Genomic DNA, 57,262 nt, shown 5'->3' with positions numbered 1-57,262 from the left:
GCTAAGACCCATGCCATTAAAACCAAGGCGCAGGCTGAGATTCTCACCGGTCGCTAATAGATGCTCGCGGGTGTCTACATGGGGATGCTGTATTTTGTTCATGTCAGTGAGTGTAATAGACCGATTGGTCTAGAGCAAGAAAAAAATGTCAGTCTGTCTCGATGAGGTTGAGGTTGATGTCAGACTGGCATGTTTAGTTGCGCGTCAGTCTGGCATCAAAATCATAAGTTACTATTATTTAACCGCTGGGTTAACGGCTAGCCTTGATTTCGGCATTTCTGCAATAAATCCATGCCAGGCTGATATTCCGTTGTTTGAATATTCATCATCCCCAATAGGGTGTGGAAGAGATTATCCTGAGAAACGGAGTCATGTTGTGCACTGTCGGATAAGCATTGGCGATTAATGTCGTAGCTTGCGGAATATTCAGGAGAGAGCCACATCAACAATGGGATGTGTGTCTGCTGGCGAGGCGCGAACATATATGGCGTGCCATGCAGATACATGCCATTTTCCCCTAAAGATTCTCCATGATCGGAGAGATACACTAATGCCGTATTAAATTTATTGTGGTGCTGTTGCAGTAATTTGATGGTGTTGTCCAGCATGGCATCAGTATAAAGAATCGAATTGTCATAGGTATTAACCAGCTCTTGGGCGGTGCAATCCTGAATTTGGTTACTGTCACAGGTTGGGGTGAATTGGCGAGTCTCTGGAGAAGATCGACGGTAATACGCAGGGCCATGGCTGCCCATCTGATGTAATACAATGACCGCGTCACCTTGGAGCCCATTAATATAATTATCCAATTTATAGAGCAATGCATTATCCAGGCAAACCCCTTTTTCACAATCGGCAGTTAATTGCAGTTGTGTCACATCCTGATGGGGAATTCGGTCACAGGCCCCTTTGCAGCCACCATCATTTTCGCGCCACAAGACATTCAAGCCAGCGCGAGCAAGTATATCCATCAAGCCCTCTTGATGGCTGGCCAATGTGGCATCGTAATTTTCACGCGGCATATTCGAAAACATACATGGCACGGAAACAGCGGTTTCAGTTCCACAAGATGATGCATTTTTGAAATAGGTAACCTGTTGTTTTTGCAAACGAGGGTTGGTGTCTCGCCCATAACCACCCAGCGAAAAGTTTTCGGCTCTGGCTGTTTCACCAACCACCAAAATCACCAGTGTTTTCTTTGGTTGCCCTGTAATTAACGGGCCTTTATGGGCGTCATCGCCAATGGTGACCAATGCCATATTGCTGGCAAAATACTTATGTTTGGCAAATTGAATACTGCCGCTAACAAAATTGGACGGCGTAATCATCTTCACGATGCTTTTATTATTACGGATCAGTGAGGCGTAATCTTTATAAAAGAAGGCCGCGACCAATAGGATAACTACGATTGATATGAGTATATTGGCCATTCGCAACCCCAGCATATACCACCAGGGGCGGGTCGCCCGAATACGCACAAAGCAAATAATAATAGCAGGGAGAATACCTAACACCAGTAACCAGATTGCCATGCGCGGGGTGAAAAGGGCGGTGGCTTCCTGTGCGTTAGTTTCAAACGCATTTTGCATCATATTGGCGTCAATTACGGCACCATAACTGAACATAAAATAGTTGGCTACTGCACTGCCGAGCAGAAACAAAATAATGATGGGCTTACGCAGTAAAGGGATGGCCAATAAACTAAATATGATATTAAGCGCGCAGAAAATCACGAGTGGGATCGTCGCGGCAAAAAAATAGCTATCACTATTATCAAAGCGGATCAGCGACCAGGCTTGGTGGATAAAAAGTGCATTTTGGCAGAGTGTAAAAAAGAGTGCGCAGGCGAGAATAAAAACTAAGCTGTTACACTGTAACTTGTATCGTACATTCATTGTGAAAATAAGACCCTGGAGTTCACTAATTGCCTAAATGTTATCGAACGAAACTTAAGATAACCTTAGCGGTTAGCGAGCCATTTACGGCTAACTGTTAGCAGGCGTTCTTGTCGAGAGAAATAAGGACTTGCCAGCAATGGCGAAGCCGTCTTCAATTAAGGTATTAACAGCAGGAGGCGCAGTGTCTCAGCAACTTGAGTTTTTTGACATTCCTAGCCCGTGCCGTGGTATCTGCCAAACAGATGACCGCGGTTTTTGTCGTGGTTGCATGCGCAGCCGGGATGAGCGGTTTAATTGGATAAAAATGAGTGACCCGCAAAAACGGGATGTGCTGCGCCTGTGTCGCCAACGGCTATTGCGCATACAGCGGGCCAATAAACAGCCGGATGAACCCTTGCCAGAGCAGCCGTCATTATTTTAATTCGCCCTTTTGGGGCTTTAATTTTTAACATTTGTGGCTATTTCGCTCTTCAGCCCCCAATTGACCTTGAATTCATGGAATAGGGAGGATGATCCTTTTGCCTGGTTGTGTATGCTGGTGAGCAAATAAACAAAATGAGGTAGCTAATAATGGATACACGCAGCCAACTGGCTCCCCTTGGGCCTGATTTCTCCCGAATGATTTGTGGTTATTGGCGTCTGATGGAGTGGGACATGACCGCCGAACAATTGTTGGCTTTTATTGAGCAACATATTGAATTGGGCATTACCACTGCTGACCACGCAGATATTTATGGTGGTTATCAATGTGAGCAGGCCTTTGGGCAAGCTTTACGTCTTAAGCCGTCGCTGCGAAGCCAACTGGAATTAGTGAGTAAGTGTGGTATTGCGACTACCGCCAAACCAGAGCATGCGCTGGGTCACTATATTACTGACCGCTCCCATATCATTGAAAGTGCAGAACAATCTTTGACGCATCTGCATACTGACTATCTTGATTTATTGCTGATTCATCGGCCAGATCCTTTGATGGATGCTGATGAAGTTGCTGAGGCATTCACCCAGTTGCATAAAAGCGGCAAAGTGAAACATTTTGGTGTGTCCAACTTTAGTCCTGCGCAATTTAATTTGTTGCAATCCCGCCTGCCATTCTCATTGGTGACGAATCAGGTAGAGATTTCACCGCTGCATCAGCCCGCGATTGTCGATGGCACACTTGATGCCTGCCAGCAGTTGCGCATTAAGCCAATGGCATGGTCTTGTTTGGGCGGTGGCCGCTTGTTTAGTGATCCTGAGTTCCAGACTTTACGCGATGAGTTGCAGACCGTTGCCGATGAAATTGGGGCCGAAAGTATTGAGCAAGTGGTTTATGCCTGGGTACTGCGTTTGCCATCCGCACCGTTACCAATTATTGGTTCCGGTAAAATTGAGCGCGTTAAAGCCGCATGGGCGTCGCTCTCTTTGACGATGACGCGCCAGCAATGGTTCCGTATTCGTCGTGCTGCCTTGGGCTATGACGTGCCTTAAGTCGGGTGATTTGCGCCAGCGGGTTTTACGCTGGCGCAGTGTTATGTTCCGCCCCCGGCACCGCCAGTTGGAGCTGTGTTAGTGAGCAATATAACCGCCAGATCAACCCCGCGAGCTCTCGGCCCGAGGCGTCCGGATATTGTCCTAAAGTTGCACTCATCCGTTGCAATTCTTGTAATGTGGCCTGCAAAGAACTTGGCTGCACACCTTTCTCGGTCATACACCCCTTCAGACAGTGAATACAAACATCTCGCACTGCTGACAGCGGCGCAGAGGTGGTTTGCCAATCACGCAACTGCCACACCACATGGCTACAATTGAGCAGCACCATTCCCCAACGCAGTAACCACAGGCGAGCGGGCTGGTCTTTGCTGAGATTTAGCTGATTAATGCGGTGATATATCAGTGATTCAAATTGATCTTGATTTTGGCGCGGGTGGCTGCTGATTTGGTCGATAAAATCACGCCGCAGCATGCGAATAATGCGCCGGCTTTTGCGTTTGTCTGAGCTGGGGCGCAGGACTTGAAAGGCCACACCGGCCAACATCACACCCACCAATTTAGCAATATTATCATTCAGAAACTCTTGATAGTCATAGCTGGGTGGGTTGGTGACACTTAAGAATGACCCCATAAATACAATCAGTTGCCCCCATAGAGAGGCATACGCCGGATGCTGGAGTTTCATCATCTGCATGGTGATTAAAATCGGGAACAGCAACAGGGCAAATTGCCAAAAATCATCAATTTGTACCATCACGCCAAATTTCAGAATAAAGCAGCCAATGGAGAGCAATACAATGGCTTTTAATAGTGTGGCAATGCTGTCTGTTGGCGAGGGCGTGGCGGAGTACAGCACGCAACTGACGGCGGCTAAGGACAGTGCCGCACTGCCTGCGCTCCATTGCGTATTGATCCAGAATGCGCAGCCGATAACGATACAAACAAAGGTGCGCAGGCCGTTATAGGCGGCCTCGTAGGTGTCGGTATGGCGAGCCAGCGATGCCACTGGGGGCGGTAAAAATACGCCACTTTCCGGTTCTTTATCCAGTTGCGCCAGCCAGCGATTGACCTGCAAATATAACCAACAAAAGTGGCGTAATCGTAACCAAAATGCCCGGTGGCGATAATCAAATTCATCCTGTGGGGCAATGCGTTGCAGTATTTTGGCCAGTTGATATTTATCACAGTCCGGTTGTTGCAGGGCGGCCAGTAATTGTGCCAGCACCGCGGGCAGATTTTCTGGCGGTGATGGCCAGTTAACTAACATGCGACGCAAACTGGTAATCACACTGGTGAGGCGTAACTGGCGATGTAGCATAAAATTCAATACATTATTTTGTCGCCGTAAGCGGTAATGACTCCAAAAAGCCTGGATCCGCAGTAGATTCATGGTGAGGATCTGGCCTATCAATCCCTCGTGAGACGTGCGAATTTGTGGGGTTTGCTCGGTTTGCCACAGTAATGCGGCATGTTCCAATAAGCGCGATTGCATGCGGCGCAATGAGGTCAGTAATGCCTCACCGTCTGAGGTGCTGGGCAGCAGCATCATCATGAGTCCACCGCATAGAATGCCGGTAATCACTTCACAAACCCGGGCTTGGGCAATATCAAAAATTTGCTGTGTATCGATGATATTGACCGTTGAGAAGGCAATGATTGCGGTGGTGTAACCGGCTAATGCAAAAGCATAAGAAACATTATTCTGATAATGATTGGAGACAAAAGTGCAGCAGGCAATCCAGGCGGCAATGACCAAGGTAAATAACCAAGGGTCATTTAAGCAATGGCCAGCAATGATAAGGGATGCGGTCGCCCCTATGAGGCTGCCAATAATCCGGCCAATACTTTTACTGATAACCCCCCCGACGGTAGGGAAGCTCACTACCGCCGCCGAGGTCATCGCCCAGTAGGGCTCGTCTAAATTCAGTGCAAACGCAATCCACAGTGATAAGCACATCGCCAAGGCGTTGCGCAGTGCATAACGCCACTGACCGGCATTGGCCTTACCCCAAGGGGTCTGTTGCCAAGAGGGAAAAGTAAGACGCATGGCTTAATTTACCAGCGAAATGGTACAGGTGGTGCCAGCAATCAAGGTGACATCCGCAGGGACATCCAGCAATTTAATCCTCACGGGAACCCGCTGTGCTAAGCGCACCCAAGGGACATTAGGTTTTACATCGACGAGCAGATTGTCGTTAGTGTCGACACTTTGGTCATAAATAGCGCGCCCAATACTTTCTACCACACCCCGTAAAGGAATATTGCCATTATAGAGCACAATCTTAGCTTCATTACCGACGCTAATGTGTCTGAGTTTGGTTTCCTCGAAATACCCCATCACGTAGAATGAGTCGGTATCGATTAGCGCGACTAAAGGAGTGCCAGCGGTCGCATAGTTGCCTACACGGATTTGTAAGTTGGTAATATAGCCATTGGCAGGGGCATATATCCGCGTTTTACTGAGATTCCATTTTGCTTGTTCAAGGTTGGATAATGCACCTTGATAAGCCGCTTTCATACTTTCTGCGGTTAAATTGGCAATATCGAGATCTTCGCCAGAAATGATATTTCTAGGCAAATTACGGCGGCGTTCGGCTTCATGATTTGCTTTAGCTAATTCAGCCTGAGCCCGTAGCACTGCGGCTTGAGCATTATCCAGTGCCAACTGATAGGGTTGCGGGTCAATCACAAATAATAAGCTCCCCGAACTGACCAGTTGGTTATCATGAACGGCTATTTGAACCAGCTTGCCAGAGACTTCCGGAGTAATACTGACGACTTCAGCCCGGACTTTGCCATCACGAGTCCAGGGCGATTGCATATAATAATTCCACATCCACCAACCAGCACAAAGTGCGAGGGCGAATACGATGACTGAGCTGAAGTATTTAAAAGACTGATGATTCATATCAATTTACCAACTGGCTAATATCCATAAAGAAACACTGACCGCAATGACAAAAATGGAGAGATCCATTAATATTGGATGCCAGATGTCACCAGAGTAGATCCAATTCCGTAGTACATGATGGATTAATAGCCATAACACTAAACCTAGCATAACCGCCTTAAACATCGGCGGGAAATAAATTGAGGCACCAAAAACCAAGTCTGAAAGGGGTGCATTTGCGGATAATACTGATACATACATATGGTTAATCCCTAAGAGGTAATTTTAGTAAATACATCATTTTTACTAAAGGATTTCCCGTATTTATTGCTATTGTTCTAGCATCGACGGTATATATACATTTGTGTTTTTAATGTTAATTACTCAAAATAGACTGGACTCTGGTAGTTATGCTAGCACGCTAAATAAAAGGAGGGGCAATTGGAATCGACATTAGGATCTGATTTAGCACGATTAGTTCGCGTTTGGCGCGCACTTATCGACCATCGGTTGAAACCGCTGGAGCTGACCCAAACGCATTGGGTTACCTTGCATAACATTAATCGTTTACCACCTGAGCAATCACAGATTCAACTGGCAAAAGCGATTGGTATCGAACAACCATCATTGGTTAGAACCTTAGATCAACTGGAGGAGAAAGGTTTAATCACACGCCATACTTGCGCAAATGACCGACGAGCAAAGAGAATAAAACTGACGGAACAGTCTTCACCGATAATAGAACAAGTTGACGGCGTTATATGTTCCACCCGCAAAGAGATTCTTGGGGGAATTTCACCAGATGAAATTGCATTGCTCTCTGGTTTGATTGATAAGCTCGAAAGAAACATTATTCAATTACAAAGCAAGTAATAATAAAGCGTTACGACTCTATTCACAGCAGAAATGAATTTTTGGTAGTAAAAATAAGCCAGGGTTCGCAACGACCCCTGGCTTTTAATGGTCACTATCTTAATGCAGGGTCAGAAGAAGGATTAGCGTGGGCTAACCGTTACTGTGCTGCCGCTGCTGGCGAGCATTACACGCTGACCAACACTGAAACGAGTTGGGCCTTGTTTCTGAACCACAAGAATGGTGGTGCCATCATCTTTACGCACTTCAAGTTGCACCCCGTCAGTCCGGTTCATTGCCCCTTGAACGCTTTGTCCTGCCATACCACCCGCAACCGCACCTGCGGCAGTTGCCAAGCTACGACCCGTACCACCCCCGACAGTATTGCCAAGGAAACCACCTAATACCGCACCACCAATAGCACCCATTACATTGTTTTCGTCTCCGCCCTGAATGGTGACAGGACGAACTGAGATCAATGTGCCGTAAGTTACAGTTTGTACTTGCTTGGCTTGTGATGCGCTGAATACATCACCAGACAAGGTACTGTTGTTAGCGCAACCGGTCAGTGTAACGGCGACAATTGCAACGGCAATTAATGGCTTGATCATTTAAAAACTCCTATTAAAAATGCATAACCGTGTTTCGGTTCAGTATGCCGGGGATATCCAAATCCAGTCCATTGACGGTCTAGTATTTGCGTAAAGTATGGCTTACCCCAATGTTTATTTCACTACTTAACTGATATTTGGCTGTGTGCTTATTTTTTCTACCCTATCAATGGATGCGAAGCTTAGCGGTTTATACCTCAACCAATATTAAACGGCAGTTTAACTTTCTTAAAGTGAGAAATAATGCTCCCGTAAATGAAAATGTCAGAACGAGTGACTTTTATGTGACCTTTCTTGCAAATAAAAAGCATTCTTTAAGACAAGGCCCAATGGCGGTATACACTTAAAAAAGTATATCTTTTCATGATGTTAATTTTATTATTCTGACGTGACTCACGACAAGTTTTGTTACTATTTGACCCCAGAAGGGGAAATAAGGTCATTGCTATGAAATCAGGCCGTTTTATTGGAGTGATGTCAGGAACCAGTTTGGATGGGGTTGATGTGGTGCTGGCGGCTATTGATGAGCGCATGGTGGCCCAGCAGGCCAGTTATTGCCACCCCATGCCGTTACAGTTGAAAAAAGACATTCTCGGCATGTGTCAGGGGCAGTCGACCACGTTATCTGCCGTAGGCAAGCTTGATGCTCAACTCGGGATCTTGTTTGCGGAGGCGGTGCTGGCGTTATTGGGCCAAGAGGGCTTAACGGCACAGGACATTACGGCGATTGGTTGTCATGGGCAAACGGTGTGGCATGAGCCTTTAGGCGAACCCGCATTCACCATGCAATTAGGTGATAACAATCGTATTGCTGCGCTGACAAAAATTGCCACTGTCGGGGATTTCCGCCGCCGTGATATGGCATATGGCGGGCAGGGCGCGCCTTTGGTGCCGGCCTTCCACTATGCATTATTAGCCCATGCAACTGAACGGCGCATGGTATTGAACATTGGCGGGATCGCAAATTTATCTCTGCTGCTCCCTGATTTACCGGTGCGCGGTTTTGACACTGGGCCGGGGAATATGCTGATGGATTCCTGGATTTGGCGTAACCGGGCTTTGGCTTATGACAAAGATGCCGAATGGGGGCTGTCCGGGCAGGTTAATCAAGCACTGCTTGAGCTGATGTTCAGTGATCCCTATTTTGCTTTACCCGCTCCGAAAAGTACCGGGCGCGAGTATTTCAACGCCGGATGGTTGGATAAACAACTGGCGACAATGCCAGGAATAAAACCTGCAGATGTGCAAGCGACCTTAGCTGAACTAACGGCGGTTTCCATTGCAGAACAAGTTCAACTGGCGGGGGGCTGCGATCGCCTGTTGGTGTGTGGCGGCGGGGCGCGCAACCCATTGCTGATGTCGCGATTGTCTGCTTTGTTACCGGGGACGGAAGTGGGGGTGACGGATGATTTTGGCGTCAGTGGTGATGATATGGAAGCGCTGGCATTTGCCTGGCTGGCATTTCGTACTTTATCAGGGAAAACTGGCAATCTCCCGTCAGTGACTGGCGCCAGTTGTGAGACCATTTTAGGAGCAGTCCATCCTGTATCCTGCCGATGAGAGTGCTAAGCTGCCCTGGATTAGGGTGGCTTATTTACTCAATGAGGGCGGCATGATGAAACTTTTGTTTGGCACAACAACAATTAATTCTGGCACAACAACAATTTATTCTGGTGCAACAAAACCTTTTTTTTGCGTAGCAACACTGGTGCTGCTGTCAGGATGTAGTTTGGTGCAACCGAAGAATGAAACCTTACACTATCAATGTGGTGGCACCCAACTGACCGTCATGCAGGATAACCAGCAAGATAAAGTCAGTTTGATTTTGGATGGCAAACAACTCAGCTTGCCACAAGTGCGCGCGGCATCTGGCGCTAAATACAGTGATGGTCGCTATACTTTCTGGTCAAAGGGAAACAGCGCTTTTGTTGAACGTGATGAGAAAGTCATTATTAATGACTGTGTTTTGATCAAGTAATTAGGCCGTTATAGCTAAGTGTGATTGTGATTCTGTTGCTGCAAAGGCAGAATGACAATCACTGCTTTCCTGCGCGTTATAGAGCTTATATGACTGACAATAATGAATTTGATGTTGCAGAGTTACGTCGTGAATATATTCGTGGCGGACTACGCCGTAGCGATTTAACCGAAAATCCCTTGGAATTATTCGAGCGCTGGCTAAAACAGGCCTGTGAGGCCCGGTTACCGGATCCAACCGCAATGTGTGTAGCAACCGTGGATGCCAGCGGCCAACCTTTCCAGCGCATTGTGCTATTGAAACATTATGATGAGCAGGGGTTGGTCTTTTATACCAACTTAGGCAGCCGTAAAGCACAGCAATTGGCACAAAACCCACATATTAGCTTGTTATTTCCTTGGCATATGCTGGACAGGCAAGTGATTTTCCTCGGTCAGGCAGAAAGGCTTTCCACCCTCGAAGTTCTAAAATATTTCAGTTCCCGCCCTAAAGACAGTCAAATTGGTGCCTGGGTATCACAACAATCCTCACGGATTTCAGCCCGTGGCGTGCTGGAAAGTAAATTTCTCGAGCTAAAACAAAAATTCCAGCAAGGTGACGTTCCCTTACCCAGTTTTTGGGGCGGATTCCGCGTTAAATTCCACTCTGTCGAGTTTTGGCAAGGCGGTGAACATCGGCTGCATGACCGCTTTATTTATCAACGGGATGCCGATGCCTGGAAAATTGACCGCTTAGCCCCTTGAGAATGATGAAATAATTGTGGTTAAACCTAGCGCTCGTGTGAAGTGCGCTTTATTCTATAGCTTCCTTGAGGATTTCTCGTGAAGTGACTTTTGTAAGAGACATTTTTTTGCAAAAGGCAATTTTGTGTAAAAGACAATTTTTGTAGCAGATAATGGAGTCATTGATGACCAGCAGCAACCTGATTAAACAATTGCAAGAGCGGGGCCTCGTTGCCCAGGTTACGGATGAAGACGCGTTAGCAGAGAGACTGGCGCAAGGGCCAATTTCACTGTATTGCGGTTTCGATCCTACCGCAGACAGCTTGCATTTGGGCCATCTGGTTCCATTGTTATGCCTGAAACGTTTCCAACTGGCAGGGCATCGCCCGGTTGCCTTGGTCGGCGGCGCGACTGGCATGATTGGTGACCCAAGCTTCAAAGCCAGCGAACGTAAACTGAATACCGAAGATACCGTCAATGAGTGGGTTGAAAAAATCCGCCGTCAGGTGTCGCCTTTCCTGGATTTTGATTGCGGCGAAAACAGCGCTATTGCTGCCAATAATTATGATTGGTTTGGTGGCATGAATGTGCTGACTTTCCTGCGTGATATCGGTAAGCACTTCTCTGTTAATCAGATGATTAATAAAGAAGCCGTCAAACAGCGGTTAAATCGCGATGACAGCGGCATTTCATTTACCGAGTTCTCCTACAACTTGTTGCAAGCCTACGATTTTGCCTGTCTGAACAAGGCGCACGGTGTGGCGCTGCAAATCGGCGGTTCTGACCAATGGGGTAATATTACCTCAGGTATAGATTTGACACGTCGCCTGCACCAGCAGCAAGTTTTTGGTCTGACAGTGCCACTGATAACCAAAGCTGACGGCACCAAATTTGGTAAGACCGAAGGCGGTGCTGTGTGGCTTGATCCGAAGAAAACCAGCCCTTATAAATTCTATCAGTTCTGGATCAATACAGCGGATGCTGACGTTTACCGCTTCCTGAAATTCTTTACTTTCATGAGCATAGAAGATATTAATGCGCTGGAAGAAGAAGATAAAAACAGTGGTAAAGCGCCGCGTGCCCAATATGTTCTGGCAGAGAATGTGACCGGGATGGTGCATGGTGCTGAAGGTTTAGCGGCCGCTAAACGTATTACCGACAGCTTGTTCTCCGGTGATTTAAAAGAGATGACGGAGGCGGATTTTGCCCAGTTGGCGCAAGATGGTATGCCAAGTATTGAACTGGCCCGTGATGCAGATTTGCAACAGGCGCTGGTGAATGCCGAGTTGGTTCCTTCCCGTGGTCAGGCGCGCACCATGATTAACTCTAATGCCGTGGCGATTAATGGCGAGAAGCAATCCGATCCTGAATATATTTTCACCGATGCCGACCGTCTATTTGGCCGCTACACTTTATTGCGCCGGGGCAAAAAACATTATTGCCTGATTAGCTGGTTGTAAGCGTAAAATAAAATAAGGGGCAGAAATGTCCCTTATTTTTTTGCCGATATTTTATTAACTTATCAATTCCCCCCTGTCTGTGAGTGGGGTAGACGCCCTTGACTTTAGGCCGCATCAATGAAAAATATACTTTCAATTCAGTCACATGTTGTTTTTGGCCATGCAGGGAATAGTGCTGCAGAGTTTCCTATGCGGCGGATGGGAGTCAATGTCTGGCCGCTCAATACTGTTCAGTTTTCGAATCATACTCAATATGGTCACTGGACGGGATGTGTGATGCCAGCCAGTCATTTGACTGAAATTGTGCAAGGAATTGCTGACATTGGTCGGCTGAAAGATTGTGATGCAGTTTTGAGTGGCTATATTGGTTCCCCTGAACAAGGTGGACATATTCTGGCGGCAGTCGAGCGAGTGAAACAGGCCAATCCTGCTGCCTGGTATTTTTGTGATCCGGTCATGGGGCATCCTGAAAAAGGCTGTATCGTCGCCCCCGGTGTTGCCGAATTCTTTTGCCAGAAAGCGTTACCGGCCAGTGATATTATTGCGCCAAATCTGCTCGAGCTGGAGCAACTCAGTGGTGTCCGAGTTGAAAATGTTGAGCAAGCAGTTAAGGTTGCCCGTGAGCTTTGCGCTAAAGGGCCGAAAGTGGTGCTGGTGAAACACCTGAGTCGTGCGGGTTATCGTGCGGATTGCTTTGAAATGTTATTGGTCACCGCCGATGAAGCATGGCATATCAGCCGCCCGTTAGTAGACTTTGGTGCCCGCCAGCCAGTGGGTGTCGGTGATTTGACCAGTGGTTTATTGTTGGTCAATTTGCTGAAAGGCGAGCCATTGGTAAAAGCATTGGAGCACGTAACGGCCGCGGTTTATGAAGTGATGCTAAAAACCCAGGAAATGGGTGAATATGAGCTTCAGATTGTTGCGGCCCAGGATGCGATTGTTAATCCTGATAGTCACTTCACGGCGATACCGGTCATCGTTCAAGATATTGCAGAGTCAGCGGCTATCACTCACCTGAGTCATTGAGTTATATCAACTCTTTGGATTTATTTGGTTACCGCTTGGCGACAACTTGAAATCTATTGAGTTTGGCGAGTCGATAAAATAATCAACGAATTGAATACCTAGAAAAAACGCCCTTTAATAAGGGCGCTGCTATTAGGCTAATGTTTTATTTCTTTGCGTCTTCTGCTGCCAGCGCGGCTTTGACTGCCGGGCGTTCAGCAACTCGGGCCATATACTTATCCAGATGGCTGCGCTGGGTGATTTCTAGATTTAGCGCATTCGCCCAACGGGTTACCGTAAATAAATAAGCATCGGCGACACTGAATTTTTTGCCTAACAGATAATCATGCTGTGATAATTCGTGGTCTACGTAGCTGAATTGTTTATCCAGCCGCTCACGGGCAATAACTTTATATTCTTCCGGTGTTTTGGGGTTAAATAGCGGGCTGAATCCTTTATGTAACTCAGTCGCAACGAAGTTTAACCACTCAATAGCATGGTAGCGGGAGAGAGTGCCCGTAGGGGCAATGAGATGGCGATCTGGAACTTTATCCGCCAGATACTGCACGATAGCAACGCCTTCAGTCAGTAGGCTGCCATCATCAAGCAATAACGCCGGCACTTGGCCTTTGGGATTGATGCTTAAATAGTCTTCACCCGTCTCAGTTATCTTAGTCGCTAGATCGACACTTTCAATACTGAAGTCTAATCCTGCTTCACGTAATACAATATGCGGTGATAAAGAACAGGCACCGGGTTTATAGAACAATTTCATCACAAACTCCTTAATAGAGTACTGAAAGAAAAAAGCTTCTTTAATCCTAAGATACTATTGTGCTGGAAATTAATGGCTTTGTAAAAAATAAGGTTTTCCTGCAGCGGAGAATATTCCCCGCCGTAGGTCATCCATGACAGGTATTTTCTGTCAGTAGAAATCTATTACCGTGGTGGGCGAGAGCTGATAGATGAAGACCAGCTAAAAGTTGTGGTGCTTGGTGCTGTTTTTTGGTTTTCTTTCGACGCGGGTTAACTTGGCGACTTGTTCTCGGGCGTTCATGATTTTTTCTATGGCTTCGTCTTTCACTTTATTCTGTTCTGAGTTGGTTAATGCCCTTCCTAAATTTATTCTGGCTTTGTCGAGTTGTGTTTTGACGTCTCGTTGCTCACTTTCGGTCATTTCTTTTAATGTCAGCTTTTTCATTTTTTTCGCCTTGTTTGCATCAGTCCCACCCAGTGTACAACCTTATTCTGTGCGGGGATGTAAGAGATTGCGATCTGGGCGACATTAATTACGATAAAAGCCTGTTAGCTGTTTTATCCAGGGCCCGGAAAGCTATTTGGCCCCTTTAGGCCGCCGCGCAGAATTAAAGAGGCACCGCTTTGCAAATAGCGAGGCAGAGCGGTGCGGAAAAATAACTGTTATAACAGGCGCGAGCTGTAACCCCAAAGTAGCACGGTCAGGCCAAGGAGTAGCTCTAATACCAACACCCCAATTGCAAAGGTGGAGCCGGAGAAAATAAACCCTTCCTGCCGGTCAATATTCAGGAAGGTTGGGATCCCCAAATACAAGAGATAACCGGCATAGCAAAGGGCGATAATCCCGACGAATAAGCACAGCCAGATAATAGGGTAGAGCGCCACCATACCGGCTAAAAATAGGGGCGTTGCGGCATAACCGGCAAATAGGGTGCAACTTTGCCAACTGGGTCGGCTGGGGTAGCGGCGCGCCATCCAGTAAATCACGCGCCCCATCAGGGCGACGGCGGCCAGAATCAACACATAGAAAATGACAGCGGAATAGAGGGCGGTAAAGGCGCTGAGTTTTAGGGTATGGCCCTCACCGAAATCCCAGCCCACCTGAGTGGTGCCGATAAAGGCACAAATCACCGGAATAGCAGCCATCAATAGGACGTGATGGGCATATAAGTGCCGGATGCTTTCACCCTCGTGCTTGATTTGCCTTAGTTCCTGACTGGGATGGGTCAAAAGCCCCCAAACATGGTTTATCATAAGTCACCTCCGGGCCCATTATCGGCCACTCATCACAGACAACAGTCCTCTTTCTCGACCCACCGGATGGGATGTGATATTACCCAGCCTTAGTTCAGTATAGTGTGTTTTTTGCACAGTTATAATGTGATGGTGTTCACGGCGAGGTGGGAGAAAATTGCAGGCAATGCCTAAGATAGGTTATCAGTATTATCAAGCAATTAACTTCAGGAGCAATTTATGGATATTCAGGGACATGATAGTCGGATAGACAATATAGAATTCGCCGTCAGTGATATTGCCCGGTCGAAACTTTTTTATGGCACAGTTTTTAACTGGCAGTTTACCGATTATGGGCCGGGATACTGTGAGTTTACTGATGGTCGGTTGCGCGGGGGCTTGACGACCTTAAGTGCCGTTCAGCCTAATGGCGGGCCGCTAATTATTCTGTATGCCACTGATTTAGCACAGGCGCAAAAACGTCTGGAAGCAGCCGGTGCCGCCATTGTGGTGCCTATTTTTGCTTTTCCGGGTGGGCGGCGCTTCCACTTTACCGATCCGGATGGCTATCAGCTGGCGGTATGGTCAGATAACTGAGTCGCTAATGATAGGTCTGGTAAGGGAGCGGATATGTTCAGTTCCGAGTCAGTTACCCCCAGCAACCATTCCCTCCAGCCAACTTTGTCAGCAGCCTTAACTCACTGAGAAATGGCGGTTTTTAACCTCAGTAAGTTAAGCTGCCTTGTCTTATTTCTTCTCAATCAGTGGGCTGTATTCCACTGGCACCCAAGTGTAACCCACTTTATCTGCCCGAACATGGCCGATGCCTGGGAATGGAAGATGCGCGCCGGCTACCCACAGTTTATCTTTAGCGGCTTCAGCAAAAATGGCTTTGCGGGTGGCAATGGCTTGTTTGCTGTCAGAGTCAAATTCTAAAGAGACATTCGGATGCGCGAACTGGATTGAATGGCTGTGCACGATATCTCCCCACACCAATAAGTTGTCGCCTTTTGAGGTGAAAAGATAGGCGCTGTGGCCTGGGGTATGTCCCGGTGTGGGCACCACTTTGACGCCCGGTAAGAGGGCTTCACCGGTGGTGTATATTTTTAACTTATTATTTGCGGCATAAGGAGCAACCGATTCCATTGATTTTTCAAACATCGGGCGCTGCTCTGGCGGCGCTTTATTGGCGATGTCTTTATTCAACCAGAAATCCGCATCCGCTTTTGATACATAGACAGTGGCGTTAGGGAAAACCGCTTTACCTTGATTGTTGATACCACAAGCATGGTCGGGGTGCAGGTGGGTCAGTAGGACGGTATCAATCTGTTCCGGCTGATAACCAGCGGCACGAATATTATCCACCACCACTCCCAGTGTTGGCCCAAAGCATTGTGCCGCGCCCGCATCCACTAGCACCAAGTGGCTGCCGGTGTTAATCAAAAAAGCATTTACCGCAGTTTGCACGCCGTCAGTGCTAGCAATAAACATGCTGGAGAGTAGCTTTTGGATATCTTTTTCGCTGATATCTTTCAGTAGATTGGTGCCCAGTTTTACATAACCGTCATAAATAGCTGTGACTTCAAAATCGCCTAATGCCATCCGGTAGTAGCCGGGAACCTGCGTTTGCTGTTGTGCGGGTGCCGCGGCGGTACTGATCGTCGGGAAACCGAGAGCCAGAGCACTGGTGCCAATAATCGACAGCGCCAGTAATGTTTTGCGGAGTTTTATTTTGCTAAGAAATGCACTCTTCATAGAGACCCTCAGAGGTGAGTAAGAAAGCGGCTGATAAAGCAAATGTATTTATTAAAGGGATAGTTGTCACCTAACGGATTGAGCAGAGGTGATATTTAGGCCATATCTCATCAGGGATAAGTATTTTCAGTCTAACGTAGGAATGTCAGGAAAGGTAAGAATAAAAAAGCGCCCCCGCAGGAGCGCTATTGATAAGCGTGATAACCGGATAATGAATTATGCGGTTGTCGCTGGTGTATTTTTGGTGCTGTCACTCGGTGCCAATGTCATACGATACAGTTTTGGTGCAGTCAGCATCATCAATACCGCGATAATGGCCGTCACAATACCAATCTGCATAAATACGTGGCTATAGATAGCGAGTGATGCATGGGCGTCGGTGATATCACTTGGTGCTGCGGTCAACGCGGCCACTTTACCGGCGATAAGCGCGGCGGCGGCAGTGGTCAGGAACCATGAGCCCATGATGAAGCCCATCAAGCGCTGAGGTACCAGCTGCGCAACCATGGCCAGACCCAAACCAGAAATCATCAGTTCGCCAATACTTTGCAGCGCATAGCTCAGAATCAGCCAGTTAACAGAAACGATGCCGTGTTCGTTAGCGAAACTTGCGCCCCAAGGCAATACCAAGAAAGCGGCGGAGCAAAGCACCATACCGAAAGCAAATTTATGCGGCATTGGCAGGCGGTCGCCCATTTTGTTATAGACTGCGGCCAGAATCGGGCTGGCAACCATAATCCAGAATGGGTTCAATGCTTGATATTGTTCTGGTTCAAAAGTAATACCAAAGATGGAATGTTCTACGTTGTGAATAGCGAAGAAGTTCAGTGAGGTTGGCATTTGGCTGTACAACACAAAGAACACCACGGCTTCCAGCATCAGCAGGAAGGCCACAATCATTTTACGGCGAGCAGTCCCGTGCAGTGAGAAAGTCTCTTTGGCAAAGATGAAGATGATACCCAGAGAAACCAATGCCAGAGCCCAACGAGTGACTACTTGGTTATGCAATAACCAGCTAGACAGGGTGATCAACGCGACCACACCGACCAATACCATCAGTAATTTTTTAATCTGTAATGGTGCGAAGTCAGGTTTAGAACCTTGGTTTTTCACCCACTTACGGCAGAACCAGAAGTTCACCAAAGTGATAAGCATCCCCACCACACTCAGAGAGAAAGCAACACTCCAACCATATTTCGCCGCTAACCACGGGGTTGCCAACATAGAGAAGAACGAACCTATATTGATGGACATATAGTACATGGTAAATGCACCGTCCAAACGCGGGTCGTCTTTGCTATAACAGGTTGACAGTAAGGAAGAAGGGTTAGCTTTGAACAAGCCATTACCCACGGCAATGGTTGCCATTCCGAGATAAACCCAGAAAATGTCATGGCCAGAGTAGGCTATCATTGAATAGCCCACCGCCAGAATAATGGCGCCGAGTACGATAACCCGTTTTGCGCCAAGCACTTTATCACCTAACCAGCCACCAATGGCAACAAAACCATAAACCAAGGCGCTGAAAGATGAGAACAAAGTGATGGAGTCGGCTTCGCTCATCCCGAGCATTTTTACCAGATATACGGCCATGATCCCTTGCAGGCCGTAATAACCAAAACGTTCCCAAAGCTCTATAGAGAAGATCAGGTAAAAGGCTTTCGGCTGTTTGAAAGCATTCATACTGATGTCTTCGGGGTGTTGGTCGTTTGGTGGTTGCTGATTACTGTTTGCTGTTGACACGGAAACCTCTGTTTTTCACTACCGGTGATAAATGACCGGAAATACAAAAGTGAATGCGCGAGATGGCATCCTTTTGCGTTGTTATAAGATGTTTTTCGGCGGTTAATGTTCACTATCTTTGTCAATGAGACAAGTCCTTAGTAATATTCTGTTACACATATCATAGCCAGCTTAATATCACCATGTTACAAATGTTATGCAGTATTAACGTTTATGTTTTATCAATTTGGCGAATTTTTATTTTGATTAAAAGCTGAACTCATTTTATTCAGTGATATATTCTGCTATTTATAATTTTAATGGATTATATCGTTACATATATGTGAATGACTGAATCAATATTATGCATATGAAGAAATGACTGAAACTATCCAAAATGGGCTAAATATTGGGCAGGTGAATTCCCAAGTTGAGCAGTGAACTGAGCGCTGGATCAAAGAGTTGTGTAAATTTTTTACCGGCAAAAGCGACATTGGCAAAAACATGCGCCCGCAACGCAGTGATATACTGGGTCACATCATAAAAATCTGAGTATCTGTATGGATATCAAACAGCTTATTTATCTCTGTAATTTAGAGCGCGAACGGCATTTTGGCCGGGCAGCTGAAGCCAGTTTTGTTAGCCAGCCGACGTTGTCGATGCGCTTGAAAAACCTGGAGCGGGAGCTGGGTATTGCACTGATAAACCGTGGCAATAACTTTGAAGGTTTTACCCCAGAAGGCGAGCGCGTATTAGCGTGGGCGCGAGAAATTGTCTCGGTCTATCAAGGGCTAAAATTGGAAGTGGAATCACTCAAAAATGGCGTGAATGGCACACTGCGGATTGGTGTGGTGCCGCAGTGCAGCATTTCTTTGGCACGATTACTGAAAAATACCAGTGACTGTTATCCCCAGTTGGACTATCGGGTTTCAGTATTAAGCGCGGATCAGTTATTGGAAGCACTGACCGGCCATTCGGTTGATGTGGGTATTGGTTTTTTTGAGTTAACCACATTAAATGAATTACATTTTCAGGCGCAACCGCTGGTTGATAGTGGGGTTGATGTGGTTTTCCATCCCGAATATTTCCCGCATTTGTCAGGAACTGAACCGCTGACTTTGGCGCAAGTTGCCGCTTTACCGCTCTGTTTGCCGGAACCTAGCCGCTATTTTCGCCGTTATCTGGATAACAGCTTTCGCGATGCGGGTCTGTCATTACATGTCAGGATGGAAAGCACGTCCATTTTTCAGTTGCTGCAAACGATGGTGGTCGGGCTGGGTTGCGGATTATTCCCCCAAGGGAGTTTATTGGATGAAATGTCTGCGCCATTACAAAGACGCCCAGTGAATATTCCTAAGATGAATCGGCATGCCGCCGTGGTGGTGGCTGAACCGGAGCGGGTGACACCGCTGGCTCAGCACTTCTTTGATATTGCCAAACAGTGGTTAACAACCCACGCCGCTTAATAGCCCACGGGGGGCTGAATAGGTTCTGGCCTTAGTGAACCTGTTATCAATAGGTTTGCCCCAAGCTGTGTCTTAGGCGGTTGACCCAGCCCGCGGTAGCCGTGCTGAGGATAATACCGAGCAGTTGCTGATGACTGACCCCCAGAGCGAGCAATGGGCTAATATGCTGATGATTAAAACGCTCTGGCGCGCGCGTCAGTTCGGCGCTGATATAAATAAGCGGGTGGCTAAGCTGCGCTTTGGGTGAGATTGCCAGAGCTCCCGCAATCCCGAGCTGTAGGGCGGCCAATAACGATGCATTGCCAGCCTGTTGCTGCAAAGAGTGCCGATGCTGAGCCTGGCAGTACAAACTGCCATTGATCCGCGCGCTGACCAATGATACCCATGCTTGCCAATCAGCAGGAATCGCTGCCAGCGGGTTATGCAGCCATGCAGTAATAGCACTATATGCGGGCAAACTTGGCAGATGTTGCGCCAACAACTGGTTGAGTGTCAGCTCAGTTTTCACCGCCACCCCATGTTCTGCAAGTGCAGTATCGGCCACTAAGCCAGGTAACCCGCCTTGCCATTGGGCATCAACACTGGGTAATTGACCGGCTGGCGCATCTTCCATTCGTGGGAATCCGGGTAGCATGACTGTCGGATATTCGGCCTGAGCTGAAATACCAGAGACCACTCTGGCCTGATAACCAACAAAGCCAATTATCTGTGATAAAACAATGATATCCGTTTGAGTTAAGCCCACCTCAACCAACTGTTGCAGTGCATGTCGGTCAATTAATGTCGGCTGGCTGGCGAGTTGGCGGGCATATTGTGTCATTTGCGTCAGCCGCATATTACTTTCCCGCGAGGCATCCGGGCTGGGAAGTGGCGTGAGGCGCGCCGCATAATGGCTGCACAACCGCTGAATTCCCGTCACCTGCGCGACAGTTAATGCACTGCTTAAGCGGTCATATAATGAAAATGTGCTGCTGTGGTCGGGGGTGACAATAGCCGGAAACAGCGCCCGGTACATGGCGTCTGATGCCGCGAACAGTGGCGCGTGGTGCTGTAAGCTGTTATTTAAACTGGCGGGGATCTCCTCGGCAAGACCCAGCAGAAAAATGTTTTCATCGGTGACGTTGTCACTATCTTGTATTTGCTTATCATGTGTTTGCTGATCTTGTGTCAGATGAATATGGCCCTGATGAGCAGGGTCAGGTTCATGCACCGGCGCTGCTGTCAGGTGCTCTGCATTGCCGCTACGTTGAGTCTCATGATACCAGTGGGCATTATCTTGGTGTCTAAACTGCACCATAGTGACCTCCGTTAGCGGCAGCAACACGCCACAGTGAAAGGTAACATCCCCGGCGGATAAGCCGGATGCACAAGATTAAATAGGGCGGGATTAGCCGGGGTGCCATGAAAAATGCGAGGTATCAACATTGGCAAAATATCCTGTTGTTTTATGGAGAGAACACAGTGGATATCATTGCTGATTGGATTGACGAGATAAAAGAATGTTAAGCCATAATTCATAACTAAAAGTAATAACATATTATTATATATAACAAAAATGTTATTACGTTAGTTAATAATTGGTTAACGATATAACCGAGGAACACCAAAAACGCAGTTGAGTCTGCGCGGAGAAAACCCATCGTAATAAGCCGGTTATTACCCTGAGCGGGGTAATGTTTCACACCCACCTTTATGAAGGGCTATTAACAGGATGCCAGTCACACCCAGAGTTAAAAGTTACCGGCGTCTCGTCGCCAGGCATCTGCGGTTAAGGCCTCACCAAAATGACTGGAAATCAATCGCTTAGTTAGGTCGTGCAGCGGAGAAGCCAGCACCTCGGCGGTACTGCCGCGCTCTACAATTTCCCCCTCATGCATCACAATCACTTGGTCACTGATATGTTTCATCATGCCAATGTGTTGGGTTACATAGATATAAGCTATGCCGTGCTTTTCCTGTAATTCCAGCATCAGATTAATAATCTGCGAGCGCATGGACATATCCAGTGAGGCCAGCGCTTCATCTGCAACAATCACCTTTGGCTGCAAAATCAAGGCTCTGGCTAATGCAATGCGCTGTTTCTGACCAGAGGCCAGCATATGCGGGTAATAATTTGCATGATCCGGCAGCAAACCCACCTGGCGTAACGTTTGATAAATTCGCTGTTCGCGTGCCGCCGCATCTAAATCGGTGTTGAGTTTCAGCGGCGCATCCAGTAATTGACCAATGCGCTGACGCGGGTTGAGTGAGGTGCTGGGATCTTGGAAAATCATCCGGATCCGCTGGCTGCGGTAAGCATAATCACCATAAACCAGACGATGGTCGTCAATTAATAGCTCGCCTTCGGTTGGTTCAATCATCCCTGACAGCATTTTCGCCAGAGTGGATTTCCCTGAGCCATTCTCACCAATTACCGCCAGTGTTTGCCCTTCGCGCAAGGTAAAACTGACAGATTTCACCGCTTCCACATGTTGGCGGCGAAATAATCCGGTGCGATAGCGGAAGGTTTTGCTCAAGTTACGGACTTCGAGCAGGGTATCGACCATTATTGCTCCTCCAGATTCAAGGGAAAGTGGCAAGCAAAGGCGTGGTTTTTAACCAATCGCAAGCGAGGTGTTTCAATACAGGTTTTTTGCGCATAAGGGCAGCGTGGGCCCAGACGGCAGCCAATAGGCAGATGTTCCAGTGATGGAATAGCCCCCGGCAAGGTATTCAGCCGGCTTTTATGTGGCAGAGAACGGCCAAAGTCGGGCATGGCGCGGATAAGCGCCTGAGTATAAGGGTGGTGCGGGGTCGCCAGCAGATCTTCGCAGACCGCACTTTCGACGGTTTGGCCGCAATACAGCACATTAACCCGGGTGGCCCATTTACTCATCATCTGCAAGTCATGGCTTATCAACAAGATAGTGGTGTTGTTGTTTTGATTCAGCCGCGCCAGCAGACGGAAAATCTGGGCTTGTGTGGTGGGCTCCATCGCATTGGTGGGTTCATCAGCGATAAGCAAACGGGGCTGGTTGGCCAGCGCGATAGCAATCATCACTTTTTGGCATTCGCCTTCGGTCAGCTCATAGGGATAGCTGCGCATAATGTCTTTGTGGTCTTTAATCCCCACGCGGTGCAGTAATTCAATGGCGCGCCGTTGACGCCAATGGAATCGCTGCCACCAGCGGCCTTTGTATGTCCAGCCGGGAATAGCTTGCTGTAATTGCCGACCAATACTTTCAGATGGGTCCAGACAAGATTGCGGCTCTTGAAAAATCATGGAGATATTATGGCCGATCACTTTGCGCCGCTGGCGTGGGGTCAGTTGCAGTAAATCAATGTCGTTGAAGCGAAAACGGTCTGCGGTGATGCGCCAGTTATCTTTACTGACGCCACAGATAGCTTTGGCAATCAAACTCTTACCTGAGCCGGACTCGCCAACTAACCCACGAACTTCACCTTCAGTCAGTGTAATACTGATGCGGTCAACGGCTTTGACCATGCCTTCGGAGGTCATAAATTCAATGGTAAGGTTACGAATATCAAGTAACGGCATTATTCCACCCCCGCATTAATCGCGCGGCGCATGCCATCGCCCAACAAGTTAACCAGTAACACACTTACCAAAATGGCTCCACCCGGCAGCATGACAGTCCAGGGGGCGACATAGACTAAATCTAACGAGTCGCCCAACATGGCCCCCCATTCTGGCGAGGGCAATTGCGCACCTAAATCGAGAAAACCCAAGGCGGCGATATCCAGAATGGCCATTGATAATGCGCGGGTAAATTCAGTAACTAACACCGCGGCAATATTGGGCAAAATGGCATAGGCCAGAATATGTGGCGTGGAGGCCCCGTCCAGGCGGGCTGCAATCACATATTCTTTATCCAACTCATCATGAACGGCATTATAAATGGTGCGAACCATGCGGGGCAGCAATGCAAGCCACACGGCAAACATGGCATGTTCCAAACTCGGGCCGACAAAGGCCACTACAATGATGGCCAGCAGCAATGAAGGAATGGAGAGCAATGTATCCAGCACATGATTAAGAATTGCGGAACGAAAGCCGTGAGTGATACCCGCGAAGACACCGAGCACCACACCACAGAGCGCGGCGGCCACGGTTACCAATAGCGCGGAGCCATAGGTGGAGGCGGTGCCTTCTAATAAGCGGCTTAAAATATCGCGACCTAAGTCATCAGTGCCGAGGAAGAAAGACACATTGCCATACCTTGACCAGGATGGCGGCAGCAATTGGTAACCTAAAAATTGTTGGTCGAGGGCATAGGGGGCCAGAGTGCTACCCAACACACACAGCAACAACAATCCGACAACGCCATAAAACCCCACCATTGCCAGGCCATCAGCATAGAAAAGCCGCCAGGTATACAGCAAGGGGCTGGGCATTTTCTTCTCGCGGTAGACATTATCGAAGGGCATACCATTCCTTATGCTTTAATGGCGTCATCATCGCGCCGATAATATCGGACAGGACGTTAATGGCGATGACCAATGAACCAATCACCATGACACCGGCAGAGATAGCGGCGTAATCTTGCTGACGAATGGCATTAATCAGCCAGCGGCCCAACCCCGGCCAGTTAAATACCACCTCGGTTATCATCGCCAGTGTCAGCATGGTTGAGAACTGTAACCCCAATTTCGGAATGATTGGCGGCAAGGCATTATGCAGCACATGGCGGCGAATAATGGTGAATTTTGATAAGCCACGGGTGGCTGCCGCTTTAATGTAGTTTTGCCCGATAACATCATCAGTGCTGGTGCGCATTAGGCGGATAACCTCGGTGGTGGGGGCGACTGCCAGTGCCGTAATGGGCAAAATCATATGGTGCAGCGCACTTATCATCATTTCTTTACGATAGGGTGAAGGGGATAGCCATGCATCGACCAGCGCCAGCCCGGTGACGGGCTTTACCTGGTACAAAAGGTCATAACGGCCAGACACCGGCAACCAGCCCAAATGCAGAGAAAAGAACAGCATCAATAACAGCGCCAGCCAAAAGACCGGAATGGAAAAACCGAGCAGGGCAATGGAGCTGATGGCAAGGTCGGCAAATTTACCGCGCATCACCCCGGCAATAATCCCCAAAGGAATGCCGACAAACAGCGCCAGAGTAAAGGCCAACACGCAAAGTTCCATCGTGGCTGGGAAAGCTTCGCGCAATTGCTCACTGATGGGCTGACCATTGATGCTGGAAACGCCAAAATCCCACTGGAGTAAGCTGCGGAAATAGAAGCGGTAAGCATCCAGCAGGGCTGCGCCATCCAGCGGAGCATGTGGGGTAAAATAGCTTAGGCTAAAACCTACCAGTGATAAGAAAAACAAGGTTATCACTAGCAGCAATAGGCGGCGTAACGTGAAGATTATCATGGTTTTTTGCCCTCATTGCTCTCGCGGAACACGCCAGCAAAAGAAGAGTTACCAAATGGGCTTAATACCAAACCTTTAATATCATAACGGTATGCTTGTAGCCGCAAAGAGGATGCCAATGGCAACAGCGGCAATTGTTGTTCCAGAATCCGCTGGGCTTGCTGATAATACTCAATACGCGCCGATAATTGCTGGGAGCGCAATGCTTTTTGCAGCAGTTCATCAAACTGTGGGTCACACCAGTGAGCATAGTTTGTTTGCGAACGAATTGCTGCGCAGCTGAGCAATGGGCGGAAGAAACTGTCCGGGTCGTTGCTGTCGGTTGACCAGCCAGACAGTGTTAAGTCGTGGCTCATATCCATCAGCCGGGCTTCCTGGAAGCGGCCTTCAACGGGCACGATATTCACGCTAATTCCAACCTGCGCCAAATCCGCCTGTATTAACTCCGCCGTTTTTAAGGGGCTTGGGTTATAGGATTGCGAGGCGGTTGGCACCCATAAATTGAGTTGCAGCTTAGAAATACCCAGCTCTTTGAGGATCTCTTTGGCTTTTTCTGGATTATATTCAGTGACCTGTGCCTGGCTGTCATAAGCCCATGATGCCCGAGGTAAAATGGATGCGGCGGTTTCGGCAGTGCCGTAATAGATTGACTGCATCAATCGCTGGTTATTAATCGATAAAGCAATGGCTTGCCGCACCCGCTGGTCATTTAACGGCGGTTTCTGGGTATTAAAGGCCAGATAGGCCACATTCATCCCGGGGCGCAGTGTCAGGCGCAGGCGCGGGTCATCACGTAAAATAGAAAGCTGGCTGGCGGCAGGATAGGCCAACACATCACACTCACCGGTCAGTAATTTGGAGAGCCGGCCCGTGCCGCCGACCCCCAGATCAATCACCACCTGCGGCATGCGTGGCAAACCTTTCCAATAGTTACTGTTACGGAACAACCGAATATATTGACCAGAGCGATACTCATTTAACAAGAACGGGCCCGTCCCCACGGGTTCGCGGTCAATTTGTTCTTGTCGGCCTTTGCGGGTTAAATCATCGGCATATTCCGCAGAAAGCACTGGCGCATAATGGGTTGCTAAATGCCAGAGGAAGGAGGCGTCGGGTGCTTTTAGTTTAAATTCAACCGTATAGTCATCCAACTTTTTGACACTTTGTACTGCATCAGCAAATTGCAAACTATCAAAATAGGGATATTCGCCGCCATTGACGTCGTGGTAAGGATGCTGTGAGTCAAGCACCCGTTGAAAACTGAAGAGCACGTCATCGGCATTCATCATGCGGGTGGGGGTGAACCAGTCCGTGGTCTGGAATGGGACATCTTTACGTAAATGAAAACGATAAGTGGCGCCGTTATCCAGTACCTGCCAGCTTTCTGCTAATTCAGGGATTAACCGGTAGGTATAAGGGTCGACATCCAACAAGCGGTCATAGAGCTGGGCCGCGAGGGTGTCAATGGTTAATCCGCTGCTGGCCATTTGCGGATTAAAAGTATTGAGTATCCCGCTGACACAATAGACAAAGCCGCGCTGACGGATATCCGGCAGTGGAGTTGTGGGGTCAGCAGCCGGGGCAGGTTGCGCCAGCGCAGGGGCTGCAAGACACAGCAGCGACAGCATCCAAATCAATAAAGCACGCATAAACGCTTCGCAGTAAGTAAGCAATACGCTTAGTGTACCGTAATCTGGCACTCCTCCCAATCCATTGAGCAAAACAACTGCGCTATCTGCTGTTTGTTGCAGCAATCAAGCGGTATAGACCGCAACATATTGTTTCTGCACTTGGAAATTAACAGGGTAATTAAGGATTGAAGGGGATTTCCAGCGTGGCGGCGGGCAATTCTACTATTGTTAGTATGGTAATGAGAAAAATTCTCAACAAATTGTTTGCAACTGCTATTGATAACCATTATCATTACCTTGCTCTTCGAGACAAGGCTTGTAGTTTCAGGCTTTTGACAGAAAAGCACGACATTGCTCACATTGCTTCCAGTGTTTTTTAAGCCAGCTCGGGTGCTGGCTTTTTTTTTGCCTGTCATCATCCATTTTCAGCCGTTTGATGCTTTCTGTTAATGCTATTTTTCCGGTTAACGTCTCTTCCTGGTGGCAACTATTCCTGCTCACTATCACTTGCCAGCATGGCATGCTTTTTTAACATGCCGCGTAACTGATGATATGTTAATCCCAGCAGCGTTGCCGCCTTGCGCTGGTTGAAGCGCGCTTGTGCTAACGCATGTTTTAACATCTGTTGTTCACTGTGATGTAACCATTGCTTAAGATCGAGTGGGAGTGCGGGCAGGGCCGTCAAGGTATCTGCTGCACCAACGCCATCATTGCTTTCAGGCGTCATATTTTCAGTATTCGACCGGCTGGCAAAAGGATTGATAATAATATTATTCAGCGGCTGATTACTGTTCCCATGACGATACACTGACCGTTCAACCACATTTTTTAGCTCTCGGACATTCCCGGGCCAAGAGTATTCCAGGAGTTGTGATTGAGCTAACGGCGTGAAACCGGGGAACAACGGTAAACCTAATTCGCGGCACATCTGCATGGCAAAGTGTTCCGCCAGCAACATGATGTCTTGTCGGCGCTCGCGTAACGGCGGCAACTGCACCACATCAAACGCGAGGCGGTCGAGTAAATCGGCCCGAAATTTTCCGGCTGCGGCTAAGGCGGGTAAATTATCATTGGTGGCGCACACTAACCGAACATCTACCTGTAAGGGTTGGCTGCCGCCCACGCGCTCCAAGTGGCCATATTCAATGACGCGTAATAATTTTTCCTGCACTAACATTGGCGCAGTCGCCAGCTCATCCAAGAACAAGGTGCCGCCATCGGCGCGTTCAAAGCGGCCAAGATGACGTTTCTGTGCTCCGGTAAATGCCCCGGCTTCATGGCCAAACAGCTCTGAGTCGAGTAAATTTTCATTCAGCGCGGCACAGTTAAGTGAAATAAATGGCCCTTGCCAGCGCTCGGATAAATAATGCAGGCGGTGGGCAATCAGTTCTTTCCCGGTTCCTCGCTCGCCAATCACCAACACCGGTTTATTCAGTTTTGCCAGTCCTGAAACTTGCTCCAGCACCTCAACAAAAGAGTTGGCTTCGCCCAACAGGTTTTCTAATTGCTCACTCATGATGAAATTCGCCAATAGTTGGTTAAAATTATCACTCTACATTTTATCTCAAAACAGTCAAAAATATTTTTCCGTTATTTTTCAATTTATTAGGTTTTATGAAAAGTTGGCACGACTCTTGATAATAGTTCTTACAAAGCAATCTAGTTCTTACAAAGCAATCTAGTTATTACAAAGCGCCCGCGTTATCCCAAGGAGACGACGAGCTAAATTAAAGTATCGCAAGAAAGCCAGGTGAGTGGGCGTGACCTGACGCCAATCTTTCAAAGAACCAATAAGTTAAAAGAGGACGTAAATTATGGGTATTTTTTCTCGTTTTGCCGATATCGTGAACGCCAACATCAATACATTACTGGATAAAGCCGAAGATCCACAGAAATTGGTGCGGCTGATGATTCAAGAGATGGAAGATACACTGGTTGAGATCCGCTCAACATCAGCCCGTGCGTTGGCAGAGAAAAAACAGCTACTGCGCCGCATTGAACATAGCGAAAGTCAGCAGCAAGAGTGGCAGGATAAAGCCGAATTGGCTTTGCGTAAGGGGAAGGAAGATTTAGCGCGTGCGGCACTGATTGAAAAACAAAAAGTGGCAGCACTGATTGAGACACTGACCCGCGAAGTGGCGACAGTAGAAGAAACGCTCAATCGCATGAAACATGAAATTACCGAGCTGGAAAGCAAGCTGACCGAAACCCGTGCCAGACAGCAGGCGCTCACCTTGCGTCATCAAGCTGCCGCGTCATCCCGTGATGTTCGCCGTCAGTTAGACAGTGGCAAGTTGGATGAAGCAATGGCGCGTTTTGAGCAATTTGAACGGCGTATTGACCACATGGAAGCAGAGGCTGAAACTGTAGGTATTGGCAAGCAAAAGTCGCTGGAAAGCCAGTTTGCCGAACTGAAGGCGGATGATGAAATCAGTAACCAGTTGGCGGCCCTGAAAGCAAAAATGAATTCAGCTGAATAACAGTGATTAGAATTTATCGCGTTTAAATGACCCTCATCAGGCCGTCAGAATGACCGGCGGCCTGCCATGAATAAAATGCGGACACCCGCTATCACAGATGATTAAGGGGAACGAATGAGTATCCTGTTTCTTGCCATACCGCTGACCATTTTTGTGCTTTTTGTCGCGCCGATTTGGTTATGGCTGCATTACAGCAATCGCCAGCAAAGCGGCGCACAACTCAGCCATCAGGATATGCAGCGCTTATCACAATTAACTGATGATGCTCGCCGGATGCGCGAACGTATTCAGACATTGGAAGAGATACTTGATGCACAGCATCCAGGTTGGAGGCAGTAACAATGAGCGATTCTTTCAAAAACAATGTGTTAAGTAGGAAAAAGTTGTATCGGGTACCCGAAGAGGGCATGGTCAAAGGGGTTTGTGCTGGTCTGGCGCACTATTTTGATATTCCAGTACGATTGATTCGAGTGATGGTGGTTTTATCCCTGTTTTTTGGTTTGTTCGTGTTCACCATTGCGGCCTATATCATTCTGACTTTTATTCTAGAACCGGTGCCTGCTGCCAATTTCAGTGAACAGCAAGCAACCCCACGGCAGTTGCTGGATCAGCTAGAGTATGAGTTGGGGGCAGGAGAGCAGCGCCTGCGCCAGGTGGAGCGCTATGTTACCTCCGACACCTTTGGGGTACAGAGCCGTTTTCGCCAATTGTAATCCGGGTAAATAATTAATAGAAATGTCAGTAACTCATTAATAGCCATGTCAGCCCGCCATCCAGAGATGTTGGGCTGGGATTTATCATAACCGTCTATTATTTATAACCCGATGCCTGTTGGAGGGCGCAAAGATGAACAATAATCCCGCCCGTAACCGAGCAGGTGTAGTATTAACCGCACTGATTAAAATTGTTTTTACTGTCGCATTGACCTATGGCCCTGCCGGTGCCGCCGGTTTTATTGTAAAAAATGTTAGCCGCAAACCCCTGCGTTGGTTGTTGTTGATGATGTTAGAGCCAATGCTAAAACGTGTCATGGGGGCTGCTGCGGGTCAATTTGCCAAGGATAAGCATGAAACGACTGCAAAATGAAATTACGTCATTGGTTAACCGAGGAATGGACCGGCATCTGCGGTTAGCGGTAACCGGCCTGAGCCGTAGTGGTAAAACGGCATTTATCACTTCTTTAGTGAATCAACTACTTCATGTTCACAGCGGCGCACGTTTGCCGCTGTTTTCTGCTGTGCGCGAAGAAAGGTTGCTTGGCGTAAAGCGGGTGCCGCAACGAGATTTGGGTATCCAACGTTTTACCTATGATGAAGGATTGGCTTCTTTGTATGGCACGCCGCCAAACTGGCCAACCCCGACTCGGGGAGTCAGTGAAATTCGTCTGGCGTTGCGTTTTCGTTCTGATGACTCGCTGTTGCGCCATTTTAAAGACACTTCGACACTGTATTTGGAAATTGTCGATTATCCTGGCGAATGGTTGTTAGATTTGCCGATGCTGGAACAAGAGTATTTAAGCTGGTCGCGCCAAATGGCGGGCTTGCTACAAGGTGACCGAGCTGAGTGGGCCAAACCTTGGCTGACATTATGTCAGCAGTGCGATCCATTGGCCCCAGCCGACGAAAATCAACTGGCGGCAATTGCTCAGGCTTATACTGATTATCTGATTCGTTGCAAAACGGAAGGGCTGCATTTCATTCAGCCGGGGCGTTTTGTGCTCCCCGGCGAGATGGCGGGCGCGCCGGCGTTGCAGTTTTTCCCTTGGCCGGATATCAACAGTATTGGTGAGTCACGGCTGGCTCAGGCGGATAAACACTCCAATTTTGGCATGCTGCGCACCCGGTTTAACTATTATTGCAATACGGTCGTCAAAGGGTTCTATAAAGAGCATTTTGTGCGTTTTGATCGGCAAATCGTGTTGGTAGATTGCTTGCAGCCCTTGAACAGTGGGCCGCAGGCGTTTAATGACATGCGTTTGGCTTTGACACAATTGATGCAGAGTTTCCATTACGGAAAACGCACGTTATTCCGCCGCTTATTTAACCCTTGTATTGATAAGCTGATGTTTGCTGCAACCAAAGCGGATCATGTGACGGCAGACCAACACGCCAATTTAGTTTCTTTGCTCCAGCAATTAGTACAAGAAGCCTGGCAGAATGCGGCTTTCGAAGGTATTAGCATGGATTGCGTTGGGCTGGCCTCGGTGCAAGCGACAGAAAGTGGCATGGTCGAAAGCCAGGGGCAAAAAATACCGGCATTACGCGGGCATCGCCTGAGTGATGGAATGCCGCTGACGGTGTTCCCAGGGGAGGTTCCGGCCCGGTTACCTGGCCCGGTTTTTTGGCAGCAGCAGGGTTTTCATTTTGATGAGTTTCGCCCACAAGCCGTCAATGTGGACAGCCCATTGCCCCACATTCGCCTTGATGCCGTGATGGAATTCTTATTGGGAGATAAATTGCGATGAGCGAGACGTTAAAACCTCGGATCGATTTTGAACAACCGCTGCAACCACTGGATGAGCCAGTATTGAAAGCGGCGCAGGCGTTTGACGAGCAGGCAGCGGCGAATTTCTATCCTATGGCGGCAGAGCTGGATGCGGAAAATGATGAAGGCCGGGTCGAGGGATTAGTGAATGCGGCACTCAAACCCAAACGCAGCCTGTGGCGTAAAATGGTCACCGTCGCGCTGGTGCTTTTTGGTGCCAGTGTGATTGCGCAGTCGGTGCAATGGGTCAATCAGGCCTGGCAACAACAAGACTGGATAGCCCTGGGCGCGACCACTGCCGGTGGGTTGATTGTGCTGGCGGGCGTGGGCTCAGTGGTTACCGAGTGGCGGCGTTTATACCGCTTACGCCAGCGGGCTGAAGAGCGGGATATCGCGCGGGAACTGTTAGTCAGCCACGGTTTGGGTCAGGGGCGGGTATTTTGCGAAAAACTTGCCCGTCAAGCGGGTCTGGATCAAGGGCATCCGGCGTTACAGCGCTGGCAAGCCTCGCTGCATGAAACCCATAATGATCGGGAAGTGGTTGAACTCTATGCCAAATTGGTGCAGCCAGTGCTGGATAATCAGGCGCGGGCTGAAATAAGCCGCTATGCTGCTGAATCCGCACTGATGATTGCCGTCAGCCCATTGGCGCTGGTGGATATGGCGTTTATTGCCTGGCGTAATATTCGTTTGATTAATCGCATTGCTGCTTTATATGGTATTGAGTTGGGGTATTTCAGCCGGATCAGACTATTCCGCTTGGTGCTGCTGAACATTGCTTTTGCCGGTGCGTCAGAGTTAGTGCGAGAAGTGGGTATGGATTGGTTATCGCAAGATTTGGCTGCTCGGCTATCAGCCCGTGCCGCGCAAGGTATTGGTGCCGGGTTGCTGACCGCCAGACTGGGCATCAAAGCGATGGAACTCTGCCGACCATTACCTTGGTTGGGCGATGATAAACCTAAACTGGGTGATTTCCGCCGGCAATTGATTAGCCAGTTGAAAAATACCTTGCCCAAAAAAGCCAAATCAACAGCGCAGTAATGGCGCGCCGATCCTTTGCCGTAAAATTATTTTAGGCGCGGGTCAAAAACGAAAGGCAGTGGTTTGGCGCTGTTCAAGCTAGTCTGAAAATCTGGGTGTCTTGGGTTAACCAGCAGATTGTTTTCAGAGGGTACCAGAGTGGAAGGAACCAGTAATCCAAGCGATGATTGTGATTCCAGCCACTCGGTACCGATGTCCATAGTGGCCGCCGGTGCGGGGTCAGTGCGCCAGTCAGCAGGCCAATCTTGGGGTTGTAGCTGCATAATATTGCTGTCATCGATTTCAATCTGGAATAATTCGAACTCACTCAGCGTCGAACTGTCTTGGATATGCACCAGTGTTTCTAACATTGCCAATGATACGCTGCTGGCTAAGTAGATAGCGGCATGCCCTTTATGATTCCAACGGCCGCCATAGATTTCTGCACCATAACCCGTCCAGGTTGAGGCAAGATAACGGCGCATGACAATGCGGTAGAGCATCATAAGCATTGGCTCGTCTGGCGGTATTTCATCGCGTTATCACCCCGTTAGAATACTCATCCATGTATTATTGTCCCTTTGGCAATTAGCTATGAAAATACACCGTGCTCCAAACGCCCGATTAAATCACAGACTTCCAGTGCGCCAGTTTCTGTTTCTAGTAGAGAATCTGGGCTGCGGTGACCCAAACCTTTAATCGGGGTGGACATCCAAATAATGGCTTTGCTTTTATCGCCCCCGAACAAGTCCACCGCGGCATCCATTACGCGAACAAAACGTGCAATTCGCTCACTCTCTTCTGGTGTGAAGCGGCCATCATGGGTGCGCCTGCGGGTAAGGCTGCGGCTGGGAATACCGGTGGCGCGCAATATTTCAGACTTAGGAATGGCGGCCCATAGATGAATGCTGTCGATAACATCAACAGAAAATCCCATTTTAATGCTGTCTACCAATAGGGTGCCGCGGCTGGCGGGCAAACCAATCTCACGCCATAGCGCGCCAGTTTTGGTCGCTGGGGCTGGGTGATATGCTCTCATGTAACCTCCTCGGTCAATTGGCTACCTATACTATAGCCAGCTGGCTGATATAAAGCAAAGTGTCACCTGCACTTGACGAAATTATCAGCGTCATTAAGCATTATATTATTCTAAATAATTGATATAAAAACTAATAACTCACTACTTGCAACCACTATTGCCGCTGATAATCTTACCTTTTTGGGCTTTATCGAGTAAAAAAAACAGCAAAAAGCCGATTCCTGTCAACTTTTGCTGACAGACTGCTTCATCAGCACCGGGGGACAGGGTATTATCATAGGCAGATAATCCGCACCTGCCATAGATAAGGTCGATACTGATGCGCTTGGAAGTTTTTTGCGAAGACCGACTCGGTCTTACCAGAGAGTTACTTGATCTCTTGGTATTACGCAGCATTGATTTACGGGGGATCGAAATTGATCCTATTGGCCGCATTTACCTGAATTTTTCGCAACTGGATTTCAGTGTATTTAGTGCATTAATGATGGATATTCGGCGTATTGATGGTGTCACTGATGTCCGAACCGTTTCTTTTATGCCGTCCGAGCGCGAACACCGGTCACTGCGTGCGCTGCTTGAGTCCATGCCAGAACCGGTATTCTCCATTGATTTAAAAGGTAATCTTGAGTTAGCCAACCCTGCGGCTCGTGGGCTGTTTTCCCTTAATGAGGAGAAAGTTCGCCATAAAACCGCCGGTAGCTTGCTTGGCGGATATAACTTTGCCCGTTGGTTTGAGGGGGGCGAAACTGCACCCCACACCGAGCGCGTGTTGATCAATAATCAGGATTATCTGATGGAGATTACCCCGATTCAGCTTGAAGATGAAAATCAGCAAAATCAAACAGTTGGTGCGGTAGTGATGTTAAAATCCACTGCGCGCATGGGAAAACAGCTGCAAATCTTATCAGTGAACGATGACACTGAATTTAAACAGATTGTCGCGACCAGCACGAAGATGCGCCAGGTTCTTGAACAGGCGCGCAAATTAGCCATGTTGGATGCCCCCTTACTGCTAGTGGGTGATACCGGTACTGGTAAAGATTTATTGGCGCGTGCTTGTCATCTACGCAGCCCGCGCGGGAAAATGCCCTTCCTCGGTCTAAATTGTGCTTCACTGCCAGATGATGTGGTGGAAAGTGAGCTATTTGGCTACGCCGCCGGGGCTTACCCAAATGCTATTGAGGGTAAAAAAGGATTTTTTGAGCAAGCGAATGGCGGTTCGGTACTCCTGGATGAAATAGGCGAAATGTCGCCTCGGATGCAGATCAAACTGTTACGTTTCCTCAATGATGGCACTTTCCGCCGAGTTGGGGAAGAACATGAAGTGCATGTTGATGTACGGGTTATTTGCGCCACACAAAAGAATTTGGTGGAACTGGTTCAGCGGGGGGAATTCCGCGAAGATTTGTATTATCGCCTTAATGTGCTGACGATAACTTTACCGCCATTGCGCGAGCGGCAGGCGGATATTATGCCGCTGACCGCATTGTTTGTTGACCGTTTTTCTGATGAACAAGGTGTGCCACGGCCAAAATTGTCACCAGAACTCAGCAGTTTCCTGACAAATTATGGTTGGCCGGGTAATGTGAGGCAGCTGAAAAATGCTGTCTATCGGGCCTTGACGCAATTGGACGGTCTTGAACTGCGACCACAAGATATCATCTTGCCGGAATTTGAGGTTGAAGCGGCGTTGGGGGATGAAGTTCTCAATGGTTCGCTTGATGATATTAGCAAACGTTTCGAGCGCTCGGTTTTAACCCGCCTTTATCGTAATTATCCGAGTACACGTAAATTGGCGAAGCGGCTGGGGGTCTCACATACTGCTATTGCTAACAAACTGCGGGAATATGGTTTAAGCAGTAAACGCGCCGCCAGTGATGAAAACGAAGAAGAGTAATAGGCTAACGGCGCGCAGACGCGTCGAGTAAGACGAGAATCAATAGGTTGCCATAAAAAACGGCTGCGCTCAGATGGGCCAGCCGTTTTTGTTATGACTTTATTTAACTCACCGGTGAGTTAATTCACCTTGGTTTCATTAAAGTAGAAAACTTGCTGGTTACTTCAGTGCTGCCAGAGCCGCATCGTAGTTTGGTTCGGTAGTGATTTCGTTAACCAATTCACTGTAGATAACGTTATCTTGACCATCCAGGACGATGACGGCACGTGCGGTCAATCCCGCCAGTGGGCCTTCGGTAATGGCAACACCATAAGCTTGTTTGAATTCTGCGCCACGTAAAGTCGACAACATAATAACGTTGCTCAGGCCTTCAGCACCGCAAAAGCGAGATTGAGCAAATGGCAGGTCAGAGGAGATACAAAGAACAACCGTGTTCTCAAGTTCGCCAGCCAGTTGATTGAATTTACGCACGGAAGCGGCACAAACACCGGTATCAATACTTGGGAAGATGTTCAGGACTTTACGTTTGCCAACGAAGCTGCTCAGTGCAACATCAGATAAATCTTTCGCTACCAAAGTAAAGTCTTTAGCTTTATCGCCCGCTTGTGGCAGTTGGCCTGCAACGGCCACTGGATTGCCTTGGAAATGTACTGTCTGTGTCATTATTTGATCCCTTTTACAGATGTGTAACACGAAGTTCAGTTTAAGGTAACAATGGCAGCTTGGATATGAGAAATTTGCTAAATAATTGTATTTTTTCCTACATTATGTTCTGGCACTTGGTGCCAAAGCCCGAATTCTGCTAAGGAATCTTAATGAGAACCCTGCGTTGCTATCCTGAGGCATGGCCTCTGCACTCTGAATTTGTTATTTCTCGTGGCAGCCGTACTGAAGCTAAAGTGGTGGTGGTCGAGATAGAAGAAGAGGGCATTTATGCCTTTGGCGAATGTACTCCATATCCACATTATGGCGAGAGCGAGTCTTCGGTTATGGCACAGTTGGCCTCGGTGATGAAGGCCATAGAAGCAGGTGCTTCACGCGCGGCTTTACAACAGCTATTGCCAGCGGGTGCGGCCAGAAATGCCGTAGATTGCGCTTTATGGCAACTGGAATGTCTGCAGACTCAGCAAAGTTTATGGCAGCGCACCCAAACGCCGCCGGTGCCACGTATTTCAATGGCCCAAACAGTCAGCATTGGCACTCCAGAAGCTATGGCCTACAGTGCCAGCGCATTAGCCCATCTTGGGGCTACCCTATTGAAAATAAAGCTAGATGACCATTTTATTGCTGAACGTTTGGTGGCTATCCGCAGTGCTGCGCCAGAGGTGACCTTAATTGTGGATGCCAACGAAGCCTGGCAACCCGAAGGTTTGGCTGGGCGTTGTCAGTTATTGGCGGATTTAGGTGTGGCGATGTTGGAACAACCTCTACCTGCTGGGATGGATAATGCATTGCAAACTTTTATTCATCCGCTGCCTATCTGTGCCGATGAGAGCTGTCATACGCGGGATGACCTGGCCGGTCTGGTGGGGCGCTATGACATGGTGAATATAAAATTGGATAAAAGTGGCGGATTAACCGAGGCACTGTTGTTGGCCGAGCAGGCAAAATCAATGGGATTCACCATTATGCTCGGCTGTATGTTGTGTACCTCGCGCGCCATCCGGGCCGCATTGCCACTGGCTCCGGGGGCGCGTTTTGTCGATCTGGATGGCCCCACATGGTTGGCGCAGGATGTGGAAGATAGGTTGGATTTCTCTATCGGGGCGATCAATTTATCGGTTTAATCCGCTAGCGTCAGTAAATCAATCAATGCGGCCAGATAACATTCACTGGCCTCATCGGCTGAAATGGGTGGCAACTCTGCGGTAATGCAAGGAAGGTCAAGCTCAGCACACCAACTTCCAAATGAACCCGGAGTGGCGTAACCCACCGTAGTGACCAGCGGCAAGGCGAAATTAGCTGCCAGTCGCGCACCTAGTGCTGAGCTGGCGGGATCTTCGATACAGGCCAGTGGCTCATGGAATGACACCACCCAACGAGGAGATAACTGTGCAATTAATGTGCACAATGCTTGCGTCTCCGGTTCTGAACCCGCATGTTCTCCTGTCGAAAGCACCACATCACGCGCCTCTGCGGCGCTATTCCAACGATAGACAGTGTCTCCTGATTGCCAATTTTGGGCCGGAAAGTTGCGGTTAAGATCAACCCCATTGGCATTGGCTCGCAACCCCAGTTGGCAACCATCGGGGTTGACCGCCAAGATAACATGATGGCGCTGCTGCTGCGGTGAGATACTGCGTAAGGCGCAGGAGAGGGCGACAATAGCCGCGCTTTCGTCACCGTGGGTTCCGGCAATAATCAAGCCAGTATTCGCTGTGGGATTGGCGGCAGGAAAATAAAGCAGCGGTGCGCCCAACAAGGAGGTGCCGTAGTGTTGACCTGGCGTCACCAGATTTCCCCGTGCGGTGCGGAGGCGATATTGGCTCATGATATTCTCTATTATTTCGTATGCATTAATATTAACTTCAACATAGCATCTAACATTATTACTTTGAATCAATAAGATATGCAGTTGATGACAAAACGGCATTTTCAGTTTCTGGTTCATCGGGGCAAGAGCCCTTATGGGCGCGCTGGCCACTTATGCGGCGACGACCTATTTGGCACCTTTCCCCGCCAATCAGCTTTGTCAGCCGTCTGGACTGTTAATTTTCGAAAGGTCAGATAATGAGTTGAAGAAAAATGATGCTCGAATGAATGGCTGATAAAAGCGGTGAGTTTTACCACTCTTTCGCCAGCCACGCAGCGCAGTATTTTTTTATTTTATCGTCGTCATGATGATGTTTAATCTGCTAGTTTATGCTGATGAGATTTTTTACTTTCGCTGAAATGGAATCACAACGAAAAGGTTATTAATTATGCGCTATTTCCGTTTTGCATTGTGTGCCGCATTAGTTGGCACAGCGCTGGGCGCGGCAAATGCTGCTGATGTTCCTGCGGGTACTGTATTGGCTGAAAAACAAGAAATTGTTCGTCATATTAAAGATGAACCGGCATCGCTTGACCCGATGAAAGCCGTTGGATTAATTGAAGCTCAGGTTGCGAGGGATTTATTTGAAGGGTTGGTTAATCAGAATGCCCATGGTCAAATTATTCCCGGTGTTGCCTCAAAATGGCAAACAGCAGATAACCAAACCTATATATTTACCCTACGCAAAGATGCGAAATGGTCTAATGGCGAACCTGTGACCGCGCAGGACTTTGTGTATAGTTGGCGGCGTTTGGTTGATCCTAAAAGTTTATCTCCTTTTGCCTGGTTTGCAGAACTGGCTGGAATGGAGAATGCGCAACAAATTATTGCCGGGAAAATGCCGCCAGAGTCTCTTGGCGTAAGTGCGGTTAATAATCATACACTTAAAGTTAAACTCAGTAAGCCAGTGCCCTATTTCCCCAGCCTGACGGCGAATTTCAGCTTATTCCCAGTGCCTTCCTCGGTGGTTGAAAAATATGGCAGTGATTGGACGAAAGTAGGCAATCTGGTAGGGAACGGGGCATTTAAGTTACAAGATAGAGTAGTAAATGAGAAATTAGTCCTGGTGCCTAATGAACATTATTGGGACCATGCACATACGGTGCTAACTAAAGTCACATTTATTCCAATCAATCAGGAAGCCAATGCAACTAAACGCTATCAGGCCGGGGATATTGATATTACGGAATCTTTCCCGAAAAATTTATATCAGAAGTTATTAAAAGATATTCCTGATCAGATTTATACTCCCGATCAGTTAGGGACTTATTATTATGCCTTTAATACGCAGCGCGCGCCGACCAATGATGTTCGGGTGCGTAAAGCATTATCTTATGCCATAGACCGTAAGATTATTGCTGAAAAAGTATTAGGTACCGGAGAAAAACCTGCCTATCATTTCACACCTGATGTGACTGCAGGCTACCACCCAGTGGCGAATCTATTACAGCAACAAGATCAAGACGAATTAAATACACAAGCCAAAGCATTGTTGCATGCCGCAGGTTATGGCCCGGATAAACCGCTAGAGTTATCGCTGCTATACAATACATCGGATAATAATCAGAAACTCGCCATTGCTATTGCTTCCATGTGGAAGAAGACTTTGGGGGTGGATGTCAAAATGATCAACCAAGAGTGGAAGACCTATATTGACAGCCGCAACACCGGTAATTTTGATGTTGTTCGTGCATCATGGACGGGTGATTATAATGAGCCATCGACATTCCTCTCACTGTTGACATCCACTCACAGTGGAAATATTGCCAAGTTCACTAATGCTGATTATGACCGCTTACTCAGTGAGGCCGGTAAACAGACTAACCCGAAGGCATTGAGTGATGACTATAACAAAGCTGAGCAGATTATTGCAGAGCAAGTGCCGATAGCGCCAATATACCAATTCACTAATGGACGGTTAATTAAACCTTGGGTAAAAGGCTATCCAATCACTAATCCAGAAGATGTGGCATATAGCCATACGATGTATATTATTAAGCATTGATAGGGTATATCACTAAGCATTAGCCTCTCATTTTTTAGAGTGATAAATAGACCGCCGGTATTTTCCGGCGTGTTTAGTTAAAAATTTAATTATTTAATGTATAAGAAAGTATAAAATTATTTCTTACTGTTTTGTTTGGGTGCTGTATTATTTTGTTTGGGCACTATGGCCGAAATAGATATCATAAAGCCTGTCAATGATGCGACTATTAATGGAAAGATAAATGCATCTGAAGAACGTAATGGATTTTTTATATCTATAATTATCACGAAAAAAAATGCGCTGGTAGCAAAGGTTGATGATGAATATAACTCACTCAGCTTATATTGCAGATTTTCTAATGCAAAGGGCGGCGTCTTTTTTGAAATGCAATCCCAGAGAATATGTACCAGCATGTATGAAATACAGATAATACAATAAAACCTTGTTAACTCATCTGTTGTCTGTGGCGCGTACCAGTGTGGGGAGAGTGGCTCCAATTTAAGTCACCAAAACTTTTCTCAGATAAGCTCCGGCTATCAGCACTCCGCCAATAGCTGCAAATGTGAATGCAAGGGGAGGCGTGATGGTTAAAGTGGGGATTAAGAATGATAAGCCCCCGGTCATTGCAAACCCCGCGCCCGCGCCCCCAATCAATGCTTTCATTAACGTAATGAAGCTAATTTCCATAATTAATATTCCTTGAATATACAACGTGGTAACTGGATAAAATTGTACCTCAAAGCTCAAGACACTCCTGCGGACTTTATCCTTATGCATCCTTAGAGATACCGCCTACGGATAATATTCGCGATACATATCGCATTATGAATGCATAAATACAGTGACTTTGCAGAGTAATGATTTACGTCGTAGTCAGTTATTTTCTCCCTGAGCATCGGCTATCCGCAGCCAGCAACTTTAAAGATTGGATGGCTAGCGCTACACTGAGCTAATTGCATGATAAATGCCGAGATAGAGGATGTTGTCGTGGATGTAGTCGAAGGGAAAGCACTTCAAGTTTCTGATGCAGTATATGCCTATCAACTTGATGGCAAAGGGGGAGTGATACCCATAAGTGTTGAGGCGGTGGCGACTGCCCAACAACCTTGTTGGTTGCACTTGGATTACACCCATCCAGACAGTGTGGCTTGGTTGCAGAATACCCCATTGCTGCCCGAGGTTGTTCGTGACGGCCTTGCTGGTGAGAGTGTTCGGCCTAAGGTGACGCGTTTGGGCGATGGCACGATGATAACTCTGCGGGGGATTAATTTTAATAATGATGCCCGGCCAGATCAACTCGTCACTATTCGGGTTTATATGACGGATAAATTAATTATCTCAACCCGGCATCGCAAAGTTTACTCCATTGACGCGGTTCTAAATGATTTGCAAAGTGGCACTGGCCCAACCGACAGCGGCAGCTGGCTGGTGGAGATTGCTGATGGGTTGACCGACCATACCAGTGAATTTATTGAAGACTTGCATGACAAGATTATCGATCTTGAAGACGACCTGCTGGAACAAAAAATTCCACAGCGAGGGCAAATGGCACTGCTACGCAAGCAGCTGATTGTATTACGGCGCTATATGGCACCTCAGCGGGATGTTTTCTCCCGGCTAGCCAGTGAGCGCTTGCCGTGGATGAGTGATGACGACCGCCGTCGTATGCAGGAAATCTCAGAGCGTTTGGGGCGAGGGTTAGAAGATTTGGACTCCAGTATTGCGCGCACTGCGGTGCTGTCCGATGAAATTAGCTCATTAATGGCGGATGCCATGAACCGGCGCACTTATACTATGTCACTGTTGGCGATGGTGTTTTTACCGACGACTTTTTTGACGGGTTTATTTGGCGTTAACTTGGGGGGGATCCCAGGCAATACCTATTCTTATGGCTTTGCAACTTTCTGCATCATGTTGATGCTTTTGGTGCTCTGTGTTGCCTGGGGGTTAAAGCGCAGTAAATGGCTTTAACTGGCGATAAACCCTCAAATAAAAGAGTATGCCAAACAGGAAGTTAATCACTGCAAAATTGAGCCATATCAAGATTTGGCGCTGATGACTCAGGCATTATCACTTTGCAGGTGAATGTAACGTCAAGCGATGGGCGTTACGCTCCATATTTGTAATACTTTTATTTTTGAATTACTGCATAGCACATAATTGTTACGATGCCGATGTTATCTCAACATCGGCATTTTTTTTGTTTTTTAGCCAGATAATGGCAAGGAAATAAAGAACCGTTACTCGCCTCAGAACCCCACTAGCTCGAGGCGATAGTCATTAGCGCATTATTTAATTTCGACGATATCAAGGCGAACCAGCGGTTGTTGTTCGCTGTTTTCATCATCTTCAGGTTGCCAGCCAACAGGTTGCAAGGGTAATTCCTCGCGGTCAAAGGCCAGGTCACCGCCATCCACAATGTCACTGTCATGAGTAATACTTTTAAAATCAAACAGTTTGTGGTCATTCAAATGTGAAGGAACGACATTTTGCATGGCGCTAAACATGGTTTCGATACGCCCTGGATACTGTTTATCCCAGTCACGTAACATGTCTTTGATCACCTGACGCTGTAAGTTAGGCTGAGAACCACACAAGTTACAAGGAATTATCGGGTATTCTCTGGCAACAGCAAAACGCTCAATATCTTTTTCACGGCAGTAGGCCAGCGGGCGGATAACCACATGTTTGCCATCATCACTCATTAGTTTTGGCGGCATACCTTTCAGTTTCCCACCATAGAACATATTGAGGAACAAGGTTTGTAAAATATCGTCGCGATGATGACCTAGTGCAATCTTGGTTGCCCCTAACTCACTGGCAGTACGGTATAAAATACCACGACGCAAACGCGAGCACAGTGAACAGGTGGTTTTCCCTTCCGGGATAATCTCTTTCACGATCCCGTAGGTGTTTTCTTCAACTATCTTATATTCCACACCTTGTTTATCCAGATACGCCGGCAGGATATCTTCTGGGAAACCGGGCTGTTTCTGGTCTAGATTCACGGCAATCAAGGTGAAATTAATGGGCGCGCTTTTTTGCAGGCTTTGCAAAATATCCAGCATGGTATAGCTGTCTTTACCGCCTGATAGGCAGACCATCACGCGGTCGCCTTCTTCAATCATATTAAAATCAGCAATCGCCTGACCCACATTGCGGCGCAGACGTTTTTGCAGTTTGTTAAAATTGTAATATTCTTTTTGATTAACCACTTGTTTCTCTTGCATTTGTTCGTGACTCACATCCGGTTAGGAGCATAACGGGGTATTGTTGCTATGCCGTGAGTTTATCATTCAATAAGCGCATATATTAGTGTTTTAAGTTATGGATTGGCCTTTTTTAGCCGGGCTCATAGCTATGGCTTATACAAAGTTATTTGAATTTACTACTGTTTTAATAATGTCTCCCTCATCAATGTCGACAAAATCGGCAACAATAATGCCCATCGTTTGCTTCTCTCTGTATTGTTTACAAAGCCAGACGTTCATGCCATCAATTAAATGGTGGCCGACCGCGCCGGTATATAAACAGCCCGACAAATTTTCTTTTGAAATTTATACTGAGTGCGGTGTAACCGGCATAATTATCTTGAACATGGAGATTAAAGCCACTTTTTTTAATCTATACCCAATGGATTTTGAGTGGCGGGCTTTGTCACTCGGTCGGCGATTTTTCTGCTTTTCCGGCTAACAAGCTCAAAAACTCATAACGTTTTTTCAGGTCTTGCTCTGCCGCCGCATACAGTTGGGCCGCCACCTCTGGCTCTTGGGTATTGAGCCGACGAAAGCGCTGCTCATTTAGCAGTGTGGTGGTCAAATCACTGTTTGGTGGGCGCGAGTCCAGGGCTAATGCTATTTTGCCTTCCTCGGCACGGCGTGGGTCGAAACGATACAGCGGCCAGAAACCGGTCGCGGTGAGTTGCTTCATTTGGTCATGACTGTAAGCCAAATCGTAACCGTGTTCTTCACAAGGGCTGTAAGCAATAATCAGCGATGGGCCGGGGTAAGCTTCGGCCTCTTGAATGGCTTTCACGGTTTGATTGAGTTGCGCGCCCAATGAAATCTGTGCGACATAGACATGGCCATACATCATCATGCTGACCCCTAAATCTTTGCGGGCCTTGCGTTTGCCGTGTTCGCCAAATTTGGTTACCGCCCCTAAAGGGGTTGCTTTGGATTGTTGGCCGCCGGTGTTGGAGTAGCACTGGGTATCGAGCACCAAGACATTGACGTTTTCACTTAAGCTGAGTACATGGTCAAGGCCACCAAAGCCAATGTCATAAGCCCAACCATCACCGCCAATGAGCCAAATGGATTTATCCACCAGATAATCTGCATCAGTGGCTAATTGCTGTGCCTCATGGCCAGGGATGGCGAGTAATACTTGGCGCAGTTGGCTGACCTGTTCGCGGCGCACTTCCGGTGTGGCCTGCGGCTCCAGTAATTGGCTGACCAATTCTGGCGGTAATTGTGGTGCTAATTGATTGATTAAGCGAATAACACGTTGCCGATGTTGGTCAACAGTCAGACGAAAGCCCAAACCAAACTCGGCGTTATCTTCAAACAGGGAGTTTGCCCATGCTGGGCCGCGGCCCTCGGCATTGGTGGTATAAGGTGTGGTTGGCAGATTGCCGCCATAGATTGACGAACACCCGGTGGCATTGGCAATTAATAGCCGGTCACCATATAACTGGGTAAGCAATTTAATATAGGGGGTTTCACCACAACCTGAGCAAGCGCCAGAGTACTCAAACAGCGGCGAAATCAGCTGAGAGGTGCGGATATCAATGCGCTCAATCTGGCTTTTATCAATTTCGGGCAGTTGCAGGAAGAAATCATAATGTGCTTTTTCTGCGGCTAAATGTTCCAGCCGGGGTTTCATGTTAATGGCGCGGATGGTCGGGTCTTGACGATCTTTGGCCGGACAAACTTCATAACATAAGTTACAACCGGTGCAATCTTCGGGGGCGACTTGCAGAATATACTTTTGCCCTCGCATATCGCGCGCTTTTACATCCAGCGATTGTAAGCTATCCGGCGCGCCGGACAGGGCCTCTGGCGGTACGACTTTAGCGCGAATAGCCGAGTGCGGGCAGGCCGCAACACAGTGATTACATTGGGTGCAGAGATCAGGCTGCCAGAGAGGAATGTTTTCCGCAATATTGCGTTTTTCCCATTGGGTCGTGCCCACCGGCCAGGTGCCATCAGGGGGGAATGCGGAAACCGGCAGAGCATCACCCAAACCGGCCAGCATGGTCGCCGTGACAGTTTTCACAAAATCTGGGGCCAGATCCGAGACTATCGGCGGGCGCATTGGGCTATTTTCATCAATAGGTTGCAGCGGGATTTCTACCAGCGCATCAAGGGTGGCATCCAGTGCTTGCCAGTTGCGGCTGACAATTTCCGGCCCTTTGTTGCTGTAACTGCGGTCAATTGCCGCCCGCAATTGCTCCTGCGCCAACGCGGTGGGCAATATTTGGGTGAGATGGAAAAAGGCCATCTGCATGACGGTATTAATTCGAGCACCCAATTTGCACTCGCGCGCGATTTTAGCCGCATTAATCACAAACAGACGCGCCTGGCACTGGTGCAGTACCGCCTGAACTTCTTGCGGCAGCCGCTGCCACATGTCGTCGGCGCTAAATGGGGTGTTAATCAAGAAGATACCGCCCGGTTTTAAGCGCTCGGCCATTTGGTAGGTATCAATAAATTGCAACTGATGGCAGCCGACAAAATCGGCTTCACTCACCAGATAGGCCGAGTTGATGGGCGTTTCACTGACCCGTAAATGCGAGACGGTCAGGCCACCGGCTTTTTTGGAGTCATATACAAAATAGCCCTGTGCATACAGTGGGGTACTGTTGCCGATAATCTTAATATTATTTTTTGTGGCCGACACCGAACCATCACTGCCAAGGCCATAGAAGAGGGCTTCCAGAGTGGCGCGTTGCTCGATTTTCTCATTCGTTATCGGCAATGACAGACCGGTAACATCATCAAAAATGCCTAAGGTAAAACGCGGGCGCGGCAATGCTAATGACAGTTCTTTGAACACCGCCAGCACACAATCCGGGCCAAATTCTTTGGAGGATAAACCATAGCGGCCGCCACTCACTTTTGGCAATGTGGCGCGCTCGCCACGGCTATAGGCTTCCGCCAGTGCGGTCATCACCTCTAAATAGAGTGGCTCGGCCAGCGCACCGGGTTCTTTGGTGCGATCCAGCACGGCAATGTTGCTCACTGATGAGGGTAAGACACTGAGCAGGTGTTCAGCAGAGAAAGGGCGGAATAACCGCACTTTCAGCACGCCCACTTTTTCACCGCGCTTTAGCAAGCTATCAATCACTTCTTCGCAGGTGCCGATAGCCGAACCCATTAAGATAATGACGCGCTCAGCTTGTGGATGGCCATAAAACTCAAAGGGTTTATAGTCGCGCCCAGTGGCTGCGGCAAAGGCTTGCATGGCATCTGCAACATGCTGATAAGTCTGGTTATACCAAGGGTTAGTGGCTTCACGGGACTGAAAATAAGTATCTGGATTGGCCGAGGTACCCCGCACCACCGGATGGTCTGGCGACAGGGCACGGCCGCGGTGTTGGTCTATCCCTGGCTGTGGCAGCAGCTGACGTAAGGTGTCATCACTGAGAGGGACGATTTTATTGATTTCATGTGAGGTGCGAAAACCATCAAAAAAATGAATGAATGGAATACGGCTATTGAGGGTCGCCACCTGAGAAATCAGGGCGAAATCCTGTGCTTCCTGCACACTGCTGGCACAAAGCATGGCACAGCCGGTTTGCCGCACGGCCATGACATCGGAATGGTCACCAAAGATAGACAGCGCATGGGTGGCAATGGTGCGGGCGGCAACATGCAAGACAAAGGGGGTCAACTCGCCGGCCAGCTTATATAAGGTTGGGATCATCAACAACAATCCCTGCGAAGAGGTAAATGAGGTTGATAGCGCCCCGGTTTGCAGCGCGCCATGCACAGTGGCAATGGCACCGCCCTCTGACTGCATTTCAACGACCCGAGGAACATCCCCCCAGATATTGACTTTGCCGTCACCAGACCAGGCATCTGCTTGTTCAGCCATAGTGGAGCTTGGCGTAATAGGGTAGATAGCAATAACTTCATTGGCGCGATAGGCGACAGAAGCTACAGCACTGTTACCGTCAGTTGTAATCATTAATTTATACCTTCACATTGCTTATCATGCAGGGAATGGGACTTTCTGCATTTTGAAATTTATGGGATGTCTGATTATTTGAACTAATACAAAAATTTTAGCAGAGAGATTTTTTGCCGGTTATCGCGTTTGTGTGACAGTGAGGTAACAGAAAATAAGGAACTCAGGAGGGCTGGGGGTATATCAGGGGCTTCAGATAATAATTATTACAATTAGAAAACTATTTATGACTGGAATTAGATATTACTTACCTTTCGGCAGTGCAATTATTATGCTGGAGTTGCGTTTGTTTTGAAATAATGGGTTCGTAAGGTCATTAATTTGTGGGTTAATTGTAACGCGCAGATCAGCCGCTATGCCCAGCCGTATGGCGCAAGATTTAATGAACATTTAACCTTGGGCGAGCATAATGTCAGCCCAATACTGAAATGTGAGTGTGATAATGAGTGGTTTCATGTATTTGATAATGGCAATTATTGCCGAAGTGGTAGCAACCACGATGTTAAAAGCCTCTGATGGCTTTACCCGCTTGGTGCCCTCGGTGGTCGTGGTTATTGGTTACGGGATTGCTTTTTGGGGATTATCGCAGGTGGTCAAAACCATGCCATTGGGTATTGCTTATGCCATTTGGTCAGGGTTGGGGATTGTGTTGGTATCCATCGCCGCTTTATTTATGTACCAGCAAAAGCTGGATTGGGCTGCCATTGCTGGGATGACCTTGATTATTGCCGGTGTATTAGTCATTAACTTGCTCTCTAAAACACCTATGCATTAATCCGGTGTTTTAGTTGCGGTGAATACCGCCACTGCGCATTATCTTTCAGTTGGGATCCTCTTTCACCTGGGATAATGTGCAGCGGCATTGCCAATGCGAGTTACTTAATATCTAACTGATGTATGCCCTCGATAGCCAATAATGCGGCATACAGCTCATCCACACTTTTTCGTGGTGACAATGTCACTTCCACCGTAAGCTCACAGTCTATCGGCGTGCCATCTTGCTCTGGATTGTGTATGACGGACAGATTAGCTGGCTTGAGCTTCATATTTTGTATAGTAGCCAAAATCAACGGCACTGAGTTTGGCAGCAGTTTTATCGAGATAGCATAATGCTGACCAATCAGTCGGTCACTCAGTTGGCGGAAAATTTCCAACACGATTAATGTCACTATGGTGCCATAAACCCCAATCTCATACAGGCCGCTACCCACCACCAAACCAATCGCCGCAGTAACCCACATTCCGGCAGCGGTGGTAAGCCCTTTAATCATATGCCTTTGGACCATGATAGTCCCGGCACCCAGAAAGCCCATGCCGCTAACCACTTGTGCCGCCACGCGGCTGGGGTCAAAACTGATGTGTTCTAATGGCAGTAAATCCTCAAACCCATATTTTGACACTATCATAAACATAGCACTGCCAATCCCGACCAGAACATGGGTACGCAATCCAGCATCTTTGGCGCGTAATTGACGTTCCAGCCCAATCAGTCCTCCTAATGCTCCCGCTAAAGTAATGCGCAAAAGTAGATCAGCTATCATACTCATTTCCATTTTATTCTTTTGCCTTTGGTAGGTGTTTGATTTCCACTCTGATTAATATAGAGCTTTAGTTATTTCTATCAAGAGTTAGCACTTAAGTGAGGGGATAAGTCGGCTATTCTTGCGGTTTCAGGTTAAATTAAATTTTGCATTAACACTTATTTATGTTGTGTTTTAATTATAACAGATATTATATAAGTCAAATTATAACCCCGTGGTAGTTTAAGCGGCAAGGTGGTTAGTGGAATTCACTGCGCATCACGAACGTATGCGTACCACCGATTTATGTAAATGCATTGGAATTAATCAGTCTCACTCAGTGAATATCACCGGTGGGTCGCCCAATATATTTGGGTTAACACGATATATTTCTCAGGCTGGAGTAAAAGAATGAAGGCAATATCTTGTTTAGTGGGCGGCGCAGTGTTTTTTTTAGCCGCGTGCAGCAGCAATGATTCAACCGATACCGTTTCATATAATGACAATGCCTATGAACCAGTACAGCAAGGAACCAGTGCGAATGTGCATCACAATCTGAATATGGCGAATCCTGCGGCGGTTAATTGTGCCAATGTTGGAGGGGTATTGACGATGGCTAAGCAACTTAATGGTAGCAGTGTGGGAATGTGCCAATTGCCGGATGGCAAACGTTGTGAGGAATGGGCATTAATGCGCGGTGCTTGCCCGGCGCGTTAACTGACGGCAGTATTAAAATAACCTTCAATACTGCCGCTTTATTGCACTTTGTTAATTAAGCGGGGATCAGTTTACCCAATCTTTCAATTGGTAAATTAAGGTGTGATCCTTATTACTCAGTGTTAATTGACCTTTGGCTAATGTCACTTTGGCTCCGCTATTAAGCACTTGGCCTATTAACGCATCCCACTGATTTAACTGTTCATCACCGCACAGCATACGGGTGCTTGCTAACCCTTTTGCCGTCAAAATACCGTCTTTTAGCTCTCCCTGTCCCATGAAACGGTTACACATCGCCCCGGAAATATGCATCTTTTCGCCAAACTCAATACTCGGCGCAGGGGTTTTTAGTGGCTGTTTGCCATCAACACTGACCAGCACAAAGTTGTGATGCAACAGATCACTGGCGGTGACATTACTGGTGCTGGTGGATTGATTCATGCCGCATCCTGCTAATAATGCCGCTGCTATGGCCAATGGAATTATTTTTTTCATGTGACTCCAGGTTAAATATGCCCTTAAAACAGGCACTATCCTTAAAACATGTCATGTCCTAAGCATAAGTAGGGTATTCCAGTGAGCACCCCAACTCATGGCGACTGTCGGCCAATCAAACAGTGACGATATTGGGGCACGGCTCCCCTTTGACCAACTGGCTAATATTCTGCATGGTGGTTTGAGAAATACTGGTCAGCGCTTCTTCGGTCAAAAATGCCTGATGCCCGGTGAAGAGCACATTGTGGCAAGAAGACAGGCGGCGGAAAACGTCATCCTGAATCACGTCATTGGATTTGTCTTCAAAGAACAAATCACGTTCATTTTCATAGACGTCCATACCCAGCGAGCCAATTTTTTGCTGTTTCAGCGCATCAATTGCTGCAGTTGAGTCAACCAGGCCACCACGGCTGGTGTTGATTATCATCACGCCATCTTTCATTTGATCAAAGGCACTTTTATTGAGCAAATGATGGTTTTCTGGCGTCATCGGGCAATGCAGTGAAATAACATCAGATTCAGCATACAAGGTTTTGAGGTCAACATATTCCGCACCTAATTCCAGGGCTTGCTCACTTGGATAAGGGTCAAAGGCCAGCAGGCGCATACCAAAACCTTTCAGAATTCGCATGGTGGCCACACCAATTTTACCGGTGCCGATAATCCCGGCAGTGCGGCCATGCATATTGAAGCCAATCAGACCTTCAAGGGAGAAGTTGGCATCACGGGTACGTTGATAAGCACGATGAATACGACGGTTAAGGCTCATCATCATACCTACAGTGTGCTCAGCAACGGCTTCAGGTGAATAGGCCGGTACGCGCACCACAGGAATGCCCAGTTCTTTCGCTGCAACTAAATCGACATTATTGAAGCCAGCACAGCGCAAGGCCAGAATCTTGACGCCGACTTCTTTCAATTCTTCCAATGTTTCGCGGCAAGCATCATCATTGACGAAAATACAGACCGCATCACAGCCGGCGGCCATTTTTGCTGTTTTTGGGCCTAACAGAAAATCGAAAAACTCTAATTCAAAGCCAAAATCTTTGTTGACCAATTCGAGGTATTTGCGGTCATACTGTTTAGTACTGTAAACGGCTAATTTCATCATGATAACTCCGCTAAAATATTGTGATAAATCTAACAGATTTGAATAAATCATACAATTTGCGACAATAGCCGGCTGGATAGGACTTGTAACATTCTCATGCCATTGAGGTAAGGTTTTTATGCCGGTTTTCAATAGCAGTAATTCTATTCGAGTCACGAGAGTCGCTGTATTTATTATGGTATCTTGCAGCCGTTTAGGTTGCTGTGGTCAAAGCACTCCAGAACATGAGATGAGTGCAACACAAGGAAAGTCATGACTAAATGCGCAAAAATAGTGGGTTGGCTGTTATTAATCAGCGCAATTTCTCTGATGATATTATGGAAGACCCTGCCGCAATGGCTGCCAAAAGTTGCGCAATATTGGTTGCCCGCGGGTAGCCAACTCATATTATCTAGCCCACCAGTCTGGCATGAGGGCGCGCTGCGTATCCCCCAGCTGCGCTATCGGGTGCAAGATTGTACTCTCGTAAATATTGATAAATTGAGTATAGGTTATCACCATAGCCGCTGGCAGTTAGGTGCGAATAAAGTGGCCTTAGATACTGCCTGCTTGAGCCAATTACCTGTCAGTGGTGACAGCGCCCCTCTCGATTTAGCCTATTGGCAACAGCAGTTATCGGTGCTGGATGTGGCCATCAACAATGTGCAAATTACCCCTTGGCAGCAATACGCCGGCAAACTGACACTGACGTCGTCGGTGACGCCCAACCTATCCCAAGAGTTACATTATCAAGGCCCGCAATTGAGTTTTGCCGCCACTTTAGATAATGAACAACAACTGAGCTTGCAGCAATTCTCTATTGCGGTACCTGGCGCTGAACAGCCTTTCGAACTTAGCGGGAAAATCAAAATTCCCCTGTCACTGGATGATTGGCCTGAACAGGGAATGCTGGATGGGGTTTTGACCACCGGGTATCTGTCTAAACCTCTCTTACTGAATTTGAGTTGGCAACAGCTGCAAGGGGTGCTGACTCTGACAGAGCGCGGTGACGAATTACCGCTGGCGCGCTTGCCGTGGCGGATAGATTTAAGCCCGCAACGCGTACCAGACAAACTGCAAATTACCGCGGGCCAGTGGCAATGGCCTTATGCGGCGCAACCGCTTAGTGGTGGGCTTAACCTGACATTGAATCATTGGGAACAGGGGCTGGATAAAACCACCATTGATGCCCGCATTAATGTGGTTACCGCGGGTAAAGCAGGGAAAGGGAACGCCGTCCTGACCCTTGGGCCGGGCAATCTGAGTATGACCAACAGTGATTTAAAGTTCCAGCTAAGCGGGCAGGCGAATCTGGACAGCATAATACTGAATGGGACTATTCCCGGCTTGCTCAGCGGCTCGGTACTGAACCCCACCTGGGTGTTGCATCCGGGGGCGTTGCTACGGGCGCACGGCCGTGTGACTCCGGAACTGCGGATAAGAGATGCCCGCTGGCCTTTGGCGGGGGTGAAGGTCACCGCCGCAGGTGTGACGGGGCGGCTGCAAGCGATTGTGGATGCGCAAGACAGCTATTGGGGTGATTTTAATGTGCATCTTGATGGTCAGGCGCAAGAGTTTTGGCCAGATAAAGGCGATTGGCAGTGGCGCTATTGGGGTAAGGGGCATCTGCCTCCTTTGGCTGCCCATTGGGATGTCAGTGGCAAAGGGCGCTGGCAGGGAACGCTTATCACTCTGGATCAACTGTCTACCGGTTTTGACCGCTTAGAATATGGCTTGGCTAAGGTTGATGCACCACGGCTGACCTTAGTTAAACCTCTGACCTGGCAGCGCGATAACCATCATCCGGCTTTTATTGCCGGGCTTGAGTTAGGCGCGAAAAAAGTGGCATTTAGTGATGGCGGGGGGTATTTGCCTCCGGCGCTATTATCCCTCCAACTTAATGGCCGTGATCCGAACAGCTTCTTGTGGCAAGGAAAGTTACAGGCACAGAGTATTGGGCCGATTGCGCTACAGGGGCGTTGGGATGGCGAGCGCTTACGGGGCGAGGGCTGGTGGCCGAAACAGTCATTAACGGTATTCCAGCCACTAATTTCCCAAGAGTTAGGTATCAAGCTGCGTGATGGCCAGCTGTATGCGCAGGCGGCCTTTTCCGCCGCCCGTAAACAAGGATTTACCGCCGGTGGGCACTGGGTGGTGAAGAATGGCGGCATGTGGTTGAAAGAGGGCGAGTTAAGTGGGCTGGATTTTGTGATGACCTACCGCCTACGCGAAAGTCAGTGGCAGCTAGGGGCGCAAGGGCCAGTTAAACTGCGCATTGCTTCGTTGACTAACTTGTTTGAAATGCAAAATATCACCGCCGACCTACAAGGGACATATCCTTATTCAGAGCAATCCCCATTGACCTTGAGTAACGTTGGCATGGATATTCTGCAAGGGCATTTAAGCTTATCTGCATTGCGCTTACCGCAACATGATGCGGCGGTGCTGAAATTAAGCGCTATAGATTTAAGCGAACTATTTACTGTGCTTAAACCTAAGCAATTTGCCATGTCAGGTAAGGTGAACGGCGAATTACCCCTTTATCTTAATAATCCACAATGGCTGGTGCACAAAGGGTGGATTGCTAATGACGGCATGGTGACACTGCGTTTGGACCCCGATCTTACCAACTCAATCGGTGAGAGTAATATCGCAGCAGGTGCTGCAATGGACTGGTTGCGTTACATGGAGATTTACCAATCTTATGCCATGGTGGATTTAGATAACCTTGGCCAATTAACATTGCAGTCAAAGATTCACGGCGTGAATACGCAGAAAAACTCAAAACGAGAAATAGTCTTAAATTATCGCCATGAAGAAAATATCTTCCAACTCTGGCGTAGCTTGCGGTTTGGCGATAATTTACAAGAGTGGTTACAACAGCATCTTTTGTTACAACCGACTATTTCGTTACAACCAACATCGTTACAAACAACAACAGCACCGGTGAGGGCGAAGGAATGAAGATCTTGACATGGGAATGTGTGGCACTTGTTCTGGGGGTGTTTCTGCTCAGTGGCTGTTTACGTCTTGAGGTGGCGACCCCGGAGAAACCTATCACTATCAATATGAACGTCAAGATTGAGCACGAAATCCAGATCCGAGTTGATAAAGATGTGGAAAATTTGCTTAAAAATCAATCCAATCTTTTCTAAGGAGCCATGATGAAAAAGCAAACTTCAGGTTGGATTGGTGGTCAATCGCGGCTGATTCGCAAGATACTGGCTTTGGTGGTGTTGAGTGGCAGTCTGTTGTTTAGTACTGGGGTATTTGCACTGACCTTAGAACAAGCAAAGCAACAAGGCCGGGTAGGAGAAACCCTGAGTGGCTATTTGGCTCCGGTAAAAAATGATGCCGAAACTTTGGCGCTGGTGGAGCAAATCAATATTGCCAGAGCGGTAAAATATGACGAAGTAGCACAAAAAAATCATATTTCTACTGAGGATGTCGCCAAATTAGCGGGGCAAAAGTTGGTTAACCGTGCTGCTGCGGGTGAATATGTGCGCGGTATTAATGGCCAGTGGATAAAGCGCTGACACTTATACTGACCATCAGATTAATAAAAATGCCCATATAAGATGGGCTTTTTTATGGCAGAAAAAAGCGCACCCGAAGGTGCGCAATTATCTAATGACCCTGTTGGGTAACACGAGGGTAATACGAGGTCATTCAGTCGTGCCTTGGCGAGATACCCGCCTTGGCGCAAAAGTGTAAAATCAGTTTGTCTTTATAAATCAACTACCATTCGCTAACTAACAGCCATTACTTAACTAACAACTATTAGCTAATTATAACTATTAGCTAATTATAACTATGCGCTAACCACTTGAGTCAGTAACTCTTTGGCATCTGCTTGTGCTTTGGTTGCCACTTCAGGGCCGTAAGCAATACCTTCTGCGAACACGAATTCAACATCAGTAATCCCGATAAAGCCCAGGAACAGACGCAGGTAAGGCACAACCAGGTCAGTAGGGGTATCTTTATGAATACCGCCACGGCTGGTCAGAATAATAGCGCGTTTGCCAGTTATCAGGCCTTCTGGGCCTTTTTCGGTGTAACGGAAAGTCACGCCAGCACGGGCAATCAGGTCAAAATAGTTCTTTAACTGTGTCGGAATATTGAAGTTATACATAGGTGCGGCGATAACAATCACATCATTCGCCTGCAATTCAGCAATCAGTTCATCAGACAGCGCCAGTGCTTCTTGTTGGCGTGGAGTCAAGGCGGCATCTGAAGGGCGCATTGCACCGACCAGCTCGCCATCTAATACAGGAATCGGTTGAGCAGCCAGGTCACGTACAGTAATTTCATCACCCGCATGGGCGGCTTGCCATTGTTCAGCAAAAAAATCAGCCAATTGGTTAGACTGTGAATATGTTGCCAGGATGCTTGATTTCAGAACCAGTACTTTGCTCATCGTAATTCCTTAAAAGGTAACAGAGACTTAGGCTATTCGCCTTTTCAATGAGAGATACTTTATTCATATTTGCAGAACAGTGATAGCGTAATATTTTGCGTTCTTTGTTCGATTTTATTGAACGATGAGCATCAGATAGTCAAAATTGGCTGGGTTACGGCATAAACGCTGATTGTGTTATCCTATCTATTAGGCTTTATATAATTAAAAACTATGAGTTGCTCACTAAGAGTTAGCCGGTCAAAAATTACCGTCTATTAATAAAAAACATCTGCTAATCAAATTCATAGCATCACATCATTGGGTTGACACTGTCAGTTTCAACCGCATCGTAACAAGGAATACTGAACGTGAAATCTTCGCTCGCAGCATTATCCTCCCAACTCGGCGAGCTGATGCTCCGTGACCAACAGCGCATGCGGCGTCGGTTGCAAGGCGCACGAAAAATCAATAATCCCGAAGCTATAGCAGCCATTACCGGTGAAATCGAGGCCGAAATCGCCACGGCCATGCAACGGGTGAACAGCCGTCGGGCGGCCTGTCCTGCAATTACTTATCCTGAAAACTTGCCGGTCAGTCAGAAAAAACAAGATATTTATAATGCTATCCGCGACCATCAGGTGGTGATTGTCGCCGGTGAGACCGGCTCGGGCAAAACGACACAGTTACCGAAAATTTGTCTGGAATTGGGGCGCGGTGTTAAAGGGGTTATTGGTCATACTCAGCCGCGACGTCTGGCGGCACGGACGGTGGCAAACCGCATTGCCGAGGAGCTAGAAACCTCTCTTGGCGGCTGTGTTGGCTATAAAGTCCGTTTTAATGATCACGTCGGCGAGAACACGCTGGTTAAGCTAATGACCGACGGTATTTTGCTGGCTGAGATTCAGCAAGATCGCCTGCTGATGCAATATGACACGTTGATTATTGATGAGGCGCATGAGCGCAGCCTCAATATTGATTTCATTTTGGGTTATTTGCGCGAGTTATTGCCAAAACGCCCTGATCTGAAAGTGATTATTACTTCGGCCACCATAGATCCGCAGCGCTTCTCAAAGCATTTCAATAATGCGCCAGTTATTGAAGTGTCCGGCCGGACGTATCCGGTCGAGGTGCGCTATCGGCCAATAGTTGATGATGCCGACGATGTTGAGCGGGATCAGTTGCAGGCCATTTTTGATGCGGTAGATGAACTTAGCCATGAAAGCCCCGGCGACATTCTGATTTTTATGAGTGGTGAACGCGAAATTCGCGATACCGCAGATGCACTGACAAAACTCAATTTGCCACATACTGAGGTGCTGCCACTGTATGCCCGCCTATCAAACAGCGAGCAGAATAGGGTGTTTCAATCACATCATGGGCGGCGAATTGTACTGGCCACCAACGTTGCCGAAACCTCGTTGACAGTGCCGGGCATCAAATATGTTATCGACCCCGGCACGGCGCGTATCAGCCGCTACAGTTTCCGCACCAAAGTGCAGCGGTTGCCAATTGAACCGGTTTCGCAAGCCTCAGCTAATCAACGTAAAGGCCGCTGTGGCCGTGTCTCTGATGGTATTTGTA

Annotated in this window: 55 protein-coding genes and 1 pseudogene (2 of these 56 only partly in view); 27 read left to right on the top strand and 29 right to left on the bottom strand. The window is 47.9% G+C overall.

Translation table 11 applies throughout. The annotated features are described in order from the left end of the window. Positions 1-102 carry the beginning of a TetR/AcrR family transcriptional regulator gene (locus tag YROHD0001_RS16555; RefSeq protein WP_004712959.1) on the bottom strand. 501 nt of this gene lie to the left of the window's left edge, so the window shows 102 of its 603 coding nt (coding positions 1-102); the start codon lies at positions 100-102; the stop codon falls past the left edge of the window. Between the two features lie 155 nt (positions 103-257). After that, the gene (eptA, locus tag YROHD0001_RS16560; protein WP_004712958.1) at positions 258-1,895 is read right to left on the bottom strand and encodes a phosphoethanolamine transferase EptA; all 1,638 of its coding nucleotides are present in this window, start codon (positions 1,893-1,895) and stop codon (positions 258-260) included. A gap of 184 nt (positions 1,896-2,079) precedes the next feature. Between eptA and YROHD0001_RS0117075 the strand changes: the two genes are divergently transcribed. Further along, positions 2,080-2,319, top strand: a complete 240-nt coding sequence (locus YROHD0001_RS0117075; RefSeq protein WP_032815865.1) for a DUF1289 domain-containing protein — start codon at positions 2,080-2,082, stop codon at positions 2,317-2,319. Between the two features lie 149 nt (positions 2,320-2,468). Further along, positions 2,469-3,365 carry an aldo/keto reductase gene (locus YROHD0001_RS16565; RefSeq protein ID WP_004712956.1) on the top strand — a complete coding sequence of 299 codons (897 nt, stop codon included), beginning with the start codon at positions 2,469-2,471 and terminating at the stop codon, positions 3,363-3,365. 25 nt (positions 3,366-3,390) lie between these two features. Here the strand turns inward: YROHD0001_RS16565 and YROHD0001_RS16570 are convergent, their stop codons facing one another. Genes YROHD0001_RS16570 through YROHD0001_RS16580 form a run of 3 tightly spaced genes read right to left on the bottom strand, consistent with a single transcriptional unit; the run spans position 3,391 to position 6,519 of the window. After that, positions 3,391-5,415, bottom strand: coding sequence for an FUSC family protein (locus tag YROHD0001_RS16570; protein WP_004712955.1), 2,025 nt, complete (start codon positions 5,413-5,415; stop codon positions 3,391-3,393). Positions 5,416-5,418: 3 nt separating this feature from the next. Then, entirely contained in the window at positions 5,419-6,276 is an 858-nt protein-coding gene (locus YROHD0001_RS16575) for an efflux RND transporter periplasmic adaptor subunit (RefSeq protein ID WP_004712953.1), read from the bottom strand. Positions 6,277-6,282: 6 nt separating this feature from the next. After that, complete coding sequence (locus YROHD0001_RS16580; RefSeq protein WP_032815864.1) at positions 6,283-6,519, bottom strand: DUF1656 domain-containing protein; 237 nt, start codon at positions 6,517-6,519, stop codon at positions 6,283-6,285. A gap of 180 nt (positions 6,520-6,699) precedes the next feature. Between YROHD0001_RS16580 and rovA the strand changes: the two genes are divergently transcribed. Next, positions 6,700-7,131, top strand: coding sequence for a virulence master transcriptional regulator RovA (gene rovA, locus YROHD0001_RS16585; RefSeq protein WP_004712951.1), 432 nt, complete (start codon positions 6,700-6,702; stop codon positions 7,129-7,131). Between the two features lie 122 nt (positions 7,132-7,253). Here rovA and YROHD0001_RS16590 read toward each other — a convergent pair whose 3' ends face one another. Beyond that, a complete protein-coding gene (locus YROHD0001_RS16590; RefSeq protein WP_004712949.1) occupies positions 7,254-7,721 on the bottom strand; it encodes an outer membrane lipoprotein in 468 nt (155 codons plus the stop codon). A 447-nt stretch (positions 7,722-8,168) separates the two neighbouring features. Between YROHD0001_RS16590 and anmK the strand changes: the two genes are divergently transcribed. The 5 genes from anmK to pdxY all read left to right on the top strand — a co-directional run bounded on the left by anmK (position 8,169) and on the right by pdxY (position 12,907). Then, on the top strand, positions 8,169-9,281 hold the full coding sequence (gene anmK, locus YROHD0001_RS16595) for an anhydro-N-acetylmuramic acid kinase (protein ID WP_004712948.1): 1,113 nt from the start codon (positions 8,169-8,171) through the stop codon (positions 9,279-9,281). Positions 9,282-9,336: 55 nt separating this feature from the next. Then, complete coding sequence (locus YROHD0001_RS16600; protein ID WP_032816036.1) at positions 9,337-9,699, top strand: MliC family protein; 363 nt, start codon at positions 9,337-9,339, stop codon at positions 9,697-9,699. Between the two features lie 89 nt (positions 9,700-9,788). After that, positions 9,789-10,442 (top strand): pyridoxamine 5'-phosphate oxidase, encoded by a 654-nt coding sequence (gene pdxH / locus YROHD0001_RS16605; protein WP_004712946.1) that lies wholly within the window; start codon positions 9,789-9,791, stop codon positions 10,440-10,442. A 164-nt stretch (positions 10,443-10,606) separates the two neighbouring features. After that, positions 10,607-11,881 (top strand): tyrosine--tRNA ligase, encoded by a 1,275-nt coding sequence (tyrS, locus tag YROHD0001_RS16610; protein WP_072086820.1) that lies wholly within the window; start codon positions 10,607-10,609, stop codon positions 11,879-11,881. A gap of 117 nt (positions 11,882-11,998) precedes the next feature. Beyond that, positions 11,999-12,907 (top strand): pyridoxal kinase PdxY, encoded by a 909-nt coding sequence (pdxY, locus tag YROHD0001_RS16615; RefSeq protein ID WP_004712944.1) that lies wholly within the window; start codon positions 11,999-12,001, stop codon positions 12,905-12,907. Between the two features lie 145 nt (positions 12,908-13,052). Here pdxY and gstA read toward each other — a convergent pair whose 3' ends face one another. The 3 genes and pseudogenes from gstA to YROHD0001_RS16630 form a co-directional block, all read right to left on the bottom strand. Beyond that, the gene (gene gstA, locus YROHD0001_RS16620; RefSeq protein ID WP_004712943.1) at positions 13,053-13,661 is read right to left on the bottom strand and encodes a glutathione transferase GstA; all 609 of its coding nucleotides are present in this window, start codon (positions 13,659-13,661) and stop codon (positions 13,053-13,055) included. Between the two features lie 164 nt (positions 13,662-13,825). Further along, positions 13,826-14,087: pseudogene (gene yjbD, locus YROHD0001_RS19230) on the bottom strand (DUF3811 domain-containing protein). Between the two features lie 218 nt (positions 14,088-14,305). Further along, positions 14,306-14,896 carry a Yip1 family protein gene (locus YROHD0001_RS16630; RefSeq protein WP_072086819.1) on the bottom strand — a complete coding sequence of 197 codons (591 nt, stop codon included), beginning with the start codon at positions 14,894-14,896 and terminating at the stop codon, positions 14,306-14,308. 219 nt (positions 14,897-15,115) lie between these two features. Between YROHD0001_RS16630 and YROHD0001_RS16635 the strand changes: the two genes are divergently transcribed. Beyond that, a complete protein-coding gene (locus tag YROHD0001_RS16635; RefSeq protein ID WP_004712939.1) occupies positions 15,116-15,472 on the top strand; it encodes a VOC family protein in 357 nt (118 codons plus the stop codon). Between the two features lie 150 nt (positions 15,473-15,622). On the opposite strand, the gene YROHD0001_RS16640 is transcribed toward YROHD0001_RS16635, so the two are convergent. Then, positions 15,623-16,630, bottom strand: coding sequence for an MBL fold metallo-hydrolase (locus tag YROHD0001_RS16640; RefSeq protein ID WP_004712938.1), 1,008 nt, complete (start codon positions 16,628-16,630; stop codon positions 15,623-15,625). 216 nt (positions 16,631-16,846) lie between these two features. Continuing rightward, positions 16,847-18,373, bottom strand: a complete 1,527-nt coding sequence (dtpA, locus tag YROHD0001_RS16645; protein ID WP_004712937.1) for a dipeptide/tripeptide permease DtpA — start codon at positions 18,371-18,373, stop codon at positions 16,847-16,849. A 539-nt stretch (positions 18,374-18,912) separates the two neighbouring features. Here dtpA and YROHD0001_RS16650 point away from each other — a divergent pair. Further along, positions 18,913-19,818 carry a LysR family transcriptional regulator gene (locus YROHD0001_RS16650; protein ID WP_004712935.1) on the top strand — a complete coding sequence of 302 codons (906 nt, stop codon included), beginning with the start codon at positions 18,913-18,915 and terminating at the stop codon, positions 19,816-19,818. A gap of 46 nt (positions 19,819-19,864) precedes the next feature. Here the strand turns inward: YROHD0001_RS16650 and YROHD0001_RS16655 are convergent, their stop codons facing one another. The 7 genes from YROHD0001_RS16655 to pspF all read right to left on the bottom strand — a co-directional run bounded on the left by YROHD0001_RS16655 (position 19,865) and on the right by pspF (position 28,345). After that, the gene (locus YROHD0001_RS16655; RefSeq protein ID WP_004712934.1) at positions 19,865-21,115 is read right to left on the bottom strand and encodes a CMD domain-containing protein; all 1,251 of its coding nucleotides are present in this window, start codon (positions 21,113-21,115) and stop codon (positions 19,865-19,867) included. Positions 21,116-21,548: 433 nt separating this feature from the next. Further along, positions 21,549-22,364 carry a putrescine export ABC transporter ATP-binding protein SapF gene (gene sapF, locus YROHD0001_RS0117070; protein WP_032815863.1) on the bottom strand — a complete coding sequence of 272 codons (816 nt, stop codon included), beginning with the start codon at positions 22,362-22,364 and terminating at the stop codon, positions 21,549-21,551. Beyond that, positions 22,364-23,356, bottom strand: a complete 993-nt coding sequence (gene sapD, locus YROHD0001_RS16665; protein WP_004712932.1) for a putrescine export ABC transporter ATP-binding protein SapD — start codon at positions 23,354-23,356, stop codon at positions 22,364-22,366. The genes sapF and sapD overlap by 1 nt, the downstream gene beginning before the upstream one ends. Next, entirely contained in the window at positions 23,356-24,246 is an 891-nt protein-coding gene (sapC, locus tag YROHD0001_RS0117065) for a putrescine export ABC transporter permease SapC (protein ID WP_032815862.1), read from the bottom strand. The genes sapD and sapC overlap by 1 nt, the downstream gene beginning before the upstream one ends. Continuing rightward, a complete protein-coding gene (sapB, locus tag YROHD0001_RS16670) occupies positions 24,233-25,198 on the bottom strand; it encodes a putrescine export ABC transporter permease SapB (protein WP_032815861.1) in 966 nt (321 codons plus the stop codon). The genes sapC and sapB overlap by 14 nt, the downstream gene beginning before the upstream one ends. After that, positions 25,195-26,847, bottom strand: coding sequence for an ABC transporter substrate-binding protein SapA (gene sapA / locus YROHD0001_RS16675; protein WP_032815860.1), 1,653 nt, complete (start codon positions 26,845-26,847; stop codon positions 25,195-25,197). The genes sapB and sapA overlap by 4 nt, the downstream gene beginning before the upstream one ends. 469 nt (positions 26,848-27,316) lie before the next feature. Continuing rightward, positions 27,317-28,345: a phage shock protein operon transcriptional activator gene (gene pspF / locus YROHD0001_RS16680; protein WP_004712929.1), complete on the bottom strand. Its 1,029-nt coding sequence runs from the start codon at positions 28,343-28,345 to the stop codon at positions 27,317-27,319. Positions 28,346-28,643: 298 nt separating this feature from the next. Here pspF and pspA point away from each other — a divergent pair, with 298 nt between their 5' ends. The 6 genes from pspA (at position 28,644) to YROHD0001_RS16710 (ending at position 32,834) form a co-directional block, all read left to right on the top strand. Then, positions 28,644-29,309, top strand: a complete 666-nt coding sequence (pspA, locus tag YROHD0001_RS16685) for a phage shock protein PspA (RefSeq protein WP_004712928.1) — start codon at positions 28,644-28,646, stop codon at positions 29,307-29,309. Between the two features lie 114 nt (positions 29,310-29,423). Then, entirely contained in the window at positions 29,424-29,648 is a 225-nt protein-coding gene (gene pspB / locus YROHD0001_RS16690; RefSeq protein WP_004712926.1) for an envelope stress response membrane protein PspB, read from the top strand. Positions 29,649-29,650: 2 nt separating this feature from the next. Beyond that, positions 29,651-30,022, top strand: coding sequence for an envelope stress response membrane protein PspC (pspC, locus tag YROHD0001_RS16695; RefSeq protein ID WP_032815859.1), 372 nt, complete (start codon positions 29,651-29,653; stop codon positions 30,020-30,022). Between the two features lie 133 nt (positions 30,023-30,155). Beyond that, positions 30,156-30,395, top strand: coding sequence for a phage shock protein PspD (gene pspD / locus YROHD0001_RS16700; protein ID WP_004712923.1), 240 nt, complete (start codon positions 30,156-30,158; stop codon positions 30,393-30,395). Further along, the gene (locus YROHD0001_RS16705; protein WP_032815858.1) at positions 30,376-31,773 is read left to right on the top strand and encodes a YcjX family GTP-binding protein; all 1,398 of its coding nucleotides are present in this window, start codon (positions 30,376-30,378) and stop codon (positions 31,771-31,773) included. The genes pspD and YROHD0001_RS16705 overlap by 20 nt, the downstream gene beginning before the upstream one ends. After that, a complete protein-coding gene (locus YROHD0001_RS16710) occupies positions 31,770-32,834 on the top strand; it encodes a YcjF family protein (protein ID WP_032815857.1) in 1,065 nt (354 codons plus the stop codon). Before YROHD0001_RS16705 ends, YROHD0001_RS16710 begins: the two co-directional genes overlap by 4 nt. A gap of 26 nt (positions 32,835-32,860) precedes the next feature. Here YROHD0001_RS16710 and YROHD0001_RS16715 read toward each other — a convergent pair whose 3' ends face one another. Then, positions 32,861-33,319: an RES family NAD+ phosphorylase gene (locus YROHD0001_RS16715; RefSeq protein ID WP_004712918.1), complete on the bottom strand. Its 459-nt coding sequence runs from the start codon at positions 33,317-33,319 to the stop codon at positions 32,861-32,863. An 86-nt stretch (positions 33,320-33,405) separates the two neighbouring features. Continuing rightward, entirely contained in the window at positions 33,406-33,852 is a 447-nt protein-coding gene (gene xre, locus YROHD0001_RS16720; RefSeq protein ID WP_004712916.1) for a type II toxin-antitoxin system antitoxin Xre, read from the bottom strand. A gap of 319 nt (positions 33,853-34,171) precedes the next feature. Between xre and tyrR the strand changes: the two genes are divergently transcribed. After that, the gene (gene tyrR, locus YROHD0001_RS16725) at positions 34,172-35,749 is read left to right on the top strand and encodes a transcriptional regulator TyrR (RefSeq protein ID WP_032815856.1); all 1,578 of its coding nucleotides are present in this window, start codon (positions 34,172-34,174) and stop codon (positions 35,747-35,749) included. 159 nt (positions 35,750-35,908) lie between these two features. On the opposite strand, the gene tpx is transcribed toward tyrR, so the two are convergent. Further along, positions 35,909-36,412 (bottom strand): thiol peroxidase, encoded by a 504-nt coding sequence (gene tpx / locus YROHD0001_RS16730; protein ID WP_032815855.1) that lies wholly within the window; start codon positions 36,410-36,412, stop codon positions 35,909-35,911. Between the two features lie 152 nt (positions 36,413-36,564). Here tpx and ycjG point away from each other — a divergent pair, with 152 nt between their 5' ends. Continuing rightward, a complete protein-coding gene (gene ycjG, locus YROHD0001_RS16735) occupies positions 36,565-37,536 on the top strand; it encodes an L-Ala-D/L-Glu epimerase (RefSeq protein WP_004712913.1) in 972 nt (323 codons plus the stop codon). Here ycjG and mpaA read toward each other — a convergent pair. Next, positions 37,533-38,240 (bottom strand): murein tripeptide amidase MpaA, encoded by a 708-nt coding sequence (mpaA, locus tag YROHD0001_RS0117060; RefSeq protein WP_032816028.1) that lies wholly within the window; start codon positions 38,238-38,240, stop codon positions 37,533-37,535. The genes ycjG and mpaA overlap by 4 nt on opposite strands. A 430-nt stretch (positions 38,241-38,670) precedes the next feature. Here mpaA and YROHD0001_RS16740 point away from each other — a divergent pair, with 430 nt between their 5' ends. Together YROHD0001_RS16740 and YROHD0001_RS0117055 are read left to right on the top strand one after the other, a co-directional pair. Continuing rightward, a complete protein-coding gene (locus YROHD0001_RS16740) occupies positions 38,671-40,287 on the top strand; it encodes a peptide ABC transporter substrate-binding protein (RefSeq protein ID WP_004712911.1) in 1,617 nt (538 codons plus the stop codon). Between the two features lie 165 nt (positions 40,288-40,452). Next, entirely contained in the window at positions 40,453-40,707 is a 255-nt protein-coding gene (locus tag YROHD0001_RS0117055) for a hypothetical protein (protein ID WP_032815854.1), read from the top strand. Positions 40,708-40,767: 60 nt separating this feature from the next. On the opposite strand, the gene YROHD0001_RS16745 is transcribed toward YROHD0001_RS0117055, so the two are convergent. After that, the gene (locus tag YROHD0001_RS16745; RefSeq protein ID WP_004712908.1) at positions 40,768-40,956 is read right to left on the bottom strand and encodes a hypothetical protein; all 189 of its coding nucleotides are present in this window, start codon (positions 40,954-40,956) and stop codon (positions 40,768-40,770) included. Between the two features lie 300 nt (positions 40,957-41,256). Here YROHD0001_RS16745 and zntB point away from each other — a divergent pair, with 300 nt between their 5' ends. Next, positions 41,257-42,240 carry a zinc transporter ZntB gene (gene zntB / locus YROHD0001_RS16750; RefSeq protein WP_032815853.1) on the top strand — a complete coding sequence of 328 codons (984 nt, stop codon included), beginning with the start codon at positions 41,257-41,259 and terminating at the stop codon, positions 42,238-42,240. A gap of 317 nt (positions 42,241-42,557) precedes the next feature. On the opposite strand, the gene ttcA is transcribed toward zntB, so the two are convergent. Then, positions 42,558-43,499, bottom strand: coding sequence for a tRNA 2-thiocytidine(32) synthetase TtcA (gene ttcA, locus YROHD0001_RS16755; protein WP_004712906.1), 942 nt, complete (start codon positions 43,497-43,499; stop codon positions 42,558-42,560). 427 nt (positions 43,500-43,926) lie between these two features. Continuing rightward, positions 43,927-47,460 (bottom strand): pyruvate:ferredoxin (flavodoxin) oxidoreductase, encoded by a 3,534-nt coding sequence (gene nifJ, locus YROHD0001_RS16760; protein ID WP_004712904.1) that lies wholly within the window; start codon positions 47,458-47,460, stop codon positions 43,927-43,929. A 442-nt stretch (positions 47,461-47,902) separates the two neighbouring features. On the opposite strand from nifJ, the gene YROHD0001_RS16765 reads away from it, so the two are divergent. Further along, the gene (locus YROHD0001_RS16765; RefSeq protein ID WP_032815852.1) at positions 47,903-48,235 is read left to right on the top strand and encodes a DMT family transporter; all 333 of its coding nucleotides are present in this window, start codon (positions 47,903-47,905) and stop codon (positions 48,233-48,235) included. 100 nt (positions 48,236-48,335) lie between these two features. Here the strand turns inward: YROHD0001_RS16765 and YROHD0001_RS16770 are convergent, their stop codons facing one another. Next, the gene (locus YROHD0001_RS16770; protein WP_032815851.1) at positions 48,336-49,001 is read right to left on the bottom strand and encodes an MgtC/SapB family protein; all 666 of its coding nucleotides are present in this window, start codon (positions 48,999-49,001) and stop codon (positions 48,336-48,338) included. Between the two features lie 390 nt (positions 49,002-49,391). Here YROHD0001_RS16770 and YROHD0001_RS16775 point away from each other — a divergent pair, with 390 nt between their 5' ends. Further along, entirely contained in the window at positions 49,392-49,697 is a 306-nt protein-coding gene (locus YROHD0001_RS16775; protein ID WP_032815850.1) for a putative hemolysin, read from the top strand. A 66-nt stretch (positions 49,698-49,763) separates the two neighbouring features. Here YROHD0001_RS16775 and hslJ read toward each other — a convergent pair whose 3' ends face one another. Both hslJ and YROHD0001_RS16785 read right to left on the bottom strand, forming a co-directional pair. Then, positions 49,764-50,192 carry a heat shock protein HslJ gene (hslJ, locus tag YROHD0001_RS16780; protein WP_004712900.1) on the bottom strand — a complete coding sequence of 143 codons (429 nt, stop codon included), beginning with the start codon at positions 50,190-50,192 and terminating at the stop codon, positions 49,764-49,766. 115 nt (positions 50,193-50,307) lie between these two features. Continuing rightward, a complete protein-coding gene (locus YROHD0001_RS16785; protein WP_032816027.1) occupies positions 50,308-51,300 on the bottom strand; it encodes a 2-hydroxyacid dehydrogenase in 993 nt (330 codons plus the stop codon). Between the two features lie 255 nt (positions 51,301-51,555). Between YROHD0001_RS16785 and YROHD0001_RS16790 the strand changes: the two genes are divergently transcribed. The 3 genes from YROHD0001_RS16790 to YROHD0001_RS16800 are packed head-to-tail and all read left to right on the top strand — an operon-like array spanning position 51,556 to position 54,818. Then, complete coding sequence (locus tag YROHD0001_RS16790; RefSeq protein WP_032815849.1) at positions 51,556-54,246, top strand: YdbH family protein; 2,691 nt, start codon at positions 51,556-51,558, stop codon at positions 54,244-54,246. Beyond that, the gene (locus YROHD0001_RS16795) at positions 54,243-54,437 is read left to right on the top strand and encodes a YnbE family lipoprotein (RefSeq protein ID WP_032815848.1); all 195 of its coding nucleotides are present in this window, start codon (positions 54,243-54,245) and stop codon (positions 54,435-54,437) included. Before YROHD0001_RS16790 ends, YROHD0001_RS16795 begins: the two co-directional genes overlap by 4 nt. Before the next feature lie 9 nt (positions 54,438-54,446). Beyond that, the gene (locus tag YROHD0001_RS16800) at positions 54,447-54,818 is read left to right on the top strand and encodes a YdbL family probable chaperone protein (RefSeq protein WP_032815847.1); all 372 of its coding nucleotides are present in this window, start codon (positions 54,447-54,449) and stop codon (positions 54,816-54,818) included. Between the two features lie 275 nt (positions 54,819-55,093). Here the strand turns inward: YROHD0001_RS16800 and azoR are convergent, their stop codons facing one another. Next, positions 55,094-55,699 carry an FMN-dependent NADH-azoreductase gene (gene azoR, locus YROHD0001_RS16805; RefSeq protein WP_004712895.1) on the bottom strand — a complete coding sequence of 202 codons (606 nt, stop codon included), beginning with the start codon at positions 55,697-55,699 and terminating at the stop codon, positions 55,094-55,096. Positions 55,700-56,049: 350 nt separating this feature from the next. Between azoR and hrpA the strand changes: the two genes are divergently transcribed. Next, positions 56,050-57,262 carry the beginning of an ATP-dependent RNA helicase HrpA gene (gene hrpA, locus YROHD0001_RS16810; protein ID WP_004712894.1) on the top strand. It continues 2,675 nt past the right edge of the window, so the window shows 1,213 of its 3,888 coding nt (coding positions 1-1,213); the start codon lies at positions 56,050-56,052; its stop codon lies off the right edge, out of view.

Origin of the sequence: Yersinia rohdei ATCC 43380, from assembly GCF_000173775.1 — a bacterium.
Lineage (GTDB): Bacteria > Pseudomonadota > Gammaproteobacteria > Enterobacterales > Enterobacteriaceae > Yersinia > Yersinia rohdei.
Note: the sequence above shows the minus strand (reverse complement) of the source record. Positions and strands in the feature narration are given on the sequence as shown.

What these genes read in the sequence shown, in the direction of transcription:
- eptA (WP_004712958.1), bottom strand. Translation starts at nt 1,895, where the DNA reads ATGAATGTACGATACAAGTTACAGTGTAACAGCTTAGTTTTTATTCTC.
- YROHD0001_RS16565 (WP_004712956.1), top strand. Translation starts at nt 2,469, where the DNA reads ATGGATACACGCAGCCAACTGGCTCCCCTTGGGCCTGATTTCTCCCGA.
- YROHD0001_RS16570 (WP_004712955.1), bottom strand. Translation starts at nt 5,415, where the DNA reads ATGCGTCTTACTTTTCCCTCTTGGCAACAGACCCCTTGGGGTAAGGCC.
- YROHD0001_RS16575 (WP_004712953.1), bottom strand. Translation starts at nt 6,276, where the DNA reads ATGAATCATCAGTCTTTTAAATACTTCAGCTCAGTCATCGTATTCGCC.
- YROHD0001_RS16580 (WP_032815864.1), bottom strand. Translation starts at nt 6,519, where the DNA reads ATGTATGTATCAGTATTATCCGCAAATGCACCCCTTTCAGACTTGGTT.
- YROHD0001_RS16590 (WP_004712949.1), bottom strand. Translation starts at nt 7,721, where the DNA reads ATGATCAAGCCATTAATTGCCGTTGCAATTGTCGCCGTTACACTGACC.
- anmK (WP_004712948.1), top strand. Translation starts at nt 8,169, where the DNA reads ATGAAATCAGGCCGTTTTATTGGAGTGATGTCAGGAACCAGTTTGGAT.
- YROHD0001_RS16600 (WP_032816036.1), top strand. Translation starts at nt 9,337, where the DNA reads ATGAAACTTTTGTTTGGCACAACAACAATTAATTCTGGCACAACAACA.
- pdxH (WP_004712946.1), top strand. Translation starts at nt 9,789, where the DNA reads ATGACTGACAATAATGAATTTGATGTTGCAGAGTTACGTCGTGAATAT.
- tyrS (WP_072086820.1), top strand. Translation starts at nt 10,607, where the DNA reads ATGACCAGCAGCAACCTGATTAAACAATTGCAAGAGCGGGGCCTCGTT.
- pdxY (WP_004712944.1), top strand. Translation starts at nt 11,999, where the DNA reads ATGAAAAATATACTTTCAATTCAGTCACATGTTGTTTTTGGCCATGCA.
- gstA (WP_004712943.1), bottom strand. Translation starts at nt 13,661, where the DNA reads ATGAAATTGTTCTATAAACCCGGTGCCTGTTCTTTATCACCGCATATT.
- YROHD0001_RS16630 (WP_072086819.1), bottom strand. Translation starts at nt 14,896, where the DNA reads ATGATAAACCATGTTTGGGGGCTTTTGACCCATCCCAGTCAGGAACTA.
- YROHD0001_RS16635 (WP_004712939.1), top strand. Translation starts at nt 15,116, where the DNA reads ATGGATATTCAGGGACATGATAGTCGGATAGACAATATAGAATTCGCC.
- YROHD0001_RS16640 (WP_004712938.1), bottom strand. Translation starts at nt 16,630, where the DNA reads ATGAAGAGTGCATTTCTTAGCAAAATAAAACTCCGCAAAACATTACTG.
- YROHD0001_RS16650 (WP_004712935.1), top strand. Translation starts at nt 18,913, where the DNA reads ATGGATATCAAACAGCTTATTTATCTCTGTAATTTAGAGCGCGAACGG.
- YROHD0001_RS16655 (WP_004712934.1), bottom strand. Translation starts at nt 21,115, where the DNA reads ATGGTGCAGTTTAGACACCAAGATAATGCCCACTGGTATCATGAGACT.
- sapF (WP_032815863.1), bottom strand. Translation starts at nt 22,364, where the DNA reads ATGGTCGATACCCTGCTCGAAGTCCGTAACTTGAGCAAAACCTTCCGC.
- sapD (WP_004712932.1), bottom strand. Translation starts at nt 23,356, where the DNA reads ATGCCGTTACTTGATATTCGTAACCTTACCATTGAATTTATGACCTCC.
- sapC (WP_032815862.1), bottom strand. Translation starts at nt 24,246, where the DNA reads ATGCCCTTCGATAATGTCTACCGCGAGAAGAAAATGCCCAGCCCCTTG.
- sapB (WP_032815861.1), bottom strand. Translation starts at nt 25,198, where the DNA reads ATGATAATCTTCACGTTACGCCGCCTATTGCTGCTAGTGATAACCTTG.
- sapA (WP_032815860.1), bottom strand. Translation starts at nt 26,847, where the DNA reads ATGCGTGCTTTATTGATTTGGATGCTGTCGCTGCTGTGTCTTGCAGCC.
- pspF (WP_004712929.1), bottom strand. Translation starts at nt 28,345, where the DNA reads ATGAGTGAGCAATTAGAAAACCTGTTGGGCGAAGCCAACTCTTTTGTT.
- pspA (WP_004712928.1), top strand. Translation starts at nt 28,644, where the DNA reads ATGGGTATTTTTTCTCGTTTTGCCGATATCGTGAACGCCAACATCAAT.
- pspB (WP_004712926.1), top strand. Translation starts at nt 29,424, where the DNA reads ATGAGTATCCTGTTTCTTGCCATACCGCTGACCATTTTTGTGCTTTTT.
- pspC (WP_032815859.1), top strand. Translation starts at nt 29,651, where the DNA reads ATGAGCGATTCTTTCAAAAACAATGTGTTAAGTAGGAAAAAGTTGTAT.
- pspD (WP_004712923.1), top strand. Translation starts at nt 30,156, where the DNA reads ATGAACAATAATCCCGCCCGTAACCGAGCAGGTGTAGTATTAACCGCA.
- YROHD0001_RS16705 (WP_032815858.1), top strand. Translation starts at nt 30,376, where the DNA reads ATGAAACGACTGCAAAATGAAATTACGTCATTGGTTAACCGAGGAATG.
- YROHD0001_RS16710 (WP_032815857.1), top strand. Translation starts at nt 31,770, where the DNA reads ATGAGCGAGACGTTAAAACCTCGGATCGATTTTGAACAACCGCTGCAA.
- YROHD0001_RS16715 (WP_004712918.1), bottom strand. Translation starts at nt 33,319, where the DNA reads ATGATGCTCTACCGCATTGTCATGCGCCGTTATCTTGCCTCAACCTGG.
- xre (WP_004712916.1), bottom strand. Translation starts at nt 33,852, where the DNA reads ATGAGAGCATATCACCCAGCCCCAGCGACCAAAACTGGCGCGCTATGG.
- tyrR (WP_032815856.1), top strand. Translation starts at nt 34,172, where the DNA reads ATGCGCTTGGAAGTTTTTTGCGAAGACCGACTCGGTCTTACCAGAGAG.
- tpx (WP_032815855.1), bottom strand. Translation starts at nt 36,412, where the DNA reads ATGACACAGACAGTACATTTCCAAGGCAATCCAGTGGCCGTTGCAGGC.
- ycjG (WP_004712913.1), top strand. Translation starts at nt 36,565, where the DNA reads ATGAGAACCCTGCGTTGCTATCCTGAGGCATGGCCTCTGCACTCTGAA.
- mpaA (WP_032816028.1), bottom strand. Translation starts at nt 38,240, where the DNA reads ATGAGCCAATATCGCCTCCGCACCGCACGGGGAAATCTGGTGACGCCA.
- YROHD0001_RS16740 (WP_004712911.1), top strand. Translation starts at nt 38,671, where the DNA reads ATGCGCTATTTCCGTTTTGCATTGTGTGCCGCATTAGTTGGCACAGCG.
- YROHD0001_RS0117055 (WP_032815854.1), top strand. Translation starts at nt 40,453, where the DNA reads ATGGCCGAAATAGATATCATAAAGCCTGTCAATGATGCGACTATTAAT.
- YROHD0001_RS16745 (WP_004712908.1), bottom strand. Translation starts at nt 40,956, where the DNA reads ATGGAAATTAGCTTCATTACGTTAATGAAAGCATTGATTGGGGGCGCG.
- ttcA (WP_004712906.1), bottom strand. Translation starts at nt 43,499, where the DNA reads ATGCAAGAGAAACAAGTGGTTAATCAAAAAGAATATTACAATTTTAAC.
- nifJ (WP_004712904.1), bottom strand. Translation starts at nt 47,460, where the DNA reads ATGATTACAACTGACGGTAACAGTGCTGTAGCTTCTGTCGCCTATCGC.
- YROHD0001_RS16765 (WP_032815852.1), top strand. Translation starts at nt 47,903, where the DNA reads ATGAGTGGTTTCATGTATTTGATAATGGCAATTATTGCCGAAGTGGTA.
- YROHD0001_RS16770 (WP_032815851.1), bottom strand. Translation starts at nt 49,001, where the DNA reads ATGATAGCTGATCTACTTTTGCGCATTACTTTAGCGGGAGCATTAGGA.
- YROHD0001_RS16775 (WP_032815850.1), top strand. Translation starts at nt 49,392, where the DNA reads ATGAAGGCAATATCTTGTTTAGTGGGCGGCGCAGTGTTTTTTTTAGCC.
- hslJ (WP_004712900.1), bottom strand. Translation starts at nt 50,192, where the DNA reads ATGAAAAAAATAATTCCATTGGCCATAGCAGCGGCATTATTAGCAGGA.
- YROHD0001_RS16785 (WP_032816027.1), bottom strand. Translation starts at nt 51,300, where the DNA reads ATGAAATTAGCCGTTTACAGTACTAAACAGTATGACCGCAAATACCTC.
- YROHD0001_RS16790 (WP_032815849.1), top strand. Translation starts at nt 51,556, where the DNA reads ATGACTAAATGCGCAAAAATAGTGGGTTGGCTGTTATTAATCAGCGCA.
- YROHD0001_RS16795 (WP_032815848.1), top strand. Translation starts at nt 54,243, where the DNA reads ATGAAGATCTTGACATGGGAATGTGTGGCACTTGTTCTGGGGGTGTTT.
- YROHD0001_RS16800 (WP_032815847.1), top strand. Translation starts at nt 54,447, where the DNA reads ATGAAAAAGCAAACTTCAGGTTGGATTGGTGGTCAATCGCGGCTGATT.
- azoR (WP_004712895.1), bottom strand. Translation starts at nt 55,699, where the DNA reads ATGAGCAAAGTACTGGTTCTGAAATCAAGCATCCTGGCAACATATTCA.